Below are 40,790 nucleotides of genomic sequence, written 5' to 3' on the forward strand. Positions count from 1 at the left end.
TAGCAACCAATAAGTTACAAAGTTCGTTTGGCAGTTTCTCTGCTAGCTGGTATTTCGTGCGTAACGGTATTGTCAGCTTAAAGGAAATGCGTTTTGCGATACTCTGCACTTTTATAGGTGCTGCAATCGGTGCCGAGGCTGTGCAGTTTATTGATGCTAGCGTACTCACCAGTTTGATCCCTGTTCTTTTGATAGCCATTTCCCTCTATTTTTTACTCGCGCCAAGTACGCGAAAAATCGATGGAGAACCAAAGTTATCTGAAGCGATGTTTGCGCTATGCATTGGTGGTGGGATCGGCTTCTATGATGGCTTTTTTGGCCCTGGGACTGGATCTATTTTTACTGTTTGTTTTGTTGCACTAGGTCACTTTTCTTTGGTCGAAGCCACAGCTAGAACCAAAATCCTCAATTTCACGTCAAACATAGCGGCACTACTCTTTTTTATCTTAGCTGGGTTGCCAGTGTGGAAGCTTGGCTTAACTATGGCTGTTGGCGGTTTTCTTGGTGCTCAGTTAGGGGCGAAGGTCGTGGTAAGTAAAGGGCAAAAATGGATTCGTCCTCTAGTTATAGTAATGTCGATGCTCATGGCAACGAAACTTCTTTGGCAACAACATCAGCAATGGATTCTGTCAGTGCTTTAACTCGTTCGCTACGATATGTGCTGTGACGTAAGCAGATATGTATTGGTCGAACTAACTGATCTAGCTCTTCAAAGTCATAGCAGAACTTAGATGTGATATTAAGTGTCGTTAGGATAGATTTAGGGATTAAAGCGGGAGCCATACCTCCCAAAGCCAGTTGTGCTGCCGCAGTATACGAATCCATTTCCATCAAAGGTTCGATTCCGTGTTTGGATAAAATAGCTTGTTGATATGTGTTGGCAGGGTTAGTTAGGTCATTGGTCAAAATAGCTTTAGGTAGTTGTGAAAGTGAATGTCGACTGACAATTGAGAAAGGTTCATCGGCGAGGTGAAGGCTCATTAATCCATGATGAGGTGGTAGATAGCCAGCACAAAATCCCAATGTTGCTTTGCCTGATTTCACATTCTCAATAATGCGTGGCGTATGATTGGTCGATATTCGTATGTACTGATCATGGGCAAAGTGTTCTGCCATGATCATACTGAGGTATCCAGCGACTAAGGTTTCAGAGCAGTCTATCTTGATCAAAGAAGTATCTTCTATTTGTTGTTGATCGTAGATTTTTCCTCTTAACTCATTGAACGTTGGCTCGATCGTGTTGATGAGCGCAAGGCCATCGGAGGTCAGCTTTATGTGCCGACCATTTGGCTCTATTAATTTTTTTCCTAACTTCTTCTCTAGATTTGAAATACGTTTACTCACGGCAGATTGACTAATATAGAGTTGACTGCCCGTGCGGCTCATGGTTTTTTCTTTACTGAGGACAAGTAACGTTTCAATACCTTCAAGCAACATAATGATTAATGAAAGTTAGGAATGGTTGAGATAATTTAGCGAATTGCCCAAGAATTGGCGAATCAAATGAGCATAAATGAGAGGAGCCGACACTTGGTCGACTCCATGATGAGTGATGTTGTTGGTGTTTAACGGTTAATGGCGAAAGTTGGCAGGGATAGATGCCAACGAATCGCACCGAGACGTATAATGAGCGTTGAGATTACACCAGCGAGTAAAGCCGTTGAGTGGTCATAACCCATGTTTACCGCCATCGTATGGAAGATGCCGCCAATAATACATGCCGTAGCATAGACTTCACTTCTTAATACCATAGGAACTTCGCGAGCCAGCACGTCTCGTATAATGCCACCGCCACAGCCAGTAATAACCCCCATTATCACCGCGACCATCCCGGATGCATTGTAGGCGAGTGCCTTTTCTACTCCTATTCCCACAAACACAGCGAGACCGATGGCATCACAAACGGGTAATACCCACCATGAGAGTCGCTTGGGTCTTCGAATAACAAGCATGGTTAGTAGACACGTAACAAATATCACCCATAAGTAAGTCGTATCTGTTATCCAAAATACGGGAGTGGCACCAAGCGCCATGTCTCGGATTGTTCCGCCACCTATAGCAGTCACACTGCCGAGTACGATAACGCCGAATGGATCCATTTTTAAACGGCCAGCCAGTAATACGCCAGAGATAGCGAAAACAGCGGTACCGAACAAATCGATCATATAAAGCAGCATGGAGTCCATGTTACTTAGTACCTTTAAATAGTGTGAGAAAAAATGGGCGGAAATTGTACGGTATTTGCCACGAAATCGTTAGCGTTTTTGACGAACGCTTTTAAAGTGCTCACACACTTCCTTGATCGCGTTCAATGTGCGTGGTGTCGGACGGTTAATCCAATCAGAGTTTAGGGACCAGATGTGTTTGTTTTTAAGAGCAAGAAGCTCATTACTCCACTCAGCCCACATACCATCGTTACTCATTGCGTGACGAGAAGTAAAAATAACCTCTGGCTGGCGAGTAATGACTTGCTCGATGCTAACTTGAGGATAAGGCGCGCTAGATGCGGCGAAAATGTTCTCACCACCGCAAAAAGTAAAGACTTCACTTGGCCAGTTCTTTCCGGCGACAGTGATGATAGGCTTTTCACTCAACTGATAAAAGTAACTAACTTTCTCGTTCGTGTTGTACTGTTCTTTTAGTGTACTCAGCTGCGTTCTAAAATCTTCAGCGGCCTTTTTTCCTACTTGTGGAGTTTCGCTGTATTGGCTGAGTTGCTCGATATTATTGGCGATATCTTCTAATGAACCTGTAGTGGAGTAATAGATAGGAATACCGAACTGTTTAATTTTCTCCAACTCTTTAGCGGGGTTTCCGGCTGGCCAAGCAATCACTAAGTCCGGTTGAAGAGCAATAATGCGCTCTAATTTAATTCCTTGATAATTTGAGACTCTTTCTAGCTGCTTTGCCTGTTCTGGATAATCGCTCATTTCGCTGACAGCAACAAGCTGGTCTCCTAGCCCTGCTGCAAAGGCAATTTCGGTGGCATGTGGAGCTAAACTTATAATGCGTTGAGCGGGTTGAGCGAAGGTCGCTGTCGAAACAAACAGCGTTAATGCGAAGCATAATTTATTCATCATAATCCTTGATAAATTATTCCTAAAAGCAAACTTTGGATTGCGATCCAAGCCAGGACGCGCCAAACGAGCAGCGTATGTATTTGTGAAAGGTGAATAGCCGATGGCGCAATGCGCCCACCGATTTTTGCGCGCTCTGCACGCACACCTTGATAGATAGCAGGGCCGCATAAAGACAGTTGTAGTTTGTGTCCGATAGTACATAACACCCAGCTAGGTCCTGGTAAGGGCCAAGACTTCGCTTGCTGTTGTATTCCAGAGAGCACATTACTTGTATTCTTTCCGGCAGCTAAAAGTATGGCAAAGAGACGAAGTGGAATAATATCCAGAGTAGCAACCAGTTGAATCACAGGTTTACCAAAGGGCAAATATTGGCGTCGGCTAGGGGACCACACTCGCGCTAACTCTGTTGTGAGTCGATACATTAGCGCACCAATACCACCTGTTAGTGCGTACCAAAATAGTACGCCGATCACGTTGCGGCTGTATCCCATAATCAGGGTTTCTGAGCCAGCTTTACCTATGCCAACGATCGAGAGGCTACCAGTATCGCGATTAAGATATGGTCTCAGTAATGCTCGACACTGAGCTTTGTCTTCCGAAGACATACTAGTTACGAGCTGTTTCGTTAACGTTTCGCTGTTGCGCCAGTCTAGCGCAAGGATCAATAGAACCAGTTCATATAAAGGGATTTGCCAAACAAATGGCTTTACTGCAATCAGTAATATCAAACAAGGAAACAGCATCAAGCCTAGTGCAAGACTGCCTGAGATTACACTCTGTGAGTAATTGTGATTATTGTTCACTTTGTTGGCTAGCTGTTCTGCTAACTTTCGCCATAAAGTGATGGGGTGCGCTGAATGGGGGATTGGCACTAGAAGGTGCAAGAGCAGTGCGCCCCACATTATAAGGAGCGCACCGTTGGCATAAAATGACTGAAAAACTTCTTCCATGAATGAGTCGTTTACTTAATGAGTTCCAGCATTTTGAATACCATTTCGGAAGAGCTTTTTGCTGCTAGAGGTAGAAACTCATCAAAGCTCATTGGTGATTCTTTATCAGCGACATCAGAGATTGCACGCACAACAACAAACGGTGTGTTGAATTGGTGACAAGTTTGAGCGATAGCAGATGCTTCCATTTCTACAGCGATAACAGACGGAAAGTGTTTACGAATAAACTCTTGACGCTCAGCAGTACAAACAAACGCATCGCCAGTACAAATTAGGCCGCGAACCGCATGAGTGTTTTCCATTTGTGCTAGGGCTTTTTCGGCTAAGTCCATTAGCTTGTCATCCGCTTTGAATGCAGCTGGTTGACCGGCCATTTGGCCAATTTCATAACCAAAAGCGGTTACGTCTGCATCGTGATGACGAACTTCTGTAGAGATAACTACATCGCCAAGGTTTAAGCTTGAATCGAAACCGCCAGCAGAGCCTGTGTTAATCACAACGTCTGGTTGGTATTCATCAATAAGGATTGTCGTGCCCACTGCCGCTGCAACTTTACCGATGCCCGATTGTAGTACGACGACTTCAACATCGTTAATTTGACCAGAGAAAAACGTACAACCTGCTTTATTTACAGTTTTGCAGTTTGTAATTGCTTGCTTCAGGATGGTCACTTCTTGTTCCATCGCACCGATGATACCAACTTTCATAACACTCTCTTTAAGTAAATATTTTAGTTGGCCGAGAGTATAGCACTCCCCGTTGGCAGTTTTCTATTTGATGAGCTTCGCTTGAGTGAGCTTTTCTCGTAATTGATCGGCGCGCTTTCTGTTTACGCCAAAGTCAGAGTAGCCCACACGAGATTCCGAGCGCACAATCAGTTGGTCTCCTGCTATTTTTAGTTCGAGGTCATCCACGAAGCGCATGATTTTAGATGTGCACTCGATACGAAGGTAGTTGCTTTCTTTCACCGCGGTTTTCGCGCCTGGCAGTTCAAGCGCAACTTGCTCAATAGCGTCGATGTTCGCTGAATCAACTAAGATAAATGGCGTTAGGTTGTATTTTTCTCGCGTGTCTTGGGTGGAGACGCAGTTTGGTTTGTCACCACAAGGTGATTGAGAACGATCCGTCATGGTTGTGACTCCTTGGCTACAAGCGGTTAAGCCGAGCAAAGTAATGGAAAGGAGAGCGGCTTTTTTCATTGTATTTACTCTTATAATTTTGTTTCTAATTATATGGATACAAAAGAAAAAGGATCCAATAACAGGACCCTTTTTGTGAGGTTAGCTGAGATTAAACTTCGAGGTAATCGAGAATGCCTTCTGCCGCTTTTCGTCCTTCATCAATAGCGGTTACAACAAGATCAGAACCTCGTACCGCATCGCCACCCGCGAAGATCTTTTCGTTGCTGGTCTGGAATTGGAACTCTTGCTTAGCAGGGGCTTTGATACGACCCCATTGATCCAAATCGACATCAAACGGTGCTAACCAGTCCATTTTGTGCGGCTGGAAACCAAACGCCATGATAACAACGTCTGCTGGTAGAACGTGCTCGCTGCCTTCAACGGGCTCTGGACGTCGGCGACCTGCTTCATCAGGTTCACCAAGTGCGGTTTTCACCACTTTGACCCCCGATACTTTGCCTGACGCATCCACTTCCACTCCCAAAGGCTGAAGGTTGAACATGAACTTCACGCCTTCTTCCTTTGCGTTTTTTACCTCGCGACGAGAGCCTGGCATGTTGGCCTCATCACGACGATAAGCACAAACTACGTTGGAGGCACCTTGGCGAATTGAGGTACGAACGCAGTCCATTGCTGTATCACCACCACCCAGTACGACGACTTTCTTTCCTGCCATATCGATAAAGGGTTGGTTACTCTCAAGATCCATGACTTTGTAGGTGTTCGAAACTAAAAATGGCAGCGCGTCATACACACCCGGCGCATCTTCATTATCTAGACCTGCACGCATGTATTTATAGGTGCCAACGCCCAAGAAAACAGCATCGTATTCATCAAGCAGCTCTTGCATTTGGACATCTTTGCCTACTTCCATGTTCATGCGGAACTCGACGCCCATTTCAGTGAACACACGGCGGCGGTTTTCCATCACGCCTTTTTCAAGCTTGAAGGAAGGAATACCGAAGGTCAGAAGGCCTCCAATTTCAGGGTAGCGGTCAAACACGACTGGCTTAACGCCATTGCGCACTAGGATATCCGCTGCAGCCAAGCCAGCTGGGCCAGCTCCAATGATTGCAACCTTTTTATCGGTCCACTCCACCTTGGACATATCTGGCTTCCAGCCCATTTCAAACGCTTTGTCGGTAATGTACTTTTCTATGTTACCGATGGTGACGGCACCAAAGTCATCATTAAGCGTGCATGAACCTTCACATAGGCGGTCTTGAGGACAAACGCGCCCACATACTTCCGGTAGGCTATTGGTTTGATGCGATAGTTCAACCGCTTCAAGAATACGACCTTCATTGGCAAGTTTTAACCATTGAGGGATGTAGTTGTGGACTGGGCATTTCCATTCACAATATGGGTTGCCACAATCTAAGCAGCGATCCGCTTGTGCAGTCGCCTGTTGTTTAGTGAACGATTCATAGATTTCAACGAACTCGATCTTACGAACTTTTATAGGCTTTTTCGCAGGATCTACACGCTGCACATCGATAAATTGATAAACGTTCTGGCTCATGATTCAAACATCCTCCATGATTACTGTGCTTGAACACGCAGCTCTGCGGCACTGCGGCTCTGGTGACCAAGTAGCGTGCGAAGATCTGCCGCTTGTGGTTTCACCAAATAAAACTTTGGAATCCATTCATCAAAGTTCGCCAAAATATTTTCAGCATGACTCGACCCTGTTTCTTCAAGGTGTTCCGCAATTAGGCCACGCAAATGTTCTTGGTGGATGTAAAGATCGGACAATGAGATGGCTTCGACAGACTCAGTATTAACTCGACCTTCAAAGCTTTGGTTCTCATCCAGAACATAGGCAAAGCCTCCAGTCATACCCGCGCCAAAGTTCACACCTGTCGCACCAAGAATGGCAACAATACCGCCAGTCATGTACTCACAAGCGTTATCGCCAGCACCTTCAATGACGGCTATCGTACCTGAGTTTCGTACGCCGAAACGCTCACCTGCTTTACCGGCTGCAAATAGTTTACCGCCGGTCGCGCCGTACAGACAGGTGTTACCAATGATGGTTGCTTCATTACACTTAAATGCAGTGCCAAGGTGAGGTTTGATAACCACTTTACCACCCGCCATGCCTTTGCCCACGTAGTCGTTCGCATCGCCCGTGAGGTAAAGCTCTACACCACCTGCGTTCCAAACACCAAAGGACTGACCTGCGGTGCCGTCAAGATAGATTTTGATAGGGGAAGCCGCTAACCCTTGGTTGCCATAGCGTTTTGCTATTTCGCCAGATAAGCGTGCACCAACAGATCGATCAGTGTTGATGACATTGTAGAAGAAACTTGCCGATTGACTGTTTTCGACCGCATGCATTGCATCATCAACGATCTTTTGGTTGAGCTCAGCTTTATCAAACGGTTTGTTTGGCTCTGTCCAAAATAGCGGATGGCCCTCAGGTGATACTGGAGCTTCTAGAATATTGGATAGATCCAGCTTGGTCTGTTTCGCTGTAAATCCCTCTACTGCCTCAAGTAAATCGGTACGACCAATCAAGTCCGTCAGCTTTTCAACGCCAAGTTCGGCGAGTAATCCGCGCACTTCGTCTGCCAAGCCGATGAAGTAATTCATCACCATTTCTGGTAGACCTTTGAAGTATTCTTTACGCAGTGTCTCGTCTTGAGTCGCAACCCCAGTTGCACAGTTGTTGAGGTGACAAATTCGTAGGAACTTACAACCCATAGCGACCATTGGCGCAGTACCAAAACCGAAGCTTTCTGCACCTAAAATTGCGGCTTTAACTACGTCTAAACCAGTCTTTAGACCACCGTCTACCTGTAAGCGGATCTTATGACGCAGACCATTAGCAACCAGTGCTTGTTGTGTCTCTGCCAACCCCAACTCCCAAGGGCTACCAGCGTATTTTACCGAAGTTAATGGGCTTGCTGCGGTACCACCGTCGTAACCCGAAATGGTAATAAGATCAGCGTAAGCCTTGGCTACACCCGTTGCGATGGTGCCGACACCTGGCTCGGAGACGAGTTTTACCGAAACCAGCGCATTCGGGTTGACTTGTTTAAGGTCGAAGATCAGCTGGGCCAAATCTTCAATCGAATAGATATCGTGATGCGGAGGAGGGGAGATCAGAGTCACGCCTTGTACCGAATAACGCAGTTTTGCGATTTCTGCGGTGACTTTGTGTCCTGGTAGCTGTCCACCTTCACCCGGTTTCGCACCTTGTGCCACCTTGATTTGCAGTACATCCGCATTAGTCAGGTAATGAGGCGTTACACCAAATCGGCCAGAAGCAATCTGTTTGATACGTGAGTTACGCTCAGTACCGAAGCGGCGAGGATCTTCACCGCCTTCACCCGAGTTAGAGTAACCACCAAGACGGTTCATCGCCGTTGCAAGTGCTTCATGCGCTTCTGGGCTAAGTGCGCCAATGGACATTGCCGCTGAGTCAAAGCGTTTGAACAGTTCAGTGCGTGGTTCTATTTGCTCAAGTGGCAGCGGTGAGTCTGATTTTTTCAGCGACATTAAGTCACGCAGCATGGCAACAGGGCGTTGGTTTACCTGCTTAGCAAAGCTCTGATAGTCGTTACTTTCGCCAGATTTAACGGCCTGTTGCAGCGTGCCGACAACATCGGGGTTGTAAGCATGATACTCACCTCCATGGACGTACTTTAACAAGCCGCCATGATCAATCGATTTGCGCTTCGCCCATGCTTTACGAGATAAGTTTGTAAGATCTTGCTGGAAGTCGTCAAAATTCGCGCCTTCAATTCGAGTTGTGACGCCTTTAAAACACAGATCGACCACATTTTGGCTCAAGCCAACTGCTTCAAACAGTTGTGAGCAGCGGTAAGAGGCGATGGTTGAGATCCCCATTTTCGACATGATCTTGTACAGGCCTTTGTTGATGCCGTATTGGTAGTTTTGCATCACATCGCGGTAGTCTTTCTCTAGTGCTTTATCATCAATCAGTTTACCTAACGCTTCATAAGCAAGGTATGGGTAAACCGCAGTGGCACCAAAACCAAGCAAGACGGCAAATTGGTGTGGATCACGGGCTGTTGCGGTTTCGACAACAATGTTGGCATCGCAACGCAAGTTCGCGTCAATCAGACGAGTTTGAACGGCGCCGACTGCCATTGCTGCCGGAATTGGCAACTTACCTTTGACCAAGGCTCTGTCCGAAAGCACCACTAAAACCGTGCCTTCACGAACGACTTGCTCTGCTTGCTCACACAGATCATTAATGGCTTGTTTAAGATCTTTTTGTTGTGGGTCGTAGTTGATATCGAGAATGGTATTACGGTAATGATCGTCACTCAGCTCTAGTAGTTGCTGCATGTCTGAATAGAGCAGTACTGGAGAATCAAAGGTTACACGATGCGCGTGGCCATCGGTTTCACAGAAGACGTTCATCTCCTGGCCGATGCTGGTCGCCAGCGACATGACGTGTTTCTCACGCAGCGGATCGATTGGTGGGTTGGTGACCTGCGCGAACTTCTGACGGAAGTAATCAGTCACCAAGCGCTCTTTCGAAGAAAGAACCGCCATCGGGGTGTCATCACCCATCGAACCGACGGCTTCTTGCCCCATATCACCGAGGACACGCAATACTTGATCGACTTCTTCATTGCTCATGGCAAACTGCTTTTGATAAGTCTTAAGCAAGTCTTCATCAAAGCTACGCTCACCTACTTGATCTTCAGGCAGTTGAGAGAACGGTGTTAGTTTGCGAACGTTGTTCTCCATCCATTCGCGATAAGGGTGACGAGATTTCAGATCATTATCGATCTCGCTAGATTGCCAAAGCTTACCTTTACGAGTGTCGATGACGAGCAATTCCCCCGGACCTACACGACCTTTTTTGGCAACTTCATCTGGGGCGTAATTCCAAATCCCTACCTCAGATGCCAGAGTGATCAACTTGTCTTTGGTAATTACATAACGAGCTGGACGCAGACCGTTTCGGTCTAGGTTACAAGCAGCATAACGACCATCGGATAGTACGATACCTGCTGGACCATCCCATGGTTCCATGTGTTTGGAGTTGAAATCGTAAAACGCACGCAAATCCGGATCCATGTCAGGGTGGTTTTGCCATGCTGGCGGCACAAGCATACGCATGGCACTGAAGATATCCATGCCGCCAGCTAAAAAGAGATCTAGCATATTATCTAAGCTAGACGAGTCTGAGCCTGTCTCGTTCACAAACGGTGCTGCAGTTTGTAGGTCAGGCAGCAGTGGTGACGAGAACTTGTAAGCACGAGCGCGTGCCCATTGTCGGTTACCTTCAATGGTATTGATCTCACCATTATGAGCAAGGTAGCGGAACGGTTGAGCTAATGGCCAACGCGGTTGAGTGTTGGTAGAAAAACGCTGGTGGAACAGACAGATAGCAGATTCCATACGTAGATCGGCAAGATCAAGATAAAAGCGCGGTAAGTCCGCAGGCATGCATAGGCCTTTGTACACCAAAACTTGAGTCGATAAGCTACAGATGTAGAAATCCGGATCTTCGGTGATTTGTTTCTCGATGCGACGGCGTGCGATGTAGAGACGACGTTCAATGTCGCGTTCGCGCCAACCTGCCGGTGCAGAGACAAAGACTTGCTGAATATTTGGAAGCGAGTTGGCCGCAATTGGACCGAGTACTTCTGAATTAGTGGGTACTTCACGCCAACCAGCCACAGTTAGCGTCTCTTGCGCCAGTTCTTTGTTGACGATGTCTTTAGCGAGTTGAGCTTTGACTGGATCTTGGTTGAAGAAAATCATCCCTACGGCGTATTGCTTGCCAAGGTTGAAACCATTTTCTTCGGCAATAAGACGTAAATAGGAATCGGGCTTTTGTAATAGAAGACCACAACCATCACCAGTTTTACCATCGGCGGCGATACCACCACGGTGAGTCATGCGGTCAAGTGCAGAAATTGCTGTACGTACCAGCTTGTGGCTTTGTTCGCCTTCCATATGCGCGATCAAGCCAAATCCACAGTTGTCTTTCTCAAGACTTGGATCATAAAGAGCCATTGCAATTCTCCCTTTGCTTATCCGTCATCCCGACAGATATATCAACACTGCTTACGTTGATATCGATGACTAACCATGCGTCATCTTTATAGCTTTATGTATAATTATTCAGTAAAAGTTGTGAAATATTTAACATTTTTTGAGTGTTTTATTTTCATCAACTTCACAAGCTATAGCTTATTGTAAAAAAGGTCAAGTTATTAGTGGATCATCACGTGAATATACGATTTACCATTTAATAAGCTAAAATAGTTTAATAATTTCAAATAGATAGAAAATTGATTGTTACAAAAAAGTAACATTTGATTCTGTGGGAGATAAAAAAGACCAGCATAAAATGCTGGTCAAAATAGAAAGATTGGAAGGAATTGTTTTCTTTCTTCACCGATAGCCATCGATATTGCTGATGGCTATTAGGCAATTGAAAGAGAGAAGCATGACTGCTTCGTTAAGCAGAAAGCATCAGTGAATCTGCTTTTGCTTCTAGGTTTGTGCCACCCATTAGGTAATCATCGATAGCACGGGCACATTCGCGGCCTTCATTGATACAACGAACCACCAAAGATTGGCCTGTTCGCATATCACCAGCAGCAAATACGCCTTCTTGGTTAGTAGCAAAATCTTGAGTTGCTACGTTACCGCGATCGTCTAGTGCGATATCCAGTTGAGCAAGTACGCCTGTTGGTTCAGGGTGTAGGAATCCCATCGCTAGAAATGCCATATCACATGGAATCACACGCTCGCTGCCTTCTACTTCTTTGAAGCTTGGACGCTCGCCTGGTTTCGCATCTTGCCAAACGATATCAGCTAAACGAAGACCGGTAACTTCACCTTTGTCATTGCCGATGAACTCTTTGGTTAGGATATTCCAGTGACGATCAACGCCTTCTTCATGAGACGTCGAAGTACGTAGGATCATCGGGTACTGTGGCCATGGCATATTGGCAGGACGTTTCTCTGGTGGAATCGGCATGATTTCAACCTGAGTGATGCTTGCTGCACCGTGGCGGTTTGATGTACCTACACAGTCAGAACCCGTATCACCACCACCGATAACGACAACGTGTTTACCCGCGGCGTGAAGTTCTTCACCCTTAAGATCCATGTCGTTGGCACGGCGGTTATTTTGACCTAGGAATTCCATCGCGAAGTGAACGCCTTTTAGTTCACGACCCGGAACGGGCAAATCACGAGGAACGGTTGAACCACCAGTCAGTAGAACCACATCGAACTCTTGACGCAGCTGCTGAGCATTCACATCAACACCAACATGTTGGTTAACTTTGAATTCAATACCCGCTTCTGCCATCAGGTTGATCTTACGATCAATCACGTCCATACCCAGTTTGAAATCTGGGATACCAAAACGTAGCAGACCGCCTACTTTCTCGTCTCGCTCGAATACTGTTACAGTATGACCAGCGCTGTTTAGCTGCTCAGCAGCCGCAAGGCCAGCTGGGCCCGAACCGATGATCGCAACGGTTTTACCAGTGCGAGAACGTGGTGTTTTTGGTTTGGCGTACCCTTCACGATACGCTGTTTCTACGATGGTTTTCTCGATATTACAGATAGTGATTGGGTCTTGGTTGATGCCAAGTACACAAGCACTTTCACACGGAGCAGGGCAAACACGACCAGTAAACTCTGGGAAGTTATTGGTTGAGCTTAGAATGTTCCATGCTTCTTCCCAGCTATCACGATAAACCGCATCGTTAAACTCTGGGATGATGTTACCGATAGGGCAGCCGTTATGACAAAACGGCACACCACAATCCATACAACGAGAAGCCTGAGTATTGATCTTGTCACCAAACTCCTCGTTCAGAACGAACTCTTTGTTGTTCTTGATGCGTTCAGCTGGGTCGATCTTCTGTGGTAGTTCACGACCATGCTCTAAAAATCCAGTAGGCTTACCCATTATACGGCCTCCACTTGAGTTTCGTTTCCTTGAGACTGTGCTTCAGCTTTACGCTTTTGAAGAACCGCTTTGTAGTCACGCGGCATTACCTTAACCATAGAGGCTAGGCTTGCTTCAAAGTTGTCTAGGAAAGACTGAGCGACTTCACTTCCTGTGAATTGAACATGCTTAGTTAGCATGTCGAGTAATAGATCTCTGTCTTCTTGCTCGATTGGGTCTAGGTCTACTAGCTCTGGGTTCAGTTTTGACTCAAAGTCACCTGATTTATCCCATACGTAAGCCACGCCGCCACTCATACCAGCGGCAAAGTTACGACCTGTTGAACCAAGGATAATTGCTGCACCGCCAGTCATGTATTCACAACCGTGGTCACCGACGCCTTCTACTACTACTTTCGCACCTGAGTTACGAACACAGAAACGTTCACCAGCCATACCGCGAATGAAAGACTCACCCGAAGTTGCACCGTAGAAACACACGTTACCAACCACGATGTTGTCTTCCGCGACAATGCTTGATTTCGCATCTGGATAAAGTACTAAGGTACCGCCAGATAAGCCTTTACCCCAGTAGTCGTTCGCGTCGCCTTCCACTTCGAACTTCACGCCCTTAGCTAGGAATGCACCGAATGACTGACCCGCAGAACCTTTGAACTTCACGTTCATTGGCTTAGGTAGACCTGCATCTTTGTACACTTTCGAGATTTCGTTCGACAGCATGGTACCTGCAGAGCGGTCCGTGTTAACGATAGGGAACTCGGCATTCACCGCTTCGCCTTTCTCTAGTGAAGGAATTGCCGCTTTAATCAGCTTACGGTCTAGCACTTCTTCTAGGTTGTGATTCTGCTGAGCTTGGTTGAATACACCATCAGCTTCACGTGGTTGCTCAACGTGGAGAACAGGAGACAGATCTAGGTTCTTGTATTTCCAGTGAGAAATGTCTTGGCGAATCTTCAGCTTCTGACCTTGACCGACCATTTCATCGATAGTGCGGAAGCCAAGTTCAGCCATGATTTCACGTAGACCTTGTGCCATGTATTGGAAGAAGGTTACGACGTCTTCAACGCGACCATCAAAGCGCTCGCGAAGCGTCTTGTTCTGAGTCGCGATACCAACAGGACAAGTGTTCTTATGACACTTACGCATCATGATACAACCTTCAACCACTAATGCTGCGGTTGCTACGCCCCATTCTTCTGCACCAAGTAGTGTTGCCACTGCAAGGTCGCGAGGTGTCTTCATCTGACCATCCGCTTGAACCACGATACGGTTACGTAGACCGTTCTTCAGTAGCGTTTGGTGCGTTTCTGCCAAGCCAAGTTCCCAAGGAAGACCTGTATGGCGGATTGAAGACATTGGGGATGCACCTGTACCGCCGTCGAAACCTGCGATTAGTACAACGTCCGCTTTCGCTTTCGCGACACCAGAAGCGATCGTACCTACGCCTGCTTCTGATACCAGCTTCACGTTTACACGGCCTGCGCGGTTCGCGTTCTTCAAGTCGTAGATAAGCTGAGCCAAATCTTCGATTGAGTAGATATCGTGGTGTGGTGGTGGAGAGATAAGGCCAACGCCCGGAGTCGAGTGACGCGTTGCACCGATCCAGTCATCTACTTTATCGCCTGGTAGCTGACCACCTTCACCTGGCTTCGCACCTTGAGCCATTTTGATTTGTAGCTCTTCAGCGTTAGTTAGGTAGTAAGAGGTTACGCCGAAACGACCTGAAGCCACCTGCTTGATTGCAGAGCGTTCCCAATCGCCGTTCTCTTTGCGCTCGAAACGCATTGGGTCTTCACCACCTTCACCAGAGTTCGATTTCGCGCCAAGACGGTTCATCGCAACTGCCAGTGTGGAGTGTGCTTCGTAAGAAATAGAACCGAATGACATAGCGCCCGTCGCGAAGCGTTTCACGATGCTTTCAATTGGTTCGACTTCGTCGATAGAGATAGAACCTGCTGGGTTCTTAATGAATTCTAGCTGGCTACGCAGAGTTACTGCGTTGTCACCTTGTTTATCTACGGCTGTCGCGTACTGCTTGAACTGATCGTAGTTCTTGTTGCGCGTAGACTCTTGCAGTAGAGAAATGGTTTCTGGGTTGAATAGGTGCTTCTCACCACGCTGTTTCCATTGGTAAACACCACCAACATCCAGCATTTGAATTGGGATTTCGCGTTGTGGGTAACCGATGCGGTGACGGATCAGCACTTCTTTGGCGATATCATCAAGGGTTAGACCTTGGATACGAGAAACTGTACCTGTGAAGTATTTGTCTACCACGGATTTATGGATGCCCAAGGCTTCGAAGATTTGCGCACCATGGTACGACTGTAGCGTTGAGATACCCATCTTCGAGAAGATCTTCAGAAGACCGCCATTGATCGCTTTACGGTAGTTGTTGAACAGATCACGAGGGTTCGCTTCTGGATCCAACTTCTTCGTACGTTGAAGTTCAATGATGGTTTCAATCACTAGGTAAGGGTTAACCGCATTCGCACCGTAACCAAGTAGCGTTGCAAAGTGGTGCGTTTCACGCGCGTCACCAGTTTCAACCACGATGTCACACTTCGCACGTAGACCTTTACGGATCAAGTGGTGGTGCACTGCGCCAACTGCCAGCATTGCTGGGATCGCCGCGTGGTTTGAATTCACTGCGCGGTCAGTGAGTAGGATGATTGAGTAACCATCGATAACCGCGTCTTCTGCGTATTGGCAGATACGTTTTAATGCACGCTCAAGTTTGCCTTGATCTTCACTAGCTTGGAATACGATATCCAACGTTTTCGCTTGTAGGTGCTCGTTATCGATCGCACGTAGTTTTTCAAGCTCTGAGTTCGCCAGAACCGGCGATTCTAATTCGACTTTCTGACAGTGAAGTGGTGTTTCAGTCAGAAGGTTTTGGTCTTTACCCAAGTAAGTGTTCAGCGACATAACCATACGCTCACGGATCGGGTCGATCGGTGGGTTGGTTACCTGTGCGAACAGCTGCTTGAAGTAGTTAGAAAGATGTTGAGACTGATGAGATAGAACCGCAAGAGGCCAGTCGGCACCCATTGCTGATAATGGCTCTTTCGCGTCATTCGCCATTGGAACGATGATTTCGTTCACTTCTTCAGTGCTTACGCCAAACGCTTGTTGGCGGTGTAGAAGGTGTTCTGGCTTAGGTTGGCTGAACTGGTTGCTCGCATCTGGCAGCTTCTTCAAGCTCAGTAGGTTTTCTTCTACCCATTTCTCGTAAGGCTGTGCCGTTGCGATGGTGTCTTTCACTTCTTCATCGGAGATGATGCGACCTTGCTCTAGGTCTGCAACGAAGATACGACCCGGTTGTAGACGACCACGGAACTCTACGTTCTCTGGTTCAATATCCACAACACCAGATTCAGATGCCATCACTAGGAAGTTATCTTTGGTCACTGTGTAGCGAGAAGGGCGCAAACCGTTACGGTCTAGTGTCGCACCAACTTGAACACCATCAGTAAAACATACGGAAGCCGGGCCATCCCATGGTTCCATGATGTTCGCATGGTACTGATAGAACGCGCGACGTTTAGGATCCATGTTTTTGTTTTCTTGCCATGCTTCAGGAATCATCATCATCAATGCGTGTGGCAGGCTGCGACCAGACAGAACTAGGAGCTCAAGTGCCATGTCAAAGTTAGATGAATCCGAGCTGCCTTCCTGACAGATTGGAAGAAGCATGTCGATTTCAGCCTGAGTGAACAGGTCTGATTCTAGGATTGCTTCACGGGCTTTCATCCAGTTCAAGTTACCGCGAACTGTATTGATTTCGCCGTTGTGGGCAATGTAACGGAAAGGCTGTGCAAGACGCCATTTCGGGAAGGTGTTGGTAGAGAAACGAGAGTGTACCAGTGCCAGTGCAGTCACCATGGTCGGGTTTTGCAGATCGAGGAAGTACTGAGGTACTTGCTCAGTCGTTAACTGACCTTTGTACACTAATGTCTTGTAAGACATGGAGTTAATGTAGAAGTCGTCACCAATGTTCGAAACGCTTTCTAGGCAAACGCGTACGGTGTAATTACGAAGTACGTAAAGTTTGCGTTCTAGCTCTTCAGGCGTGATGCCAGGGCCGCCGGAGATAAACACGTGCTCAAATTGAGGCTCTGTGCTTAGAGGATCGGCACCAATCATGGAGTTGTCGGTTGGTAATACGCGGTAGCCGATGACTTCGAGATCTAAGCGTTTGGCATTACGCTCTAAAATGTCACGGCATTGTTCGCGTTTGTATTCGTCTTTTGGGAAAAGAACGACACCAACGCCATACTTTTCAAACGAAGGCAGTTTAATGCCTAGTTTAACGGCCTCTTCTAATAGGAATTCATGAGGTTTTTGCAACAAGATACCCGCACCGTCACCGCTGCATGGGTCACAACCTTGACCACCACGGTGTTCCATGCGAGCCAGCATATCCAATGCTTGAGTCACTACTTCATGAGATTTACGGTTTTTAAGGTGAGCAACAAAACCGATACCACAAGCGTCATGCTCCAGTTCCGGAGTGTACAGACCCTGTGGATTTTGCTCTCTATCTACCATAGATACATCCTTCCAGTTCAATGTCGACGCAAAAGTACCGGGCAGCAAATACTACCTAGACTATTGATTACGTCTTGTCCTTTATATTTATTATCGCCACCGATCTAGGTTGACCGGTCTTGATTCCTTTCCGTATCTCGCAGGAAAAGTTTTGCGAGAAAAACAATCCTTGGTGGTATCCCTTTATTTATTATCACTATCTAGTGATTTATATAGGTAGGAGTGGGATAACACCGACAAATCCCGCAGTGTGCTTTGTAATAAAAGTCACAAAAATAACGGGGTTGTGTAAGTATCCTACAATTTTGTCACTTCAGAATGCAATGAAAAACTCGGCGTTGTGACCCAATTTTTTCGTTTAATTATGCATTTTTAGTTTAACATTTACGCAACATGAACGATTTTTGCCTTTAATTATGCAAGTTTATTGATTTTGACCCGCATGATGGGTGTTTGAATTGATTAATATTGTGTGTTTTTTCTTGCAGGGATGTAATTTATTTACACAGATCGTAGTGAGATTGATTACGATTTATTGTTGGTGAGAATTTATGCAGTTACATGAGTTGGTCAATACAATCGGCCAAGATCTTCAGCGTCGATACGGTGAAAAGGTTCATAAGTTAACATTGCACGGTGGATTTAGTTGCCCTAACCGCGATGGCACGATTGGGCGGGGAGGATGTACATTTTGCAATGTGGCTTCGTTTGCAGATGAAGAAGTCCAGATAAAAAGCATTCACGAACAGTTAAAAGATCGCGCAGGTGAAATTCACAGAGCGAAGAAGTATCTCGCTTATTTTCAGGCCTACACCAGTACCTATGCAGAAGTACAAGTTCTCAAAAACATGTATGAGGAAGCACTAAAGGCTGCAGACATGGTTGGTCTTTGTGTGGGGACGCGTCCTGATTGCGTCCCTGATGCGGTATTGGATTTACTGTCGGGCTATGTACAGCAAGGTTATGAAATTTGGCTAGAACTAGGTCTTCAAACCGCCAACAATGACACCCTAAAACGTATCAATCGTGGTCATGACTTTGAGTGTTATGCCGAAATCACTAAGCGTGCGCGAACACTTGGAATCAAGGTTTGTACTCACTTAATTGTGGGTTTACCCAAAGAAACCCGCGCCGAAAATATTGAAACGCTGCAAAAAGTGTTGACCGTGGGAACGGATGGCATCAAGTTACATGGCTTGCATATTGTCGAAGGTAGCACCATGGCGAAAGCTTGGCGTGCTGGAAAGCTAGAAGCCCCTGAATTAGAAGAATATGTTGCGATCGCCAGTGAAATGATTCGTATGACACCACCAGATGTGATTTATCATCGCGTTTCATCAGCAGCTAGGAGGCCCACGTTATTATCGCCTCTGTGGTGTGAAAACCGTTGGCTAGCGATGACGGAAATTGGTCGAGATCTCAGTGCTCATGGTGCTCAAGGGAGTCTTACGGGGAATACCTTTATCTATACTAAACCGGAATTAATAGCAGATCGCTCAATAAATAACTGATATATTTTAACCAGTGTTCTTTGAAGGTTTAAACGATGGATCAGTTACTCAATTGGCTTTGGGGTGGTCAAGGCGGTTATGGCTATGTCGTCTTGTTGTTAATCGCAGGCGTGTGCGCGTTAGCACTGATCTATTTGCACTTTCAGACGTCACTTAAGCAACTAGTAACGGATTCTCCCTATCCAGTCATAGTGGTGGACACTAGCCATGCTCAGCTCTTGCTATCTAACCAGGCTGCGATGCAGTTATTAGGCATTCGCTCTTTGGGAACGGGGTATTTGTATCCTGCTTTATTCGATATTCATGAGCTTGAGCAGTTTCTCGATCGCTTCTCTAGTCGTCATTTTCGTCAGCAGGCTTTTGACTGGCGACTATCTGATAGTGAATCTATTAAAGTGGAGCTGTCAGGCAGAAAGAGTTTATTGCGCAATCATCGAGTTTGGATTCTTTATGCTCAGCCATATCAAGCCACTCACCAAGAGCAGCAACAAGAACTTGCACAATTAATCATCGCACGTTCGGCATTAGACTCACTTTCAGAGCTGATTTGTACCCAAGACCGCCAAGGCAATCTGTTAACGACCAATCGAGCATTTGATCAATTCTGGCAAGGGCGAAGGGAAGAAGCTTGCGCATCCAAGACCTTGGGTGAGATGACCAGAAAAAGCGAACGTAAATGGACAACGGATCCACAAGGTCGAAGTTGCTTATTGGAAGTCAATCAAAACTCTCTTGTTTCGCCGAGTGGTGAGCTTATCGGTACGCTGTCTATTAGTCATGACGTGACTGAATGGCACAAGATGCAACAGAATCTGCGAGATGAAATGGAGCGTCGCAAAGATACAGAGGTGGCGCTAGCGCAAAGAGATACTATCTTACAAACGATTCTGGATGCCAGTCCGGACTCTATTGGTATTTTCAATGAGAACATGGTCTATCAAGCGTGTAATCAGCCTTTTGTTAAGGCGTTAGGCATTTCAAAAATTTCTGATTTGATAGGTAAGCGCCTCCAAGACGTGATTCCTAAAGAGATGTACGCGCGCTTAGCAGACAGTGACTTAGAAGCATTACGCCAGTTAGAGCCAGTTCGATACATAGATAAAGTCGTGAGTAGTGATGGTAAAAGTACGTGGTTTGATGTGGTGAAATCGCCTTTTAAAGATAAAGCATCAGGAACGAATGGTGTGCTGATCATGGCGCGTGATATTTCTGAGCGTTATCTTGCAGAACAAAAGTTGGAAAAAGCCAACCTAGAGTTAGAAAAATTGAGCTTTATGGATAGCTTAACTCAAGTATCGAACCGACGCCGTTTCGACGAACAGCTGCAGGTATTGTGGTACCACCACGCTCGAGAAAAGCTGCCGCTCACCATCATGTTATGTGACATCGACTTTTTCAAAGATTACAACGACTGTTACGGTCACCAACAAGGTGATGAAGCGTTAGTCAGTGTCGCTACCGTGTTTACACAAGTCATCAATCGTTCTTCGGATTGTGTTGCGCGTTATGGTGGCGAGGAGTTTGGTTTTATATTGCCGAATACCACCACGGAAGGTGCGCGCAACGTAGCGCAGCGTATTCATGAGAAAATTCTACAGCTTGATATGGAACACGACAGTTCAGAAGCATCTGAACGCCTTACCGTCAGTATCGGTCTGGTCTCTTACATTCCTCAGCATGGTGATGAACCCGAAATGGGCATCGCTATGGCTGACAGTGCGTTATACCAAGCTAAAGCTGATGGACGTAATCGCACCTGTATTCACCCCAGTTCTTGCTAACGCTTTGTGACCGCTTGCTCTAAGTTGATAGCTGATTGTTTAAATCACCGTATTAAACACGTTAAACTTACACAAGCCTGTGCGCTCGTTGGTTTATCTTTCTATCTCGTGTCACAAGCGTAGATCGCACCGTGTGTTTTTCACTAATCAAACAGACCTAAATTGCGTTAGGTCGAGTGCATTTACCTGTTTTTCATCATCGAATGGCGCTATCTAGCCACCACCATGGAGTAGTTAATGAAACCCATGAAAAATCTCGCCCAGTATTATGTCGACTTGCTAGTCAAACTGGGGATTGTTCGCTTCTCTATTTTGCTAGCCCTTGCGCTGGTGGCATTAGCTGTTGTGGTGCAGGTAGGGATTACTTTAGCTCTCAAAGGGCGAGTAGATGATATCGACATTGTCCGTTCGGTGTTTTTTGGTCTATTGATCACCCCTTGGGCGGTTTACTTCCTCTCTGTGGTTGTCGATCAACTAGAAGAGTCTCGCCAGCGTTTAACTAAGCTGGTGTCCAAACTGAAGGACATGCGTTCGCGAGATCAAGAGTTGAATTACCAACTTCAACAAAACATTGAAAAGCTTAACCAAGAAATTGAAGAGCGTATTAAAGCGGAAGAAGCACGTGAAGAGGCGATGCAAGACCTCGAAAACGAGGTGTTCCAACGCGAACGTACTCAATTAGAGTTGGCAGAACGTACCGCATTACTGCGTTCATTTATTGATGCCTCACCAGACTTAATTTACTACCGCAATGCGGATGGTGTTTTCTCTGGCTGTAACCGCGCGATGGAAGAGCTAACGGGCAAGAAAGAGCACCAGTTAGTCGGATTAAGCCCTTGGGATGTGTATAGCAAAGAAATCGCCGAGCATATCGTTGATACTGACCAAAAGGTTTTTGCCGATAATCAAGCGATTACTTACGAGCAATGGCTCGAATACCCAGATGGTCGCAAGCATTACTTTGAGCTGCGTAAAGTGCCATTTTACAGCAAAGATGGCCGCCACCTTGGTCTCGTTGGGTTCGGTCGTGATATCACTGAACGTAAGCGCCATGAAGAGTCGTTAGAGAAAGCAAGCCGCGACAAAACTACCTTCATCTCAACCATCAGTCATGAGCTGCGAACGCCGCTGAATGGCATTGTAGGCTTAAGTCGTATGCTTCTAGATAGTCCGTTGACAGAAGAGCAGCGTAAACACATGCAGACCATCAATGTGAGTGCGATTACTCTAGGTAACATCTTCAACGATATTATCGATATGGATAAATTTGATCGCCGTAAGTTAGAACTATTACCTGCGCCACTTAACTTCGAAGACTTCGTCGCAGAGATTGAGAGTATCTCAGCTCTGATGGCGGAACAAAAAGGGTTACGCTTTGACTTAGAACGTTTAAGCGACTTGCCAAAAGCAATTGAAGTGGATGCAACCCGTCTACGTCAGGTGATTTGGAACTTGGTCAGCAACGCAATGAAGTTCACCAAGGAAGGTGGCGTTGTGATGACAGTGAGCGCGGATGTCGAAGACGATTTTGCGACCATTATTATGGAAGTGGAAGACACAGGTATTGGTATCCCAGACGAAGAGCTAGATAAGATCTTTGCGATGTACTACCAAGTGAAATCAGGCAAGGACAACCTGCATGCGGTCGGTACAGGTATTGGTTTGGCGGTATCTAAGCAACTGATCAATATGATGGATGGTGACATTACGGTTACCAGTGAGGAAGGCTTTGGTAGCACTTTTACTGTATCGATCCACGTTCCGATTGTTGAACTAGCTGAGCCAGTCATTGATGCGAAGCGCGACAATGTGCGCCTCAACATATTTATGGTCGAAGACATCGAGCTTAACGTAACTGTGGCTAAATCGTTACTAGAGAGCCTAGGGCACTCTGTCACCGTGGCAATGACGGGCCAAGAAGCGTTAGTGAACTTTGTGCCAGAAAAATACGACTTAGCGTTGTTGGATATCCAACTGCCTGATATGACGGGCTTTGATGTCGCCAATTATTACCGCAAGCATTATAACAATCTTCCTCCATTGGTCGCCTTAACTGCTAATGTAATGAAAGATCGTCGTGAATACTTAGATAACGGCATGGATGATGCGATCAGTAAGCCGCTGGCAGTGAATGCTATTCAGTCAGTGATTGATAAATTCTTCGCTCACCAGTTAGAACAACCTAAGGAAGTGGTGAGCGGTCCCGAAACAGTGGAAGAGCCAGTGCCTTCTCCTGTGATTGAGACACATTTGCTCGATATGGATATGTTAGAGTCTTACGTCGACATTGTTGGTGCAAAACCTGTCTACGACAGCATAAAAATGTTTGAAGATATGATGCCAGACTATATCGATGTCTTAGATTCGAACATGACAGCGAAAGATCAAGATGGGATTGTTTCTGAAGCGCATAAAATCAAAGGTGCTGCAGGTTCAATTGGCCTGAAACGTATCCAAAGTGTGGCGCAAAAAGCGCAATCGCCCGATATGCCAGCATGGTGGGAAAACATTTCAGACTGGGTTGAAGAGATCAAAAATGAATACCAAAACGATATTCAAGTCCTCAAAAGTTGGTTGGAACAAAGGAAATAACATGAAAAGAATCGCACCATTGGCATTAGCCATGGCATTGATGGCAGGCTGTAGTTCCGTTCCAAATGTGAATTGGCAACAAAACAGTCAGATTACGATTAATGAGGTTAATGTTGAGCTCAAAAGTAATTTATGGGTGAACCTCATGCCGAATATTGGGGACGTGGAAGAGCAAAGTATTCAAGGTGCACTTTACCTCGAAGGAGATCAGTTACTTCCTGCAAATCTAACGGCAGAAGCTCTTATTATTAAACAGGGGCAAAAAGAGTGGTTGGTGGACAGTGCGTCTTTAGATACTCGAACGCACAGTGAAAGCCGATGGGAGGTGGCGTTCTCGTCTCACATTGATGTGAACACAGAAAAATCGGTTGATATCGCAGTGCTTCTAGACGATGCGGGTAAACAGCGTTGGTTAGTCGAAAAGTACGTGAAGATTAACAAGGTTTATTAACCGCAATGATGTTGCATTAGTCGTTAGACCTAAAACAAAAAGGGCTTGCTCAATGAGCAAGCCCTTTGCATATTAGCGGTTAAATCTAGTCTTCTAGATCGCCACAGAAGCGGTAACCTTCGCCGTGGATAGTGGCGATGATTTCTGGCGTACCTGAAACAGACTCAAAGTGCTTACGGATACGACGAATCGTTACGTCTACAGTACGGTCGTGTGGCTTAAGTTCACGACCAGTCATCTTCTTAAGAAGATCTGCACGAGTTTGAATCTTACCCGGGTTCTCACAGAAGTGCAGTAATGCGCGGAACTCAGAGCGAGGTAGCTTGTAGCTATCACCAGCAGGGCTTACTAGAGAGCGGCTGTTGATGTCTAGTACCCAACCGTTGAATTCATACTTTTCTACCGAGCGCTTCTCTTCTTGCACCGCGTTAGAGCTCATTGAGCGACTAAGTAGGTTACGTGCACGAATAGTTAGTTCACGTGGGTTGAATGGTTTAGTGATGTAGTCATCTGCACCAATCTCAAGACCTAGGATCTTGTCTACTTCATTGTCACGGCCTGTCAGGAACATTAAAGCAATGTTCGCTTGCTCGCGTAATTCACGCGCTAGTAGAAGGCCATTCTTGCCTGGAAGATTAATGTCCATAATAACCAAGTTGACTGAGTTATCAGACAACACTTGGTGCATCTCTTCACCGTCACTGGCTTCAAAAACAGCGTATCCCTCTGCTTCAAAAATACTCTTAAGAGTGTTACGAGTTACTTGCTCATCTTCAACGATAAGAATCTGCGGGGTTTGCATTGGCGGTACCTAAATTTGTGACAAAATTGTGCTAATAGAATAAATTCTAGGCAAAAATATAACATACAGGTAATGTGATTTTGATAATAAATCAAGTTGATCAAAAAAACACTTCTTTCAGTTATCCGCCCTCCATGGAATTTTGCCAACTCACCAGTATCCAATGGCGACGTTTATTCTAAAGGGCTTGTTTACCTTTCATTTCCTGCTTTCAGTGGGGCCTGAAACGTAAACACCCTAAGATATTGAGCGGATTTTATATTGTTAACAGCATGCTAACAATGCTCAAATGTTAATTCCATTCAGTTTGTTGATTTATATCAATTGATGAAATGTAACTGTTATTAATCGTTTAAGACTTATGATAGAAAAAAGTAATAAGAACATAGACGCATCGTTATGGAATGCTTATTCAGAATCTTTTTTCAGATTCGAAGCCGAGTGGCGTGTTTCAAACTATGCTGTGATAACCGCTTGGAACCCATACAGTAACTTGAGGTCCAAAGAAGAGAACAGCATAAACAATCACGCGTTAGAAAAACAGCTACAGCACGTTAATTACGCGCCTGTAACGGTAGGTGATAGCGCTTTTACATGGTATGAGGAAAGCTTTGCCGTCGAGTTGTCGCCAGAGGTAGCCGTTGAATTGGCGAGTGACTTTCAACAAAACGCGATTTATTACGTCATTAATGACCAACTTTATCTTATTGCGTGCTCGCAGCCGAAAGTTTTTCATACGTTAGGCTCCATTAAACCTCGGCTCGTATAGAAGGTATAGAAAAGGATACTGCTCACTGAAGCACCGCTTGGGTGAGAAAATTCACGGAGGAAATATGAGAGACATTACACCCGATATTTGTGACCAATTTGAAGACCAAGTGAGCTTGCTTACTTTACCATTGCAGAACTTTGGTCAACGTAGCGCTTTTTACGGTGAAATCGTTACGGTGCGCTGCTATCACGATAACTCGAAAGTGCGTGAAGTACTGGGCGAAGATGGAACGGGTAAAGTATTGATTGTTGACGGACATGGATCGTGTCAGAGAGCATTACTCGGCGATCAATTAGCGATACTCGGAATAGAAAATGGGTGGGAAGGTATCATTGTCTATGGTGCAATACGCGACGTAGCACAAATATCTCAAATGGACATTGGCGTTCAAGCTCTTGGAACTAACCCGTTTAAAACAGAGAAACGCGGGATAGGAGAGGTAAACGTAACCTTAACGATGCAAAACCAAATCGTTCAACCTAAGCACTACGTTTACGCGGACTGGAACGGTGTGTTGATTTCTAAGCAAAAGCTGGACTTCTAAAAACGAAAGCCTAAACCAACCTCAAAGCCTTGTTGCCAATCTTGGTAATCAAGAGTCGCGTGAAGATCCAGTTTATCGGTAATTTTTACGCGACTTGATACTTCAGCCGCGAGGCTACTGTCGTCTTGGCGAATACCTTCCGCTGTTTCGTTCTTGTAAGAGCGAACTGTACTTTTCAGCGTGACACGATCATTAAAGTGATAGCTGATCCCACTCAAAAAACCACTTTGATTTTTGGTAGGAGAGTTATTGACTCGCGCACCGACATAAACGTCTACCGAATCAAAAAGTTCGTAAGCGTAACCCGTATCGATATTCCAAACATCAAAACTGTCAGACTGATAACTGTCGCTGGAAATGAATAGTTTATGAGGAGAAGGGGATGTTTTACCTGGAAGCGGCGGAAGCTCGTTTGCTAGACAAACACCAGGCACAAAAAACAGCAACAGAAAAAGCCCTCTTTTCATGTTCACCACTCCTTGTGTCAACTTTTTTATTAGTATGCGCCCAAAGCTTCTCACTATTAAAGCATAGAATATGAAAGCTAGCTCACCTATTTTCTAAATAATTCGATCCTATGAACATAAGTCACAGTTAAGTTGTTGTTATGTGTCACAACCCTCTCGAATTATTTGATCGTACGTTTTATGGCAAAGATCAGACTAGTTATTAGATAAAAAACCGAACTGGTGATGATGGTTAAGTCCTTTACAAAAACTAACTGTAGATTTTTAAATGATCAATAATGTGTAATTAACTATAAATATCAATGACATTGCTTAGCAGAATTCTCTGAAAGATGGAAAAACAAACAATTTTTTGTTGACTATGTATCAGAAACTCGGTAAACGTAGAGTTAAGCAAACACAATTAACGTTGAATATTTATTTATGCCATCTAACAGCCTAGTAGTAATGACCACGACCATTATTATTACCGACACGACACATGTTGGGGCAGGCTGCTGAGCGAAAGAAATTCACAAAAAAGGCCTGTATCCAACAAGATACAGGCCTTTTTTTATGCTTTTTTATCCAGAATTTAGACAAATTTAAGAAGATATACCGGAGGAAGGGATGCGAGTATTGAAGTTTGGCGGATCATCACTAGCTGATGCAGATCGCTTTTTGAGAGCGGCAGACATTATTGCCAATAACGCTCAACAAGAAGAAGTAGCGGTTGTTCTTTCCGCTCCTGGTAAAACAACAAACAAATTGGTTGCGGTCATTGAAGGCGCATTGCGCAATGGTGAAGCAGAACTACAAATCAAAGAGTTGGAGGAGTCGTTTAAAACGCTCTTCACTCAAATCCAAGCAGTACTACCCAATATCGATGGTTCAGCTTTCGATAACCAAGTGAAAACTTCTCTCTCTCAATTACGCCAGTTCGTTCATGGCATCAACCTTCTTGGCATGTGCCCAAATAACGTCAATGCACGCATCATCAGCAAAGGCGAACGCGTTTCAATTCAATTGATGAAGGCAGTGCTTGAAGCGAAAGGCCAACCTGCGCATCTTATCGACCCAGTCGAGTATCTATACGCAAAAGGCGATCACCTAGAAGCCATGGTCGATGTTGAAGTTTCGACTCAGAACTTCCGCCAGAATCCTCTTCCTCAAGGTCATGTGAACATCATGCCTGGTTTTACTGCCGGTAACGAGAAAGGTGAACTAGTTACACTAGGTCGTAATGGTTCAGACTACTCAGCGGCGGTTCTTGCGGCGTGTCTGCGCGCAGATTGCTGTGAGATCTGGACAGACGTAGATGGTGTGTACAACTGTGACCCTCGCTTAGTCGAAGATGCTCGCCTACTGAAATCTCTTAGCTATCAAGAAGCGATGGAGCTTTCTTACTTCGGTGCTTCCGTTCTGCACCCGAAAACCATCGCCCCAATCGCACAATTCCATATCCCATGTCTGATCAAAAACAGCTTTAACCCACAAGGTGCAGGAACTCTGATTGGGCAAGACACTGGTGAAGACAATCTGGCGATCAAAGGTATCACGACGCTAAACGACCTAACCATGGTTAACGTCTCCGGCCCAGGTATGAAGGGTATGGTTGGCATGGCAAGCCGCGTATTTGGCGCAATGTCTTCCGCTGGTGTGTCTATTGTTCTTATTACTCAGTCTTCTTCTGAGTACAGCATTAGCTTCTGTATTGAGGCAGAAGATAAAGCAAAAGCGCAACAAGTACTGGCCGATGCGTTTGAGTTGGAACTGAAAGATAGCTTATTAGAGCCGGTCGAGTTTATTGATAATGTTTCAATCATAACGTTGGTTGGTGACGGCATGCGTACATCGCGCGGTGTTGCATCTCGCTTCTTCTCATCTCTTGCTGAAGTGAACGTAAACATTGTAGCCATCGCACAGGGCTCATCTGAGCGTGCTATCTCAGCCGTGATTCCTGAAGATAAAATCTCTGAAGCGATCAAAGCGTGTCACGAAAACCTATTCAACTCTAAGCACTTCTTAGACGTATTCGTGGTTGGTATTGGCGGCGTTGGTGGTGAGCTGGTGGATCAGATCGAGCGTCAACAGGCGAAGCTTGCGGAAAAAGGCATCGTGATCCGCGTGTGTGGCTTGGCAAACAGCAAAGGTCTTCTGCTTGATAGTGAAGGTCTTCCACTCGATCATTGGCGTGATCGTATGTCGGCAGCGACAGAAGAGTTCAGCCTAGCGCGTTTGATTTCTTTGGTTCAACGTAACCACATCATCAACCCAGTATTGGTTGACTGTACATCAAGTGAAGATATCGCGAATCAATACGCTGATTTCTTAGCTGCTGGTTTCCATGTCGTTACACCAAATAAAAAAGCAAATACAGCAAGCATGGCTTACTACCATCAGCTTCGCGATGTTGCGCGCAGCTCTCGTCGCAAGCTGATGTACGAAACAACTGTGGGGGCGGGTCTACCGGTAATCGAAAACCTGCAAAACCTAATCTCAGCGGGTGATGAGCTAGAGCGCTTCAGCGGTATTCTTTCTGGCTCTCTGTCATACATCTTCGGTAAGTTAGATGAAGGTATGAGCCTAAGTGAAGCAACTAATATCGCAAAAGAAAATGGTTTTACTGAACCGGATCCTCGTGATGACCTTTCTGGTATGGATGTCGCGCGTAAGCTTCTGATCCTAGCTCGTGAAGCAGGCATGTCTCTAGAACTAGAAGACGTTGTGGTTGATCAAGCACTGCCACCAGGTTTTGATGATTCTGGTAGCGTTGATGAATTTATGGCGCGTTTACCTGAAGCAGACGCCTACTTTAAAGAATTATCTGCAAAGGCAGCGGAAGAAGGCAAAGTACTGCGCTACGTTGGTGAGATTAATGAGGGCAAGTGCACAGTAAGCATCGCTGCGGTGGATGAAAACGATCCAATGTATAAAATCAAGGACGGTGAAAACGCACTGGCATTTTACAGCCGTTACTATCAGCCAATCCCACTAGTGTTACGTGGCTATGGTGCAGGCACCGAAGTAACGGCTGCGGGTGTATTTTCTGACGTGATGCGTACTTTAGGTTGGAAACTAGGGGTATAACAATAATGAGTTCAAGTGATATGGATGTAGTGGTTTATGCCCCAGCATCAATTGGTAATGTAAGCGTTGGCTTTGATGTGCTGGGGGCTGCCGTATCTCCAGTGGATGGCACATTATTGGGTGACCGTGTATTGGTGAAATCTGGGGCTGATCCGTTCAGCCTTAAAACGGCGGGTGATTTTGTTGAGAAATTGCCAACTGAACCAAAAGAGAACATCGTCTACGACTGTTGGCTCGTGTTTGCTCGTGAGTTAGACAAAAAAGGCGTTGAGCTAAAACCACTTGAGATGACGCTAGAAAAGAACATGCCAATTGGCTCTGGTTTAGGCTCAAGTGCATGTTCTATCGTCGCTGCATTAGATGCATTGAACCGATTCCATGGACAGCCACTTAACGAGACAGAATTATTGGCGCTGATGGGAGAGATGGAAGGCAAGATCTCTGGTGGTATTCACTACGACAACGTTGCGCCATGTTACCTTGGTGGTGTGCAACTGATGCTTGAAGAGTTGGGTATCATCAGTCAAGAAGTGCCTTGCTTTGATGATTGGTACTGGGTGATGGCGTATCCGGGTATCAAGGTATCAACGGCGGAAGCGCGTGAGATCCTACCATCTCAATACCGCCGACAAGATATCATTGCTCATGGTCGCCACCTTGCGGGCTTTATTCATGCGTGTCATTCTGGTCAGCCAGAACTTGCTGCAAAAATGATCAAAGACGTGATCGCAGAACCGTATCGTGAGAAACTGCTTCCAGGTTTTGCGAATGCACGTCAATACGCAGCGTCTGCGGGTGCATTGGCAACCGGTATTTCTGGCAGTGGTCCGACACTGTTCAGTATTTGCAAAGAGAAAGATGTCGCTGAGCGAGTTGCTCGCTGGTTAGAACAAAACTACGTACAAAACGAAGAAGGATTCGTCCACGTTTGTCGTCTAGATAAGCAGGGTTCGAAAGTAACAGGAAGTGAGCTATGAAGCTTTACAATATAAAAGAAAATGATGAACAAGTTTCCTTTGGCCAAGCCGTTCGCCAAGGGTTAGGTCGCAATCAAGGCCTATTTTTCCCATCGGAATTACCAAAATTTGAAGATATCGATGCGCTGCTTGCAGAAGACTTTGTCTCTCGTAGCACTAAGATTCTATCGGCGTTAATTGGAGATGAACTTACAGAGGAGCAAGTGAATGCTCTTGTTGATGCTGCATTCCAATTCCCTGCGCCAATTAATCAGGTCAAAGACGGTGTTTACGCTCTGGAACTGTTCCATGGTCCAACGCTTGCATTTAAAGACTTTGGTGGTCGCTTTATGGCGCAATCTCTTGCTGCGGTTTCGGACGGCGGCAAGATCACTATTCTGACTGCAACTTCCGGCGATACTGGCGCAGCCGTTGCGCATGCTTTCTACGGTATGGAAGACATCAACGTTGTGATTCTTTACCCGAAAGGTAAGATCAGCCCACTGCAAGAGAAGCTATTCTGTACGCTTGGTAAGAACATCCATACTGTCGCGATCGATGGAGACTTCGATGCGTGTCAGGCACTGGTTAAGCAAGCTTTTGATGATTCTGCACTGCGTGAAGAGATCGGTCTGAACTCTGCAAACTCAATCAACATCAGCCGTTTGATGGCGCAAATCTGTTACTACTTTGAAGCAGCTGCGCAAATGAGCAAGCAAGAGCGTGAAAACCTAGTGGTATCAGTACCAAGTGGTAACTTTGGTAACCTAACTGCTGGTCTACTGGCAAAAGCGCTGGGCTTGCCTATCAAACGCTTTATCGCGGCAACTAATGCCAATGACACGGTTCCTCGCTACCTAGAAACAGGTAAGTGGGAGCCAAAACCAACAGTCGCAACAACATCGAACGCGATGGACGTGAGCCAACCAAACAACTGGCCTCGTATTGAAGAGCTGTGCCGCGTGAAAGAGTGGGGCTTGGAGACGTTAGGTAAAGGCGCAGTATCTGATGAGCAAAGCGCACAGTCAGTGAAAGATTTACATGCTCTAGGCTACCTATGCGAACCGCATGGTGCGATTGCTTACCGAGTGCTTGAAGAACAATTGCAAGACGGTGAAACCGGTCTGTTCCTATGTACTGCTCACCCTGCGAAGTTCAAAGAAGTCGTGGATGATATTCTAGAATCCGATATCGAGCTTCCTGCGCCACTAGCGAAGCACGCTGCGATGGAGCTGCTATCGGAAGAGCTCGACGCAGACTTTGACGCATTGAAACAAGTACTGCGCCGCGTGCAGTAAGCTTCAAAGTATAGTAAGTATCAAAAACAGAAATAACGAGAGGTGAATGAGTAATCATTCACCTTTTTTATTGTCGGTAAGTTTTGACTCTCTTTATGATTGAGAAACGAACTTAACTAAATGAGATGGAAAGAGAAGCATGCATTTTTTGATTTTTCTTGGCTCAGTGAGAGACAGCACGCCACCACGACCAGCCCGTTTAGGAATGCGAGTCAGTAAAGCGTGTGAAAAACTCATCGCGAGTCAACATTCGCAACATACGGTCGAAATCATCGACCCTTTGAATTACGACTTTGGTGATGTGTTTAAGCCCGAGTTTGCTTATCACCGCTCTAAAGTTCCGCAGAACCTAAGTGAGCTGGCAGACAAAATCAAACATGCGGATGGGTATGTGATGGTTAGCCCGGAATATAACCATTCGATGAGTCCTGCTCTGGCGAACACGCTTAACCATTTCGGCAGTTCGCTGTTTTCTTACAAGCCGAGTGCTATCGTGACCTATTCTGCCGGACAATGGGGTGGTGTTAGAGCTGCCGTTTCTATGCGTACCTTCTTATCTGAACTTGGATGTCTACCTGTCTCTGCGATGATCCACATTCCGAAAGCGCAAGAAGTGTTTGATGAACAGGGCGTTGCTGAGGATGAGTCGGAGCAGACGCAGTGGGATAACTATATGAATCGCACTATGCATCAATTGATTTGGTGGGCTGAAGGGGCGTCACTGCAAAGAGATAGGCGTGATCCAACCTCTTTAGCGCAAGCGTTTCAGAAAGATCCTTCGCAAAGAAATGCACCTTAGAGGCGAGTTGCTTTCCATTATAGAAAGGGTTTAGAAGGATTCTGAAACAAAAAAAGCTTGGTCATTGCAGACCAAGCTTTTTAAATTCTAGCGAGCTAGTTTACTGAGAGATTATAGAGTCTCAGTAAAAGTACGAGCGATTACATCACGTTGTTGCTCTGGAGTTAGCGAGTTAAAACGTACTGCGTAACCAGAAACACGAATAGTTAGTTGTGGGTATTTCTCTGGGTGTGCAACTGCATCTTCTAGTGTTTCGCGTTTAAGCACGTTCACGTTTAGGTGTTGGCCGCCTTCGATACGAGGAGCAGTTTCGATTGCAACTTCACGGCTTTCGTATTCACCTAGGTCGCTGATTGCGATAACTTGGTCTGCTTCGTAGCCAGCAGTTGCAGCAACACAGCGAGCTTCATTTTTTTCGCTATCTAATAGCCAGATAGAGTTTAGTAGGTCGTCGTTTGCCGCTTTTGTAATTTGGATACCTTGGATCATCACTATCTCCTAGACCACTTACGTGGTGATTATTGGTGTTAATTTTCGAATTTTCGTTGAGCTGAGTATTATATAGCTAATATCCACTATTTTAATATTGATTTAAGTCAAAAAACAACCAAAAACATTATTTTTATTAAGGTGATTTTATTGAGTTAAATCAATAAAACCTTTGAAAACAAACTAATTACAATTTATTTGAGAATATAAAAAATATTTAATAACTGGTTTTGTTGTAAATTTACTACAAATTGAGATTAAAGTTTAAACTGGTTAACGCAACTATCTGTATTTAGGTAGCAATACTGAAAGTCTAAAGTGATTAAATGACAAACATGAAAAACAAGCTTGGGAATAAACTCATTGGTGCACATGTCTCTGCTGCTGGTGGGGTCGATCAAGCTCCGTTGAGAGCTCGTGAAATTGGCGCGAATGCCTTCGCACTATTTACAAAAAACCAACGCCAGTGGGTGGCGAAGCCTTTAGAAGCAAAAACCATCAGTGCGTTTAAAGCGAACTGTAAAATGCTGGGTTTCGGAGCAGAGCATATTCTTCCCCATGATTCTTATCTGATTAACTTGGGTGCGCCGGAAGAAGAAAAGCTGAATAAATCCCGCGCGGCATTTATTGATGAAATGGAGCGTTGTAATCAGTTGGGGCTGACTTTGCTTAACTTCCATCCGGGCAGTCACCTAAAGAAAGTCTCTGAACAGGAGTGTCTCGCGACGATCGCCGAGTCGATCAATCTTGCGCATAAAGCGGTGCCGAATGTGATCGCTGTTATCGAGAATACGGCAGGTCAAGGCACTAACTTAGGCTGGAAGTTTGAGCACCTAGCTGAAATCATCGAGCAAGTGGAAGATAAAGATCGTGTCGGCGTTTGTATTGATACCTGCCATACCTTTACGGCTGGTTATGACTTACGTACAAAAGAAGATTGCGAGCGCACCTTTGCAGAGTTCGACCGTATCGTAGGTATGCACTATTTAAGAGCAATGCATCTAAATGATTCAAAAGTAGAGTTTGCCAGCAAAGTAGATCGCCACCATTCTCTAGGTAAAGGAGAGATCGGGTGGGATTGCTTTGAGTACATCGCGAAAGACCCTCGTTTTGATGGTATCCCTCTGATTTTGGAAACAATTGATCCAGATATTTGGCAGCAAGAGATCAACACGTTGCGTCAATTCCATTTAGCGGCCATTGACAGTTAATGGCGTAACCACAAAGTTGGCACCTTTCTTTCTTAGTCATTGAACATCAATCTCTGAATTAGCAAAGAAGGATGCCAACATGTCTCGACCATTCTCTTTTACTCCTTATACTTACACTCGTCGTGTGCTTCGCTTACCGATGCCTAATCGTCACATTACCGGACAGGGGCATTTTCGAACGCCACAGAAGCATTAGTCTTTTATTACTTGTCTCAAGTTCGTGGTAAGTTTTTGTTTGTTTGAGTTTCGCTCGTTAGAATAGAAGCAAAATTTAGGACAGGAACTTTCCATGAATCAGTCACCCACTTGGCACGATGTGATCGGCGAAGAGAAAAAGCAGAGCTACTTTGTAGACACCTTGAATTTTGTTGAAGCCGAACGCGCCGCAGGCAAAGCTATTTTTCCTCCCGCAAAAGATGTCTTTAACGCGTTTCGTTTTACCGAGTTCAAAGACGTTAAGGTCGTGATTCTAGGACAAGACCCATACCACGGCCCAAATCAGGCGCATGGCCTGTGTTTCTCTGTACTTCCTGGCATTAAAACGCCACCGTCACTGGTTAATATGTATAAAGAGCTGGCGCAAGATATTAAAGGTTTCCAAATCCCTCAGCATGGTTTTTTGCAAAGCTGGGCTGAACAAGGCGTATTGTTACTCAATACGGTATTAACGGTGGAGCAAGGTAAAGCGCATTCACATTCAAAGACAGGTTGGGAAACGTTTACTGATCGAGTGATTGAAGCCATTAATCAGCATCAAGAAGGTGTAGTGTTCTTGCTATGGGGTTCACATGCACAGAAGAAAGGTCGTTTTATCGATCGCAATAAGCACCATGTGTTAGCTGCCCCACACCCATCGCCACTTTCTGCACATCGAGGCTTTTTCGGTTGTAAGCATTTCTCTCAAGCAAACCAGTTGCTTACATCACAAGAAAAAGCACCAATTAACTGGCATTTGCCATTAACGGTATAAATGAAGAGACAGCGATCATGGATGCTATGATCGCTGTTTTTTTGAGCACGCTCGAGGCTGATAGTAAATTTCTCATGTACACTTACTAAAAGTAGGTGTTAAGGAGAGACGCTATGATGATCGAAAGAATTCGACGCGAACATGGTTATATGGTTCGTCTGTTGGCGATACTGCGCCATAAGCTTAATGAGATAAAAAAAGAACGTGTAATCAACTATGCGTTAGTAAGCGAGATTGTTGATTACCTCTCTAATCATTCGGAGAAAGTACACCACCCGAAAGAAGATATCCTCTATCACCACTTTCTTGAACACTATGGTAAGCAACAAACCATGGAAAATTTAGAGAAAGAACATCTAGAGTTAGCGAGTAAAACCAGAGAGTTTTCATCCGTGATAGAGATGATCCTTCAGGATGCTGTTGTGCCACAAGACATGTTCGTCGCTCACCTAGAAGATTTCATTGAATCGCAAAGGCGCCACTTGGAGCTAGAAGAGCGAAAAATTTTGCCTCTCATTGAAGAGTTATTTACCACAGAAGATTGGCAGCATGTCGAGAGCTTATGGAGCGTCAGTGAGGATGACCCTGTATTTGGTGACACGATTGCTGATCGTTATAAGCAGTTGGCCGAACGTGTTCGTCAAAGTGATACTGAGTATGTTTAAGACTGAATGATGAAACCTGAGCGAGCGAAAGTCGTCTCTCGGGTTTGTGAGATACACTTCTTATTTATTGGGAATCAAACGAAAATTTCGTGTGCATATTTCTCGGCAAAAAGTACGGAAGATTCTCATTGAGTAATAATGGTATTCATACTTAAACCTTGGTACATAAACTCACGGTGTTTACGGTCACTGTAAACAAAAAACAAAAGGCACCTGTAAGGTGCCTTTTGTTTGAATTAGAGTTTAATGTCTTCCAAGTTATAATCGGTACAGACATCAAGTTCGCGCAGCTCTTTAAGCAAATTGCGTCTGTCGTTCATCTCTTCTATTTCACGCCACTTTCGCTTTACTGGTTTGGCACGAGATTTGGTTGTTGAGGTAGTATCCAGATTAAAAATGTCATCTAGTTGAAAGCCTTCCATAAGCCACCTTTACCTTTCTTAAGCTAAACTGTTGTAACCAGTCCTTGTGGAGTTTTTTAAGTACCACAATAGCCGTGAGAATAACCATGATATATTTCGCATTTGTGTCGGTAGCATGACATTTTCGTGCAAAAATATTCTCAAAATCACACTTTTTATTGCAACGATGTGGATAAAAAATGCACAAACGATCTCAAGAAAACGATTAAATAGAGAGATTTTCTATGTTAATTCGATTTGATGAATGGGTGCACTGCGCAAAGGTTAAAGTTGCATAAAATCAGTTTGATGAAATAGTGTTCAATTAGATGGTAAGTCACTAGCGTAAATTTATGTAACACCTTGTGAATACTAGCTTGTTCTTGTTTATACGGTTTACCATTCTATTTAATGAGGAATAATTATTTATGTTGGTGTTTGGTAATTGAAATGTTGCGCAGTTTGAGTGTTAAGTCTTCTATTTATGTTATTTTTTGGTGACTTTATAGTGAAAAATAACAATGTTATTCTCATTGTTGCATATTGATTTTTGCGCTCCTAGGTTGCATTATCCGCCCGTCAAAAAATACGCTGGTACGTAAAATGGATGCATGAAGCGACGTTTACGATTCTAGATTGCCCATAAACATTACTTAAAAAGCTAAGCACACTTTGACACTTAGCAGGCAATTTGGTGGATGGCTAGGACGCATAGACTGGCGCAACTCACTTTGAGGTACACATGACAGACTTAATCAATTTGATGAACGATCTCCTCTGGGGCTCGATTCTGGTTTATCTTCTTGTTGGTGTTGGTATTTACTTCACCGTTCGATTAGGGTTCATTCAGTTCCGCCATTTCGGCCACATGTTCTCTGTTCTTAAGAACAGTCGTAAAGCAGACAAAGCTGGTATTTCCTCTTTCCAAGCGCTTTGTACTAGTCTTGCTGCACGTGTTGGTACAGGTAACATGGCGGGCGTTGCAGTTGCATTGACTGCGGGTGGTCCTGGTGCGATCTTCTGGATGTGGCTGATTGCAATGCTTGGTATGGCAACATCGTTTGCCGAGAGCACACTGGCGCAGCTATACAAAACCAAAGATGATGATGGCAACTACCGTGGTGGCCCTGCCTACTACATGGAAAAAGGCCTGGGCATGCGTTGGATGGGCGTGTTGTTCTCAGTTTTCCTAATCATCGCTTTTGGTTTGGTATTCAACGCCGTACAAGCTAACTCAATTGCCAATGCAATGAGCAACGCATTTGGTTGGAATAACCTGTATGTCGGTATTGCCGTTGTTTTACTGTCTGCAATTGTTATTTTCGGTGGCATCAAGCGTATCGCAAGAGTTGCTGAGATGATCGTTCCGATCATGGCACTACTTTATCTAGCCCTAGCGCTGTTCATCATGTTCTCTAACCTAGAGAAACTACCTGATGTATTGATGCTTATCTTTAAGAGTGCATTTGGTCTGCAAGAAGCAGCAGCAGGTGGTCTTGGCTACGCAATTGCACAGGCAATGATTAACGGTATCAAGCGCGGTCTATTCTCGAATGAAGCAGGTATGGGTTCGGCACCTAACGCGGCAGCTTCAGCAACACCTTACCCACCACACCCAGCGTCTCAAGGTTACGTACAGATGCTAGGCGTGTTCATGGATACGATCGTTATCTGTTCTGCAACAGTGGCTATCATCCTGATGTCTGGTGAGTATGTCGGTCAAGCAACAGAAGTGACGGGTATCGAGCTAACTCAGCGAGCATTGAGCTCACAAGTTGGCGATTGGGGCGGCATCTTTGTTGCTGTGGCAATCTTCTTCTTTGCGTTTACTTCAATCATTGCAAACTACTCGTATGCTGAAACGAACTTAATCTTCCTAGAGCACAATCATAAAGCGGGCTTAAGCATTTTCCGCGTTATTGTTCTTGGTATGGTGATGTTTGGTGCACTAGCTTCGTTACCAGTCGTATGGTCGCTTGCTGACGTCTCTATGGGTCTGATGGCGATAGTCAACTTGGTGGCGATCATCTTGCTATCTGGCATCGTGATTAAACTGGCCAAAGATTACAACCGCCAGCTTGGTGAAGGAAAAGTGCCAACATTTGATGCGAATGACTTCCCGGAGCTGAAATCTCAGCTTGAAGAAGGCATTTGGTACAACGATAAAAAAGACTAAGTGAGCTATCACTCATAGTTGAAAGCTATTAGTACGATGTAAAAAGCCATGCAGACAATGCATGGCTTTTTTTGTACCCTATTAAAAACAAAATTAGAGAAGGGAAAGTCATGCTTATCGTAGTTTCTCCAGCGAAGACTCTTGATTACGAGTCTCCGTTAGCGACAGAAAAATTTACTCAACCTGAGTTGGTCGAATACTCAAAAGAGCTTATCGATGTTTGCCGCAAACTGACTCCTGCTGATGTTGCCTCTTTAATGAAAGTGAGCGACAAGATTGCCGATTTAAATGTGGGCCGATTCCAAGAGTGGAGTGAAACGTTTACCACGGAAAACTCACGACAAGCCATTCTTGCATTTAAAGGTGACGTTTACACCGGGCTAGACGCCGAAAGTTTATCTGAAGCGGACTTCGAATATGCTCAAGATCATCTGCGTATGCTATCGGGTCTTTATGGTTTACTAAAACCACTTGATTTGATGCAGCCATACCGTCTTGAAATGGGTACCAAGCTTGCAAACGACAAAGGTACGAACTTGTACCAGTTTTGGGGCAATGTTATTACGGACAAGCTTAACGAAGCGATTTCTGCTCAAGGTGATAATGTCCTTATCAACCTTGCATCAAATGAATACTTTAAAGCGGTTAAGCCAAAGAATTTAGATGCGCAAGTGATCACGCCAGTATTCAAAGATTGTAAGAATGGTCAATACAAGGTCATCAGTTTTTACGCGAAGAAAGCGCGCGGTATGATGGCGCGTTACATTATTGAAAACCGTGTTGAGAGCGTTGCAGACCTGACTAAGTTTGATACGGCGGGTTACTACTTTGTGGAAGATGAATCGACGCCAACAGAGTTAGTATTTAAACGCGAAGAGCAAAAATAAAGCTGATTGAGACGTAGTCTACGTTAATCTCTATCAGCACAAACGAAAAAGGGTTGGCATTGCCAACCCTTTGTTATTTTCTAGCTTGAGCTACTTGGCCCCAACAAGATCACTTCTTCTTAGCGGTTTTCTTTTTCGCTACTTTTTTCTTGTCGTCTTTTTTCTTTTTCTTCTTAAACACAGGCTTTTTGTGTTTAGGACGCATCTCTTTCACGAAACGCTCTTTGATGTCTTCTTTCACATAACGTGCAACGCGATCCATCATTGGCTGGTCGTGTGCTTCTACGATTGAGATAGCGTTACCTTTCTTACCTGCGCGAGCCGTACGGCCGATACGGTGAAGGTAAACATCAGCCGTGCGCGGCATGTCGTAGTTGATAACGTGTGATACATCCGGAAGATCGATACCACGCGCAGCAACGTCCGTCGCGAGCAGCACGTTCACAGTTCCATCGCGGAAGCGAGAAATCGCATTGTTACGACGATCTTGCGGCATTTCACCTTGAATCCAAGAACATGGAATCTGTGCACTTTCAAGCTGCGCTCGTAGCTCAGCCAAACGCTCACGAGTCTTTAAAAAGACGATAGTGCGCTCAGCTTGCTGAGTAATAATGTGTTTTAGTAATTCCAGTTTGTGTTCAGCATCATCAGCTCGGTGGTACCACTGAGCAATTTTCTTACGCTCACGCAGCGGCGATTTTGCATCGATCTCTGCTGGGTCATTCAACAGATCAGCGGTAAAGCCTTCTACGCCTTTCCCTTCTAACGTTGCTGAGAACAGAAGGGTTTGCTTACGCCAGCGACATTCGTTAGATAGACGATCGACAGTAGGAGCAAAACCCATATCTAGCATACGGTCTGCTTCATCAAGGATTAACCATTCGATTGCACGACAATCAAAACGTTCTGCATCAATGTATTCTTTTAAACGGCCAGGTGTCGCAACCACAATGTCTTGCGTTGTTGCAAGGATGTCGGCGTGCTCTTGGTACTGAACACCACCAGTGATGGTGAAAATGTTGAGTTTGGTATTTTTTGCCAAAGCACGTGCTTGATCGGCAATTTGCATCGCCAGTTCGCGAGTAGGCGTTAGGATCAAAATACGCGCAGGCCCAGGCTTACGACGAGGGAAGTCTTGCAAGTATTGCAATGCTGGCAGGACGAAGGCGGCCGTTTTACCAGTTCCTGTTGGCGCTGACGCTAGAATGTCACGACCGTCCAACGCTTGTGGAATCGCTTCTGCCTGAATTTTTGTTGGGCGTTC

General features: G+C 45.3%; 32 protein-coding genes and 1 other annotated feature. Of the genes, 17 read left to right on the forward strand and 15 right to left on the reverse strand.

The features are described 5' to 3' along the window. Positions 1 to 641, forward strand: a 641-nt coding sequence (locus R7041_RS13995; protein ID WP_318128647.1) for a TSUP family transporter, incomplete at its 5' end; no start/stop codon positions are given. Here the strand turns inward: R7041_RS13995 and R7041_RS14000 are convergent. The 10 genes from R7041_RS14000 to gltB (R7041_RS14045) all read right to left on the reverse strand — a co-directional run bounded on the left by R7041_RS14000 (position 583) and on the right by gltB (R7041_RS14045) (position 17,685). Next, positions 583 to 1,437 carry a LysR family transcriptional regulator gene (locus tag R7041_RS14000; protein WP_064368983.1) on the reverse strand — a complete coding sequence of 285 codons (855 nt, stop codon included), beginning with the start codon at positions 1,435 to 1,437 and terminating at the stop codon, positions 583 to 585. The genes R7041_RS13995 and R7041_RS14000 overlap by 59 nt on opposite strands. Positions 1,438 to 1,565: 128 nt before the next feature. Next, positions 1,566 to 2,186 carry a TRIC cation channel family protein gene (locus R7041_RS14005; protein ID WP_005387377.1) on the reverse strand — a complete coding sequence of 207 codons (621 nt, stop codon included), beginning with the start codon at positions 2,184 to 2,186 and terminating at the stop codon, positions 1,566 to 1,568. Between the two features lie 69 nt (positions 2,187 to 2,255). Beyond that, a complete protein-coding gene (gene btuF / locus R7041_RS14010; protein WP_053350209.1) occupies positions 2,256 to 3,077 on the reverse strand; it encodes a vitamin B12 ABC transporter substrate-binding protein BtuF in 822 nt (273 codons plus the stop codon). Next, positions 3,077 to 4,030 (reverse strand): cobalamin biosynthesis family protein, encoded by a 954-nt coding sequence (locus R7041_RS14015; RefSeq protein ID WP_064368984.1) that lies wholly within the window; start codon positions 4,028 to 4,030, stop codon positions 3,077 to 3,079. The genes btuF and R7041_RS14015 overlap by 1 nt, the downstream gene beginning before the upstream one ends. An 11-nt stretch (positions 4,031 to 4,041) precedes the next feature. Next, positions 4,042 to 4,737 carry a 5'-methylthioadenosine/S-adenosylhomocysteine nucleosidase gene (gene mtnN, locus R7041_RS14020; protein WP_258512405.1) on the reverse strand — a complete coding sequence of 232 codons (696 nt, stop codon included), beginning with the start codon at positions 4,735 to 4,737 and terminating at the stop codon, positions 4,042 to 4,044. Between the two features lie 63 nt (positions 4,738 to 4,800). Continuing rightward, positions 4,801 to 5,229, reverse strand: coding sequence for a DUF1499 domain-containing protein (locus R7041_RS14025; protein ID WP_025768418.1), 429 nt, complete (start codon positions 5,227 to 5,229; stop codon positions 4,801 to 4,803). Positions 5,230 to 5,320: 91 nt separating this feature from the next. After that, complete coding sequence (locus tag R7041_RS14030) at positions 5,321 to 6,733, reverse strand: FAD-dependent oxidoreductase (protein ID WP_206949597.1); 1,413 nt, start codon at positions 6,731 to 6,733, stop codon at positions 5,321 to 5,323. Between the two features lie 20 nt (positions 6,734 to 6,753). After that, positions 6,754 to 11,217, reverse strand: a complete 4,464-nt coding sequence (gene gltB, locus R7041_RS14035; protein WP_318114858.1) for a glutamate synthase large subunit — start codon at positions 11,215 to 11,217, stop codon at positions 6,754 to 6,756. Positions 11,218 to 11,665: 448 nt separating this feature from the next. Continuing rightward, the gene (locus tag R7041_RS14040; RefSeq protein ID WP_017821474.1) at positions 11,666 to 13,135 is read right to left on the reverse strand and encodes a glutamate synthase subunit beta; all 1,470 of its coding nucleotides are present in this window, start codon (positions 13,133 to 13,135) and stop codon (positions 11,666 to 11,668) included. Continuing rightward, a complete protein-coding gene (gene gltB / locus R7041_RS14045) occupies positions 13,135 to 17,685 on the reverse strand; it encodes a glutamate synthase large subunit (RefSeq protein ID WP_206949596.1) in 4,551 nt (1,516 codons plus the stop codon). Before gltB (R7041_RS14045) ends, R7041_RS14040 begins: the two co-directional genes overlap by 1 nt. A 551-nt stretch (positions 17,686 to 18,236) precedes the next feature. Here gltB (R7041_RS14045) and R7041_RS14050 point away from each other — a divergent pair. The 4 genes from R7041_RS14050 to R7041_RS14065 all read left to right on the forward strand — a co-directional run bounded on the left by R7041_RS14050 (position 18,237) and on the right by R7041_RS14065 (position 24,020). Next, positions 18,237 to 19,196 carry a TIGR01212 family radical SAM protein gene (locus R7041_RS14050; RefSeq protein ID WP_017821472.1) on the forward strand — a complete coding sequence of 320 codons (960 nt, stop codon included), beginning with the start codon at positions 18,237 to 18,239 and terminating at the stop codon, positions 19,194 to 19,196. A 35-nt stretch (positions 19,197 to 19,231) separates the two neighbouring features. Then, positions 19,232 to 20,977, forward strand: coding sequence for a GGDEF domain-containing protein (locus tag R7041_RS14055; RefSeq protein ID WP_033906101.1), 1,746 nt, complete (start codon positions 19,232 to 19,234; stop codon positions 20,975 to 20,977). Positions 20,978 to 21,214: 237 nt separating this feature from the next. After that, positions 21,215 to 23,569: an aerobic respiration two-component sensor histidine kinase ArcB gene (gene arcB, locus R7041_RS14060; protein WP_005381826.1), complete on the forward strand. Its 2,355-nt coding sequence runs from the start codon at positions 21,215 to 21,217 to the stop codon at positions 23,567 to 23,569. 1 nt (position 23,570) lies between these two features. Beyond that, the gene (locus tag R7041_RS14065; RefSeq protein WP_005381825.1) at positions 23,571 to 24,020 is read left to right on the forward strand and encodes a hypothetical protein; all 450 of its coding nucleotides are present in this window, start codon (positions 23,571 to 23,573) and stop codon (positions 24,018 to 24,020) included. A gap of 85 nt (positions 24,021 to 24,105) precedes the next feature. Here the strand turns inward: R7041_RS14065 and arcA are convergent, their stop codons facing one another. Beyond that, positions 24,106 to 24,822 (reverse strand): two-component system response regulator ArcA, encoded by a 717-nt coding sequence (arcA, locus tag R7041_RS14070; RefSeq protein WP_005381824.1) that lies wholly within the window; start codon positions 24,820 to 24,822, stop codon positions 24,106 to 24,108. Positions 24,823 to 25,183: 361 nt separating this feature from the next. On the opposite strand from arcA, the gene R7041_RS14075 reads away from it, so the two are divergent. Next, entirely contained in the window at positions 25,184 to 25,591 is a 408-nt protein-coding gene (locus R7041_RS14075; RefSeq protein ID WP_005381823.1) for a DUF3293 domain-containing protein, read from the forward strand. Between the two features lie 64 nt (positions 25,592 to 25,655). Further along, positions 25,656 to 26,138, forward strand: coding sequence for a putative 4-hydroxy-4-methyl-2-oxoglutarate aldolase (locus R7041_RS14080; protein ID WP_005381822.1), 483 nt, complete (start codon positions 25,656 to 25,658; stop codon positions 26,136 to 26,138). On the opposite strand, the gene R7041_RS14085 is transcribed toward R7041_RS14080, so the two are convergent. Then, positions 26,135 to 26,605 (reverse strand): hypothetical protein, encoded by a 471-nt coding sequence (locus R7041_RS14085; RefSeq protein WP_005381821.1) that lies wholly within the window; start codon positions 26,603 to 26,605, stop codon positions 26,135 to 26,137. The genes R7041_RS14080 and R7041_RS14085 overlap by 4 nt on opposite strands. Before the next feature lie 423 nt (positions 26,606 to 27,028). On the opposite strand from R7041_RS14085, the gene thrL reads away from it, so the two are divergent. The 5 genes from thrL (at position 27,029) to R7041_RS14110 (ending at position 32,727) form a co-directional block, all read left to right on the forward strand. After that, the gene (gene thrL, locus R7041_RS14090; protein WP_074192076.1) at positions 27,029 to 27,106 is read left to right on the forward strand and encodes a thr operon leader peptide; all 78 of its coding nucleotides are present in this window, start codon (positions 27,029 to 27,031) and stop codon (positions 27,104 to 27,106) included. Beyond that, positions 27,042 to 27,161, forward strand: a sequence feature (Thr leader region). (Overlaps the previous gene by 65 nt.) Positions 27,162 to 27,214: 53 nt before the next feature. After that, positions 27,215 to 29,674, forward strand: a complete 2,460-nt coding sequence (gene thrA / locus R7041_RS14095; RefSeq protein ID WP_053304351.1) for a bifunctional aspartate kinase/homoserine dehydrogenase I — start codon at positions 27,215 to 27,217, stop codon at positions 29,672 to 29,674. Between the two features lie 20 nt (positions 29,675 to 29,694). Next, positions 29,695 to 30,651, forward strand: a complete 957-nt coding sequence (thrB, locus tag R7041_RS14100) for a homoserine kinase (protein ID WP_017635074.1) — start codon at positions 29,695 to 29,697, stop codon at positions 30,649 to 30,651. Next, positions 30,648 to 31,928 carry a threonine synthase gene (thrC, locus tag R7041_RS14105; protein ID WP_005381818.1) on the forward strand — a complete coding sequence of 427 codons (1,281 nt, stop codon included), beginning with the start codon at positions 30,648 to 30,650 and terminating at the stop codon, positions 31,926 to 31,928. The genes thrB and thrC overlap by 4 nt, the downstream gene beginning before the upstream one ends. Before the next feature lie 139 nt (positions 31,929 to 32,067). After that, entirely contained in the window at positions 32,068 to 32,727 is a 660-nt protein-coding gene (locus R7041_RS14110; RefSeq protein WP_053350217.1) for an NADPH-dependent FMN reductase, read from the forward strand. 111 nt (positions 32,728 to 32,838) lie between these two features. Here R7041_RS14110 and grcA read toward each other — a convergent pair whose 3' ends face one another. Further along, positions 32,839 to 33,216 carry an autonomous glycyl radical cofactor GrcA gene (gene grcA, locus R7041_RS14115; RefSeq protein ID WP_005381814.1) on the reverse strand — a complete coding sequence of 126 codons (378 nt, stop codon included), beginning with the start codon at positions 33,214 to 33,216 and terminating at the stop codon, positions 32,839 to 32,841. Between the two features lie 326 nt (positions 33,217 to 33,542). Here grcA and nfo point away from each other — a divergent pair, with 326 nt between their 5' ends. From nfo to R7041_RS14130, 3 genes are all read left to right on the forward strand, one after another. Further along, entirely contained in the window at positions 33,543 to 34,427 is an 885-nt protein-coding gene (gene nfo, locus R7041_RS14120; RefSeq protein WP_017821508.1) for a deoxyribonuclease IV, read from the forward strand. A 289-nt stretch (positions 34,428 to 34,716) separates the two neighbouring features. Continuing rightward, positions 34,717 to 35,397 (forward strand): uracil-DNA glycosylase, encoded by a 681-nt coding sequence (gene ung / locus R7041_RS14125; protein WP_053350218.1) that lies wholly within the window; start codon positions 34,717 to 34,719, stop codon positions 35,395 to 35,397. Between the two features lie 113 nt (positions 35,398 to 35,510). Beyond that, on the forward strand, positions 35,511 to 36,062 hold the full coding sequence (locus R7041_RS14130; protein ID WP_017821507.1) for a hemerythrin domain-containing protein: 552 nt from the start codon (positions 35,511 to 35,513) through the stop codon (positions 36,060 to 36,062). Positions 36,063 to 36,298: 236 nt separating this feature from the next. Here R7041_RS14130 and R7041_RS14135 read toward each other — a convergent pair whose 3' ends face one another. Then, positions 36,299 to 36,484 carry a DUF3545 family protein gene (locus tag R7041_RS14135; protein WP_005381805.1) on the reverse strand — a complete coding sequence of 62 codons (186 nt, stop codon included), beginning with the start codon at positions 36,482 to 36,484 and terminating at the stop codon, positions 36,299 to 36,301. A gap of 721 nt (positions 36,485 to 37,205) precedes the next feature. Between R7041_RS14135 and R7041_RS14140 the strand changes: the two genes are divergently transcribed. Together R7041_RS14140 and yaaA are read left to right on the forward strand one after the other, a co-directional pair. Then, entirely contained in the window at positions 37,206 to 38,639 is a 1,434-nt protein-coding gene (locus R7041_RS14140; protein ID WP_005381800.1) for an alanine/glycine:cation symporter family protein, read from the forward strand. 110 nt (positions 38,640 to 38,749) lie between these two features. Further along, on the forward strand, positions 38,750 to 39,526 hold the full coding sequence (gene yaaA, locus R7041_RS14145) for a peroxide stress protein YaaA (RefSeq protein ID WP_005382848.1): 777 nt from the start codon (positions 38,750 to 38,752) through the stop codon (positions 39,524 to 39,526). Positions 39,527 to 39,635: 109 nt separating this feature from the next. On the opposite strand, the gene srmB is transcribed toward yaaA, so the two are convergent. Further along, on the reverse strand, positions 39,636 to 40,790 hold a 1,155-nt coding region (gene srmB / locus R7041_RS14150; RefSeq protein ID WP_318128648.1), incomplete at its 5' end, for an ATP-dependent RNA helicase SrmB.

Origin of the sequence: Vibrio sp. 1751, assembly GCF_033339895.1 — a bacterium.
GTDB classification, from domain to species: domain Bacteria; phylum Pseudomonadota; class Gammaproteobacteria; order Enterobacterales; family Vibrionaceae; genus Vibrio; species Vibrio alginolyticus.

What these genes read in the sequence shown, in the direction of transcription:
- grcA (WP_005381814.1), bottom strand. Translation starts at nt 33,216, where the DNA reads ATGATCCAAGGTATCCAAATTACAAAAGCGGCAAACGACGACCTACTA.
- R7041_RS14050 (WP_017821472.1), top strand. Translation starts at nt 18,237, where the DNA reads ATGCAGTTACATGAGTTGGTCAATACAATCGGCCAAGATCTTCAGCGT.
- R7041_RS14005 (WP_005387377.1), bottom strand. Translation starts at nt 2,186, where the DNA reads ATGGACTCCATGCTGCTTTATATGATCGATTTGTTCGGTACCGCTGTT.
- R7041_RS14085 (WP_005381821.1), bottom strand. Translation starts at nt 26,605, where the DNA reads ATGAAAAGAGGGCTTTTTCTGTTGCTGTTTTTTGTGCCTGGTGTTTGT.
- R7041_RS14135 (WP_005381805.1), bottom strand. Translation starts at nt 36,484, where the DNA reads ATGGAAGGCTTTCAACTAGATGACATTTTTAATCTGGATACTACCTCA.
- R7041_RS14110 (WP_053350217.1), top strand. Translation starts at nt 32,068, where the DNA reads ATGCATTTTTTGATTTTTCTTGGCTCAGTGAGAGACAGCACGCCACCA.
- thrL (WP_074192076.1), top strand. Translation starts at nt 27,029, where the DNA reads ATGCCATCTAACAGCCTAGTAGTAATGACCACGACCATTATTATTACC.
- thrA (WP_053304351.1), top strand. Translation starts at nt 27,215, where the DNA reads ATGCGAGTATTGAAGTTTGGCGGATCATCACTAGCTGATGCAGATCGC.
- R7041_RS14130 (WP_017821507.1), top strand. Translation starts at nt 35,511, where the DNA reads ATGATGATCGAAAGAATTCGACGCGAACATGGTTATATGGTTCGTCTG.
- thrC (WP_005381818.1), top strand. Translation starts at nt 30,648, where the DNA reads ATGAAGCTTTACAATATAAAAGAAAATGATGAACAAGTTTCCTTTGGC.
- arcB (WP_005381826.1), top strand. Translation starts at nt 21,215, where the DNA reads ATGAAACCCATGAAAAATCTCGCCCAGTATTATGTCGACTTGCTAGTC.
- R7041_RS14030 (WP_206949597.1), bottom strand. Translation starts at nt 6,733, where the DNA reads ATGAGCCAGAACGTTTATCAATTTATCGATGTGCAGCGTGTAGATCCT.
- R7041_RS14065 (WP_005381825.1), top strand. Translation starts at nt 23,571, where the DNA reads ATGAAAAGAATCGCACCATTGGCATTAGCCATGGCATTGATGGCAGGC.
- gltB (WP_318114858.1), bottom strand. Translation starts at nt 11,217, where the DNA reads ATGGCTCTTTATGATCCAAGTCTTGAGAAAGACAACTGTGGATTTGGC.
- R7041_RS14025 (WP_025768418.1), bottom strand. Translation starts at nt 5,229, where the DNA reads ATGAAAAAAGCCGCTCTCCTTTCCATTACTTTGCTCGGCTTAACCGCT.
- arcA (WP_005381824.1), bottom strand. Translation starts at nt 24,822, where the DNA reads ATGCAAACCCCGCAGATTCTTATCGTTGAAGATGAGCAAGTAACTCGT.
- mtnN (WP_258512405.1), bottom strand. Translation starts at nt 4,737, where the DNA reads ATGAAAGTTGGTATCATCGGTGCGATGGAACAAGAAGTGACCATCCTG.
- gltB (WP_206949596.1), bottom strand. Translation starts at nt 17,685, where the DNA reads ATGGTAGATAGAGAGCAAAATCCACAGGGTCTGTACACTCCGGAACTG.
- btuF (WP_053350209.1), bottom strand. Translation starts at nt 3,077, where the DNA reads ATGAATAAATTATGCTTCGCATTAACGCTGTTTGTTTCGACAGCGACC.
- R7041_RS14080 (WP_005381822.1), top strand. Translation starts at nt 25,656, where the DNA reads ATGAGAGACATTACACCCGATATTTGTGACCAATTTGAAGACCAAGTG.
- thrB (WP_017635074.1), top strand. Translation starts at nt 29,695, where the DNA reads ATGGATGTAGTGGTTTATGCCCCAGCATCAATTGGTAATGTAAGCGTT.
- nfo (WP_017821508.1), top strand. Translation starts at nt 33,543, where the DNA reads ATGACAAACATGAAAAACAAGCTTGGGAATAAACTCATTGGTGCACAT.
- R7041_RS14140 (WP_005381800.1), top strand. Translation starts at nt 37,206, where the DNA reads ATGACAGACTTAATCAATTTGATGAACGATCTCCTCTGGGGCTCGATT.
- R7041_RS14015 (WP_064368984.1), bottom strand. Translation starts at nt 4,030, where the DNA reads ATGGAAGAAGTTTTTCAGTCATTTTATGCCAACGGTGCGCTCCTTATA.
- R7041_RS14055 (WP_033906101.1), top strand. Translation starts at nt 19,232, where the DNA reads ATGGATCAGTTACTCAATTGGCTTTGGGGTGGTCAAGGCGGTTATGGC.
- yaaA (WP_005382848.1), top strand. Translation starts at nt 38,750, where the DNA reads ATGCTTATCGTAGTTTCTCCAGCGAAGACTCTTGATTACGAGTCTCCG.
- ung (WP_053350218.1), top strand. Translation starts at nt 34,717, where the DNA reads ATGAATCAGTCACCCACTTGGCACGATGTGATCGGCGAAGAGAAAAAG.
- R7041_RS14000 (WP_064368983.1), bottom strand. Translation starts at nt 1,437, where the DNA reads ATGTTGCTTGAAGGTATTGAAACGTTACTTGTCCTCAGTAAAGAAAAA.
- R7041_RS14075 (WP_005381823.1), top strand. Translation starts at nt 25,184, where the DNA reads ATGATAGAAAAAAGTAATAAGAACATAGACGCATCGTTATGGAATGCT.
- R7041_RS14040 (WP_017821474.1), bottom strand. Translation starts at nt 13,135, where the DNA reads ATGGGTAAGCCTACTGGATTTTTAGAGCATGGTCGTGAACTACCACAG.